Below are 57671 nucleotides of genomic sequence, written 5' to 3' on the forward strand. Positions count from 1 at the left end.
CGTGTGTTTGCGGCGGCGGGGCCGTGCCCCTCATCCGCCTGCCGGCACCTTCTCCCCGCAGGCGGGGAGAAGGAGGTCTGCCGTGCCCTCTCAATTCCCTCTCCCCGCTTGCGGGGAGAGGGCCAGGGTGAGGGGCAGCGCCCTTGCCTTATTTCGCGGCCTCGACGGCGGCCTTGAGTTCCGTCACGGCTTCCTCGGAGGAAAGCTCGCCGTTGAACTGGCGGGTCACGACGTCGTAGATCGCGTTCTTGACGGAGGCCGGATTGGCGTGGCCGTGCGCCATGGAGCCGAACAGCGTGCCATTGGTGTTGGCTTCCGCGAGGTCCTTGATGGCCTTCTTGCCGCAATCGTCGAAGGCCTCGTCCGAGACGTCCGTGCGGGCCGGGGCCGAGCCCTTGACCACGTTGAAGGCCGACTGGAAGACCGGGTTCTCGATGGCCGAGGCCATGGCGAGCTGGGCCGGAACCTTGTCTTCGGCGACCTTGAACATCGCGAACTGGTCGGAGTTGAAGGTCACGGAGCCCTGCGTGCCCGGGAAGCGCATGCAGACGAAGTCCGAGCCCGGCTTCTTGCCGGCCTTGATGAACTCGCCCTTCGCCCAGTCGCCCATGAACTGGAGACCGGCCTTGCCTTCGATGACCATGGCGGACGCGAGGTTCCAGTCACGGCCCGAGAAGTTGTCGTCCACGTAGGAGCGCAGCTTCGTCATGCGGTCGAAGGCTTCCTTCATCTGGTCGCTGCCCAGCGTTTCCGGGTCGAGGTCGATGAAGGCCTTCTTGTAGAAGTCGTTGCCGAAGGAGAGCACGACCGCGTCGAAGATCGTGGCGTCCTGCCACGGCTGGCCGCCATGGGCGACCGGCGTGATGCCCTGTTCCTTGAACTTGTCGAGAAGGGCGACGAGTTCGTCCCAGTTCGCCGGTTCCTTGCCGCCGGCCTTGTCGAGCGCTTCCTTGTTGATCCACATCCAGTTGGTGGAGTGGACGTTGACCGGGGCGGCGATCCAGTGGCCGTCATATTTCGAGAACTGCTGCAGGGCGGTCGGGATCACCTTGTCCCAGCCTTCCTTGGCGGCGACTTCGTCGAGATTGCCGAGCGCGCCTTCCTTGGCCCAGTCGAGAATGTCGAAGCCGAGCATTTGCACCGCGGTCGGCGCGTTGCCGGCCGTGACGCGGGCGCGCAGCACCGTCATGGCTTCCGTGCCGCCGCCGCCGGCGACCGGCATGTCGGTCCAGGAGATGCCCTTGGATTCGAGATCCTTCTTGAGGACGTCGAGTGCGGCGGCTTCACCGCCCGAAGTCCACCAGTGGAGGACTTCCACATTCTCGGCTGCGCGGGCGGCGGTGCCGCCCATGCCCATCAGCACCGCAATCGCTGCGGTGGTCGTCAGAAACTTGCGCATCGTATTCCTCCCGTTTGCAAGTTCGAGGGCGGAAGCCTCCTCCCGCCGATTTCCCCGAGGCCCGAAGGCGCGTCGGAATCTGGTCCATGGCTCAAAGTGCCGCGCCAATTTAAAACGTTGTAAATTTGCGGAGTCAAGCCGCGATGGCATGGGCCGGCAGCTCTCTCTATAAACGCGGTAAATTCCGGAAGTGCAGGCAGGTCAGCCATTCCGAACGGCTTTGTGCGGCGCACTGAAATCGTTTTAAATTCTGTGCAGCGCAAGATTGCCGAATGCCGGGCGCACCGATATGGTGCCGCCAATTGACGAGTGCCATCCGAAGAAGCGTATCCGTGTCCCGCATCGAAAAGCCCGCCGACAGTGACCCCGCCCGCAGCACGCTTCGAGCCGGCAAGCCGACGCTGAAGACGATCGCGGAAATGACGGGGCTTGCGATCACCACGGTCTCCCGCGCGCTCGGCAATGCGCCGCAGATTTCCGAGGCGACGCGCCGCCGGGTGCACGAGGTCGCCGCGGCGATCGGCTATCTGCCGGACCGCGCCGCCCAGCGCCTCAAGACCGGCCGCACCAATGTCATTTCCGTGCTGCTCGACCCGCACGAGGAAATCCTCGGTTTCGGCACCTCCGTCATGCATGGCCTTGCGCGCGCCCTGCAGGCGACGCCCTACCATCTCATCGTCACGCCGAATTTCCTCGACGGCAGCAATATCGATGCGGTCAACTACATCATCCGCAACGGCATGGCCGACGGCCTGATCTTCTCGCGCACCGAGCCCTTCGATCCGCGCGTGCGGCTGCTGCTGGAGAACGGCTTTCCCTTCATCACGCATGGCCGCACGGAATTCTCCACCCCGCACGCCTTCGTCGACTACGACAATTTCGCCTTCGCCTACGAGGCGACGAAGCGCCTGATCGTCAAGGGCCGGCGCAAGGTGACGATCATCCTGCCGCCGAGGCGCCTGACCTTCCACCAGCACATGCTGCACGGCTTCATGACCGCCGTGCGCGAGGCGGGCATCGCCTACGAGATCCCCGAGGCTCTCGACCTCGACAGCCCCGCCGACATGATCCGCGACCATATGCGCCGCCGCAGCGCCGAGGCCGATCCGCCCGATGGCTTCACCTGTCCCGGCGAAGTCTCCGCGCTCGCGACCATCACCGGCATGAGCGACAATGGCCTTGCCCTCGGCGGCGAATACGACATTGTCGCCAAGCAGACCTCGCGCCTGCTCAGCCAGATCCAGCCGAAGGTCGAGACCATCTACGAGGACCTGACGGCGGCCGGCGAGGCCATGGGCCGGCTGCTCTTGAAGCGCATTGCCGGCGAACCGGCGGGTGAGCTCACCCTCTTGCAAAGCCCGCAATTCAGCTTCCCAACGCCCTGAGCGGGCGGCGGAGCCGATCCCAGCCGTGGTTGTCGGGAAGGTGTCTTTCATCGCGGCATCCACCAGCCGGTGCGTGCGCCCATATGCATGTTGAGCGTCTTGGTCTCTGTATAGTCCTCCACGGCATGGCGACCGAGTTCGCGGCCGAGGCCGGACTGGCGGTAGCCGCCGAAGGGCAGTTCCGAGGCGCCGTCCATGAAGGTGTTCATCCAGACCGTGCCGGCGCGCACCTTGCGGCCGATGGTGAGGCAGGTGTCGAAGTCGCGGCTCCAGACGCCGGCCGAAAGGCCGTAGTCGATGGCATTGGCGATGCGGATCGCCTCGTCCGTCGTCTCGAAGGTCAGTACCGAGAGGACCGGGCCGAACACCTCCTCGCGGGCGACCGCCATATCCGGCTGCACGCCGGAAAGGACCGTCGGGGCCATGAACTGGCCGAGGCCCAGATCGAGCGCCGCGCCACCCAGTGCCACCGAGGCGCCGGCCTTCGCCGCGCCGTCGACATAGGAACCGATCTTTTCGAGATGCTGCGGCGTGATGATCGCGCCGACCTGCGTCGCCGGATCGAGCGGATCGCCGACCTTCACCTTCCTCGCCAGCTCCGCGACACGCGCCGTCACTTCCGAAGCGATGGACGCGTGCAGGATCAGCCGCGAGCCGGCATTGCAGCATTCGCCGGCATTGAAATAGGCGCCGAAGACGGCGGCGTCGATGAATGCGTCGAGATCGGCGTCGGGGAAGACGATCTGCGGGTTCTTGCCGCCGAGTTCCAGCGACACCTTCTTCAGCGTCTGCGCGGCATTCGCCATGGTGAGGCGGCCGACGCCGGTGGAGCCGGTGAAGGAGACCATGTCAACATCGGGATGCGTCGTCATCGGCGCGCCGACCTCAGGGCCGGTGCCGGTGACGATGTTGACGACGCCGGCCGGAACGCCCGCCTCGATGAGGATTTCGCCGAGAAGGAGGGTCGAGCCGGAAGTCAGTTCCGAAGGCTTGACGACCGTCGTGCAGCCGGCGGCGAGCGCGAAAGGTAATTTCTGGCTTACGATCAGGAAGGGGAAGTTCCAGGGCGTGATGATCGAGACGACGCCGATGGCTTCGCGCAGCACGACGCCGAGTGTGCCTTCGCCGAGCGTGTTGTAGCTCTCTCCATGGAGGTCCCGGGCCAGCGCTGCGGCGTAGCGCCAGATATCGGCCGCGCCGGAAAGTTCGCCCTTGGCCTGGCTGATCGGCTTGCCGCTCTCGATGCAGTCGAGGAAGGCGAGCTCGTCGGCCTTCGCCGCGATGAGATCGGCGGCCCTGAGCAGGATGTTGGAGCGCTCGGCGCCCGTCATGCGCGGCCACGGGCCTTCATCGAAAGCCTTTCGGGCAGCGGCAATGGCGCGCTCGGCATCGGCCTTCGTGCCGGCCGGATAGCGGCTGACGACGACGCCGTGGCCGGGGGCCACGCGTTCGAGCGCGCTGCCGGCGCCTTCCGTCCAGACGCCGTCGATCAGCATGCGGAAATCGCGCGCCTTGAAATCGTCGAGCGCCTTGGGTTTCACATGCGCGGTCATCACCATTCTCCCTTGAAGTCTGCGGGGCGCTTTCCCGTGAAGGCGGCGACGCCTTCCTTGAGGTCCCCGGTCTTGGCGACGAGGATGGAGCCGAGGGCTTCCACCGCCGCGCCGTTGTCCTCGCCGTTCGCCACTGAAATCATCAGCTTGGAAATCTCCGTCGCCGCCGGCCCGCGCGAAGCGATGCGCGCCGCATAGGCCCTGGCGGCCTCGACGGCCGTTCCGGTCTCGACGACCTGATCGACGATGCCGAGCGTTGCCGCTTCCGCCGCCGTCAGCACCTCGCCGCCGAGCAGCATACGCCGCACGGCCTGCGCGCCGAAACGCTTGACCAGCCGCTGCGTGCCGGACCAGCCCGGCACCATGCCGAGGCCGGCTTCCGGCAGGCCGATCTTCACTTGTGCTTCGGCGATGCGGATATCCGCCGCCGCCGCCAGTTCCAGCCCGCCGCCCAGCGCATGGCCGTTGACGGCGGCGATCAGCGGCATGCGTAGCGTCGCCAGCCGCTCGAAGACGCGGTGGCCGAAGCGCACCCAGGCATGGCCGAATTCGTTCGGCTCCATGCCCGCCCAGGCGCGGATGTCGCCGCCTGCGGAGAAGGCCTTGCCCTCGCCGGTGAGGATGGCGACGCGCGCGGCGGCTTCGGCCTCCACCGTGTCGCAGGCGGCGGACAGTTCCTTCAGCATGTCGATGTCGAAGGCGTTCAGCTTTTCCGGCCGCGCGACGGTGATCGTCGCGACGGGGCCGTCGATGTCGATGCGGATGCGCGGCTCAGCCATGGTTCGCCCCCGCAAGCCGGCGCGGCGCCTTTTCCGGCAGTGTCAGGCCGAAGGGCGCATCGCTGAAGAGAGCTGCATCCATCACCTTGAGGTCCGGCGAGACGATCAGCGCGAACTCCGACTGGTCGAGGATATGCGCCTGGAGATCGACGCCCGGCGCGATCTCGGTCAGCATGAGGCCCTCGGGCGTCAGCTTCATTACGCAGCGTTCGGTGACATAGGTGATGTCCTGCCCCTGCGCGACGCCGCGCGGACCGGAGAAGGTGATGTGCTCGACCTCGTCGACCAGCTTCTTCAGCTTGCCTTCCTTCTCGATGACGAGCTTGCCGCCCTCGACGGCGAGCTTTGCGCCGGCATTGAACATGCCGGAGAAGACGACCTTCTTGGCCCGCGCCGTGATATCGACGAAGCCGCCGCAGCCCGCCGTCACATGCGGGCGGAAGGAGAGCTTCGAGACGTTGACCGAGCCATCCTTGCCGATCTCCAGGAAGGAGAGCAGCGAGGCATCGAAGCCCGCGCCCTGGAAATAGGTGAACTGGTAGGGCGAGGGCATGAAGGCATCGGCATTGGAGGCGCAGCCGAAGGCGAAGTCGAGCAGCGGCACGCCGCCGACCGCGCCCTGTTCGATCACCCAGGTGACGGCCCCGTGCAGGTCCTCTTCCATGAGGATGCGCGGCACGTTGGCGGAAATGCCGAAGCCGAGATTGACGGCGCTGCCGGCCTCAAGCTCCTGCGCCACGCGGCGGGCGATGACCTTCTGGATGTTGAATTCCGGCACGCGGAAGCTGTCGAGCGGGCGGAAGATCTCGCCGGAAATGGCGGGGTCGTAGAGCGTCTGCGTCGTCTGCTTCTGTTCGGGATCGACTACGATGTAATCGACCAGCACGCCCGGCACGCGCACGTCATGCGGCTTCAGCGAACCTTCCTTGGCCATGCGCTTGACCTGCGCGATGACGATGCCGCCATTGTTGCGGGCGGCAAGCGCCTGGTCGAGCCCGCCGAGAGTGGCGCCCTCGTGCTCGTAGGTTAGGTTGCCGCGCTCGTCGGCCGTGGTGGCGCGGATGATGGCGACCTGAGGGGCGATCGCCTTGAAATACAGCCATTCCTCGCCGGCGAAGGCGATCTTCTCGACGATCGGCTCGGCCGCGGCCTTGTCGTTCATGGCGCAGCCCTGCCGGGTCGGGTCCACGAAGGTGTCCAGCCCGACCTTGGTGATGACGCCGGGGCGCTTGGCGGCGGCCTCGCGGTGCATGTCGAAGAGGATGCCGGAGGGGATGTTGTAGGCCGGAATCTCGTTGCCGGTGATCATCTGCCAGATCAGCGGCGGCTCCGAGGAGGACGGGCCGGACGGATAGGAGCCGGCCAGCACCCTGGCGAGCAGGCCCTTCTTCGCGATGTAGTCGATGCCCTTGATGCCGCTCATGTCGCCAGCGGCGATGGGGTGCAGCGTCGTGATGTCGCGCGGATGGCCGGTCTCTTCGAAGCGCTCGCCGATGGCCTTCAATGTCAGGTCCGGGCAGCCGAGGCCGGAGGAGGAAGAAACCGAGACGACCGCGCCGTCCGGAATGAGGTCCGCCGCCTGGCGCGGGGTGATATGCTTGCTCATGATGGTCTAGAATCCGGTTTCGATGCGGACGGTCCTGCCCGTGCGGGCCGCCTCGACGACGACAAGGCCCGTCGCCAACGACCAGATACCGTCCTCGCCCGTGGCGGATGGCCGGCCCTTGCCGGCGACGGCGGCGTGGAAGGCGGAAAGGGCGGTTTCGTAGAGGTTCCTATGGTCGAGCGGCAGGTCATGTTCGCCGCTCGCATCGCGGAGCGTCACTGTGCCGGCGGCGCGCTGCGTCATCACGTTGCGGCCGATCAGCGAGCCGTCCGTGCCGTGCACCTCAAGGCCCGTCTCGGCGAATTTGGTGGTGAAGCCGTCGTGGAACTGGGCGATGACGCCATTCTTGAAGCGCAGCACGCCCATCACGGCGTCCTCCAGCCCGGCCTTGCCCATGCCGCCGGCCTGCGCGAAGGCGATGGCCTCCACCGGGTCGCTGTCGAGCACGAAGCGCAGTGTGTCGGCATCGTGCACGGTGATGTCGAGGATCACGCCGCCGCCGGCCTCCGGCTTGTCGAGCCGCCAGCCTTGCAGGTGGGGCGGCAGGTAGACGGCGTGGAAGACGCGGGCGGCAAGCGGCGTGCCGATGCGGCCGGCCTTGATCGCCTCGCGCATCGCCCGGTGCGTGGCGGCATTGCGCAGGTGATGGTTGGTCGCCATGACGATGCCGGCATCCTTCGCGGCCTGTACCATGGTGCGCGCATCGGTGAGCGCCATGGCGAGCGGCTTTTCGCAGAGGATGTGCTTGCCGGCCTTCGCGGCGGCGAGCGCCTGGTCGCGGTGCAGCTCGTTGGTGGTGGAGATGTAGACGGCGTCGATCTCGGGATCGTTCACCAGCGCGTCGAGCGTCGTCACCGACCTTGCGATGCCCTGCTCGGCCGCATAGGCCTTGCCGCGCTCGGCGCTGGTGCTCATCACCGAGACGACCTCGCCGCCCGTCGCGCGGATCGCGCTTATCACCCATTCCTTCGCGATCGTGCTCGCGCCGATCAGTCCCCATCGCGTCATGCCGACATCCTCCTCGTCTTCTGGCCGGCGCCGCAACTCTGGCGCACGACGAGGCGCACGGAGCTGACGATGGCCTCGGGCTCCACACGGCCCGCATTGATCTGTTTCAAGAGAAGCTGCGCCGCCCGCCGGCCCATGCCCTGCGGATCGACGGAAACGGTCGTCAGCGCCGGCACGGCTGTCTCGGCTTCGATCACGTCGTCGAAGCCGACCACGCCGAAATCGCGGCCGGGCTCCTTGCCGGCGGCGCGCAGCCCGTCGCAGACGCCGAAGGCGGCCGCATCGTTGAAGCAGAGTGCCGCCGTCGGCTGGTTGGCCAGCAGCAGGGCGCGCTCGATGGCCGCGACGCCGCCGGCGCGCGAGGCCGTCGTGCCGATGACCAGCGCATCCGGCGCTTCGAGGCCCGCCTCGGCAAGCGCATCGCGCCAGCCTTGCACGCGTTCGGCAAAGACCGTCGTGTTGGCGATACCGCCGAGGAAGGCGATGCGGCTGTGGCCGAGCGAGACGAGATGGCGAACCGCATCCTTCGCGCCGGCATAATTGTCGGAAAGAAGCGAGGAGATCTTCGCGCCTACCACGTTGCGCACCACGGCGACGACGGGAATGCCGCTCGCCGCGAGCGGCTTCAGGTCCGCCGCTTCCGTGCCGCGGGCGGGCGAGAGGATCAGGCCGGAAATGCCGTGCTCGCGCATGGAGGCGATGACCTCGCGCTGGCGGTCGACGCTTTCTGCGGAATTCGACAGGAACTGCACATAGCCGGCCGACTGCATGACCATGTCCATGCCGACCGCCAGCTCCGCGAAGAAGGAGTTGGTAAGGTCGTTGACGATGATGCCGATGATCCGCGAGGAGGCCGACTGGCGCAGGTTCGCCGCGCCGCGATTGTAGACATAGCCGAGCTCGCGGATGACCGCGTTTACTTTGGCACGCGTCGCCTCGTTGACGAGCGGGCTTGCCTGCAGGACGAGCGAGACGGTCGACTTCGACACGCCGGCGGCGCGCGCGATATCGACGACGGTCACTCGGCTCTTGTTCACGATCATCCTCCGGTGCGGGGTACTGTTGCCCGCTTGTTGGCGGGTAATTAATTGGATCGTTCCAAATTTGTCAAGCGCGATGTTGGAGGATTGACGGGTGGGCGTGCCGCATCTGCGATTGCCTCTCCGCTCTCCAAACTTGCTTTCGCTCTCCGTTCTTCTCCTGTCATCCTGTTTTTACCCTTGCCTTCCATCCGACACTCCCTCTCTGTCGTCATGGTCGGGCTTGACCCGGCCATCCACGCCGCATCCAAGAGCCGGCTGCGGTGGATCCTCGGCTCAAGGCCGAGGATGACGGCGGAGGGGTGGGAGGCCGAGGGCGGGAAGCGTCGCCAATGCTGCGGATACAGGCCGGAAGGGCCTCTTGGCGGCTAGAGAGAGTGGCGGTCTCGACAGGACCGGCGATCGGGGAAGCTCGTATGGCTGGAAAGGTGAGGAGAGGAAGGGGCGAGGGGTAAGAGGTGAGAGGTAAGAGTTGAGGGCTGGGGAGCTGAACGCTTGTCGGGAGGGGGGCTTCCGGACTTCGGGTAATCCAATCGAACTGGCGGCGTCAGGCCGCCGCCCCGGCATATCAAGTGCCGCCCCACGCCGAACATTCTCCCTCAAAATCACTCTTGAAATTTGGAACGATCTAAATTATTGCCCTTCAAAACCCTCGGGAGGACTCCATGTCGATCAGCCTTTCCCTGCCGCGTGCCGATGGTGGCGTCGAAGCCTATGGGCTCGTGGGCACGCCGACGGAACGCCCTGCCGCGGTGCCGGGCTTCAACCGTATCGCCTATGCCGCGGCCCATGTGGTTTCCGATCCGCGCCGCGATGCGCGGCCGTGGGAGGCGCCGGCTGTCGACTGGGAACGGACGATGGCCTTCCGGCATCATCTCTGGTCGCTGGGTTTCCGCATCGCCGAGGCGATGGATACCGCGCAGCGCGGAATGGGGCTGGACTGGGCCGGCGCGCAGGAGCTGATCCGCCGCTCGCTCGCCGAGGCGAAGACGGTGCCGGGTGCGGACCTTGCCTGCGGCGCGGGCACGGATCATCTCGATCCCGCTAGCACCCGTTCGCTGGACGATGTCGTCAGGGCCTATGAGGAGCAGGTCGGCTTCGTGGAAAAGCATGGCGGGCGCGCGATCATGATGGCGAGCCGGGCGCTTGCCCGCATCGCCGGGTCGCCGGACGATTACCGCAAGGTTTACGGCCGCATTCTTCGCCAGGCGAAGGACAAGGTCGTGCTGCACTGGCTCGGCGACATGTTCGATCCGCAGCTCAAAGGCTATTGGGGCTCGGACGCCTTCGGGCCGGCGCTCGATGCCGTTCTCTCGATCATCGAGGAGAACCGCGACAAGGTCGAGGGCATCAAGATCTCGCTGCTCGACAATGCCTGCGAGGTGGCGCTGCGCGACCGGCTGCCGGAGGGCGTGCTCTGCTTCACCGGCGACGATTTCAACTATGCCGAACTGATCGAGGGCGACGGGCGCAAATACAGCCATGCGCTGCTCGGCATCTTCGATGCGGTCGCGCCGCAGGCGTCGAAGGCGCTCGCCTCGCTTGTCGCCGGGGATGTCGCCACCTTCCGTGCGGTCATCGAACCGACCGTGCCGTTGTCGCGCAAGATCTTCGAGGCGCCGACGCAGTATTACAAGGCGGGCGTCGTCTTCCTCGCCTGGCTGAACGGGCATCAGGATCACTTCACCATGCCGGCCGGCATGCAGTCCGCCCGCGGCGTCCTGCATTATGCCGACGTCTTCCGCCTTGCCGACCGGGCGAATGTGCTCGACAGGCCGGAGCTTGCCGCCGCGCGCATGAAGAGCCTGATGTCGGTGCTCGGCGTCGCCTGAGATTAGCTGTGGATGACCGGTTGTTCGGCCGGTCCTTTCCGCCGTGCGGCGCTAAACTCTTCCTCCCGAAGGAGAGGACGATGGCAGCGACGGACGTAAAGATCGGAGAGAGCTGGAAGGCGCCGCTCGCGGCGGAATTCTCCAGCCCCTACATGGCCGAGCTGAAGAGCTTCCTGCTGGAGCAGAAGCAGGAGGGACGGCGCATCTTCCCGAAGGGAGCGGAATATTTCCGCGCGCTCGACCTGACGCCGCTCGACGAGGTGCGCGTCGTCATCCTCGGGCAGGACCCCTATCACGGCGAGGGGCAGGCGCATGGGCTGTGCTTTTCCGTGCAGCCGGGCGTGCGCATCCCGCCGTCGCTCGTCAATATCTACAAGGAAATGCAGGACGATCTCGGCATTCCGCCGGCCCGCCATGGATTCCTGGAGCATTGGGCGCGGCAGGGCGTGCTGCTGCTCAACAGCGTGCTGACGGTGGAGATGGGCCGTGCGGCCTCGCATCAGGGGCGCGGCTGGGAGCGCTTCACGGATGCGGTCATCCGCGCCGTCAACGAGCAGGAAAAGCCCGTCGTCTTCATCCTCTGGGGCTCCTATGCCCAGAAGAAGGCGGCCTTCGTCGACAAGAGCCGCCATCTCGTGCTGCGTTCGCCGCATCCCTCGCCGCTGTCGGCGCATAACGGGTTCTTCGGCACGCGGCCTTTTTCCAAGGCGAACGAATTTCTCGTCCAGCATGGTCGCACGCCGATCGACTGGCAATTGCCGGCGACGGCGGGCTGACGGGGTAGGGCTATACCGCAGGGGCTGCCCCTCATCCCCCTGCCGGGACCTTCTCCCCGCAAGCGGGGAGAAGGGGGTGTTGCACCGGCTTCCTCAAACCATAATGGAGGCAGAAAGCCCGTGCCTCCAGCGTTCCTCGCCCCGCTTGCGGGGAGAGGATGCCGGCAGGCAGGTGAGGGGCGGCTACGTCCGCTTTACCGCACCAGCGTCTCGTCCAGCAGCGCCATCACCTTTTCCGCATCGATGCCAATGCAGGCGTGCTGGCTCGGCAGGCCGTCCCAGTTGCCGGGCGGGAAGCTGCGGGCGTCGGGCTTCTGGATGGTCTGTCCGTCGGCGATGCCGCCGGCGACGACGCGGATCGCGCCGGGGCGGGTGGTGAAGAGGTCCGGCGCGACGAGGTAGATGCAGGCGCAGCTATCGTGCACCACCATGCCCTCGTCCTTCACATGCTGGCCGTAGAAGTCGATGTAGAACTGCGAGATGTCGGAGAGCAGCCTGAGGTGCCGGCCGTTCTGCGCGGTGAGTTCGGCGAGGCGCTTGCGGGTCATCACGGTCTTCATCGTCACGTCGAGGCCGACGACGACGACCTTCCACGGCGCGGTCATCACCACGTCGGCGGCTTCCGGGTCGCCGTGGATATTGGCTTCGGCGGCGGGGGTGATGTTGCCGGGCACATCGAAGGCGCCGCCCATGATGATGACCTGTTTCACGAGGCCGGCGATCTCGGGGTCTTCCTTCAGCGCATAGGCAAGGTTCGACATGCGGCCGACGGCGATCAGCGTTACCTCGCCGGGATTGGCCCGCACGGTCTCGATGATGAAGCGGTGCGCCGGGCGCGGATCGACGGGCAGGTCGATCGTCTCGGGCACGTCGATATTGCCGAGCCCGTCATGGCCGTGGATCATCACCGGCCAGTCGGTGGGGTTGCGCATCGGGTTGTAGGTCTTGCCCTCGCCGCGGGCGACCGGGGCGGCAATGCCCCATTCGCGCTTGAGGAACAGCGCGTTGCGCGTCGTCGTCTCGATGGCGGCATTGCCGAAGACGGTGGTGATGCCGATGAGGTCGATTTCCGGATGGTTGTGCAGGAAAAGCAGCGCCATGGCGTCGTCGACGCCGGGATCCGTGTCGAAAATAACCTTATGCATGGTCGGTTTCTTTCTTTTTATTGTTCTGGGAACTTACTGGAAGCGGGCGATGGAGAAGGGGGCGAGCGCAGCGTCCGTCTCGCCGGAGAGGAGGCGCGCGACCTGGCGGCCGGTCGTTGCCGAAAGCGTCAGGCCGACATGGCCGTGGCCGAAGGCAAAGGCGATGCGCGGGTCGCTCGGATGCAGGCTGATGACGGGAAGCGAATCCGGCGTGGAGGGGCGCCGGCCCATCCATTCCGTGCCGCCTTCCTCCTGGAGATCGGGCACGTAGCGGCGCATCTTGCGGCGCATGGCGGCGGCGCGCCTGTAGTTGGCGGGGGCTTCGGGCGAGGCGAGTTCGACCGTGCCGCCGATGCGCAGGGCGTTTTCGAAGGGCGTCGCGACGAAGCCGTGCTCGGAGAAGAAGACCGGCATTTCCAGCACGGTCGAGGGGTTCATGAAGGTCGTGTTGTAGCCGCGCTCGGTTTCCAGCAGCACTTTCAGCCCGAGATCGGCGACGAAGCGGCGCGACCAGACGCCCGAGGCGATCGCCAGCCGGTCGAAGGTGAATTCCCGGCCGCCTTCCGTGCGCACGACGATGCCGCTTTCCGCCTGCGCCACCGAGGAGACGGTAGCGTCGAGGAGCGTCGCGCGTTCGCGCAGCGACGCCTGCAGCCGGCGCAGGAAGGTCAGCGGATATTCGAAGGTCTTGTAGCCGTCGTTGAAGACCGCGCCGGCGAAGGCGCCCTCCAAGGCCGGCACGCGGCGGCGGGCCTCTTCCGCGTCCAGCTTCTCGACGTTGAAGCCGAGCAGCTTCGCGTTCTCCGCCTCGTGGGCGAAAGCCTTGTCGCGCGCCGCGGCGCTGTCGAAGACCGTCAGCGCGCCGGTGTCGCGGATATGGCCGGAAATGCCGGCCAGGGCGCCCAGATGGGCATGGTCGGCTTCCGCCGTCTTCATCAACGTCAGGAGCGCGGCACGGCCTTCCGCCACCTTTCCGGGGCGGGCGGAAAGCAGGAAGCGGACGAGCCAGGGCGTGAGCGCCGGCAGGTCCTGCCAGCGCAGCGTCAGCGGGCCGAGCGGGTCGAGCAGCCATTTCGGCACGGAGAGCAGCATGTCCGCCTGGGCGAGCGGGTCGATCCCGGGCACGGCGAGGATGCCCGCATTGCCGACGGAAGCCGGCAGGCCGCCCGCGTCCCGTTCGAGGATCGTGACGCTGTGGCCCCGTTCCATGAGATTGAGCGCTGTGGCGCAGCCCATGAGGCCGCCGCCGACGATACCGATATGCGCCATGCCGTCCCGTTGCGTTTGCGTTGGTTTCGGCCGAAGCAGGTCGGCCGTTCGCGCCGGACGTTAGACGGAAACCGGTCCTCTGTCGACAGAGCGGCGGCGGCGGTCAGGCCTCCTGCGCGGGCCGGCGGTTCTGCAGCATCCGCCGGATGAAGGCGAGGACGAATAGGACGGCCATCAGCAGCACGATGGTCGGCGCGGGGGCGCTGTCGATCATGAAGCTCAGCCAGATGCCGCAGAAGGACGCGCCGAGCGCGACGGCGACGGCCACCATCAGCATGCTCGGAAAACGGCGGGTGAGAAGGGCTGCGATGGCGCCGGGCGCGACCAGCATGGCGACCGCGAGGATGATGCCGACCGCCTTCAGCGCGCCGACCACGACGAGCGAGAGCACGGCGAGAAGCCCGTAATGCAGGAGCCGCACCGGCAGGCCGATGGCCGAGGCATGCTGCCGGTCGAAGGCCTGCACCAAGAGGTCCTTGCGGAAGAGGAGGATGAAGGCGGTCGAGGCGCTGGCGATGGCTATCGTCTCCACGAGATCGGAGGCCGCGATGCCGAGCATATCGCCGAAGAGGATATGGTCGAGGTGGATGTCCGGCTGGATCTTCACATAAAGCACGACGCCGAGGGCAAACATGCCGGAAAAGACGATGCCGAGAATCGTGTCCTCCTTCACCCGGCTGTTGTCCTTGAGATAGCCGGCGGCGAGCGCGCAGAAGAGGCCCGCGACGAAGGCGCCGGCCGCAAACGGCAGGCCCAGGACATAGGCGATGACGACGCCGGGAAGGACGGCATGCGAGACCGCATCGCCCATCAGCGACCAGCCCTTCAGCACGAGATAGCAGGAGAGCAGCGCCATCGGCACGGCGATGACGAGCGTCACCAGGAAGGCGTTCTGCATGAAGGCGAGCTGGAAGGGCAGGAGCGCGAGTTCGAGCGTCTCGTTCATGGCATGGTGCCTTCCGTGGTTTCGAGCGCCTGCCTGCCCCTGCGGCGCGCGGCGATGAGGCCGTGCTTGGGCGCGAAGAGGAAGGCGAGGAGGAAGATCGCGGTCTGCAGGACGACGATGATGCCGCCGGTCGCGCCGTCGAGGAAATAGGAGAGATAGGCGCCGGTAAGGCTGGTGCCGGCTCCGAGGGCGGCGGCGATGACGATGAGGCGCTGGAAGCGGTCGGTGAGGAGATAGGCCGTCGCGCCCGGCGTCACCACCATGGCGACGACGAGGAAGGCGCCGACCGTCTGCATGGCCGCGACCGTCGAGGCGCTGAGGAGAGTGAAGAACAGGATCTTCAGGCCCGTCGGGTTGAGGCCGATGGAGCGGGCATGGTTCTCGTCGAAGAAGGCGACCATCAGGTCCTTCCATTTGAAGAGGAGGACGGCGAGCGTGACAGCGCCGATGATGGCGAGCTGGATCGTATCCTCCCGCGTCACGGCGAGGATATTGCCGAGCACGATGGTCTGGATGTTCACCGGCGTCGGCGAGAGCGAGACCATGAAGAGGCCGAGGCCGAAGAAGGAGGAGAAGATCATGCCGATGATCGCATCCTCCTTGAGCTGCGTCTGGCGGTTGAGGAAGAGCATGGCGGCGGCGGCGAGCCCGCCGGACAGGAAGGCGCCGGCCGCGAAGGGCAGGCCCAGCATATAGGCCCCGGCGACACCCGGCACGATGGAATGCGAGAGCGCGTCGCCGATCAGCGACCAGCCCTTGAGCATCAGATAGGCGGACAGGAAGCCGCAGATGCAGCCGACCAGCGCGCTCACCCACATGGCGTTGACCATGTAGCCGTAGCCGAAGGGTTCCAGCAGCGCGTCGATCACGGTTTCTTCTCCTCGCCATAGATGACGAAGGGGCGCTCGTCGTCGGTGATGACCTTGACCGAGCGCCTGTCCTCGTCGTCGTGCAGGTCGCGGCCGCCGAGGATGAAGTGGCGCAGCACGCCGCCGAAGGCGCGCTCCAGATTGGCCTCGGTGAAGGTCTCCGCCGTCGGGCCGGAGGCGATGACGGTGCCCTTGACGAAGACCGTGCGGTCGCAGAAATCCGGCACGCTGCCGAGATTGTGGGTGGAGACGAGCATGACGCGACCCTCGTCGCGCAGCTTGCCGAGCAGCTCGATGATCTGCTCTTCCGTGGTCACGTCGACGCCGGTGAAGGGCTCGTCGAGCAGGATCACCTGGCCCTCCTGCGCCAAGGCGCGGGCGAGGAAGACGCGCTTCCTCTGCCCGCCGGAAAGCTCGCCAATCTGGCGCTTGCGGAAACCCGCCATGTTGACGCGGGAAAGCGCTTCCTCGACCATCTCGTGGTCGCGTTTCGTCGGGATGCGCAGCCAGTTCATGTGGCCGTAGCGGCCCATCATCACCACGTCCTCGACGAGCACGGGGAAGGTCCAGTCCACCTCCTCGGCCTGCGGCACATAGGCGACGAGGTTCTGCTTCAGCGCCTCGCGCACGGAAAGGCCGAGGATCGTCACCTTGCCGGCGGCGACCGGCACGAAGCCCATGATCGCCTTGAAGAGGGTGGACTTGCCCGCGCCGTTGACCCCGACCAGCGCGGTGATCGTGCCCTTCGGCACGGAGAAGCTGGCATGGCGCAGCGCCGTGAGGCCGTTCCGGTAGGTGACGGTCACGTCCTCGGCGACGATGCCGTCGACCGTCTTCGGCTTGCCGCCCATCCTCATTGCGAAAGACCTTTCACGATGGTTTCGGAGGTCACGCGCAGGAGGTCGAGATAGGTCGGCACGGGGCCGTCCGCCTCGCTCAGCGAGTCGACATAGAGGACGCCGCCGTAAGCGGCGCCCGTTTCGGCCGCGACCTGTTTGGCGGGATCGGCGGAAACGGTGCTTTCGCTGAAGACGACATGGATATTGTGCTCGCGCACCGCATCGATCACCGCCTTCACCTGCTTGGGCGTGCCCTGCTGGTCGGCGTTGATCGGCCAGAGGAAGAGCTCCTTGAGGCCGAAATCGCGGGCGAGATAGGAGAAGGCGCCCTCGCTGGTGACGAGCCAGCGCTTTTCCTCCGGCAGCGCGCCGATCTTCGCCTTCATCTCAGCGCCGAGCGCCTCGATCTTCGCGCTATAGGCCTTGGCGTTGGCGTCGTAGGTCGCGGCATTGGCGGGGTCGAGCGTGCCGAGTGCCTTGCGGATGTTCTCGACATAGATCAGCGCATTGTCCGGCGACATCCAGGCATGCGGGTTCGGCTTGCCCTCGTAGGGGCCTTCCACGATGCTCATCGGCGTGACGCCGTCGCTGACCGTGACATTGGGCACGTCGCCGAGATTGGCGAGGAACTTCTGGAACCAGAGTTCCAGGTTGAGGCCGTTCCACAGCACCAGCTTGGCGTCCTGCGCCTTGAGGATATCGCGCGGCGTCGGCTGGTAGTTGTGGATTTCCGCGCCCGGCTTGGTGATGGATTCCACCGTGGCCGCATCGCCCGCCACATTCGCCGCGATGTCGGCGATGATGGTGAAGGTCGTCACCACCTTCGGCTTTTCCTGCGCGAAGGCGGGGGCGGTGGCGAGAAGCGGCAGGGCGAGAAGAAGGGCATTGAAGGAACGGCGGAGCATCGGTTCTCCTGAACTGCTTTTGCGAATGAGTTGCAATAAAATATAGAGCGGTTTTGCAGCCTGTCAACGCAATTGCAAATCATTCGCAAAAATGGTCCGAAATCGGGCGGGCGGTTTAAAACTTCCGAAACGCCCGCAGGCTAAAGTTCGGCCAGTTCGCGCGCTCTCGGCGCGTTCCCTGTTCTGCGTTCCAAGAGAAGTTCGTCGCCCGTGAAGTTCCTTCCGACCTCGTTCCGCCTGTCCCGGAAGCTGCTGATCATCGCTGCCGGCGTGCTGGTCCTGACCGGCGCCTCCGGCGCGGCCGCGATCTTCGTCGGGCGCGACGTGCTGCTCGGTCCGTCGACGGAGACGGTGTCCGGTGCCGCCTGCACGACGGTGACGACCGTGCGCCTCGAACAGGACGGCCAGCAATGGCTGCGCAAATATGTGCGCTCGGATGCCAGGGACGGCGAGGTGCGCGTCAAGACGGCGCTGCGCGTTGCCGGGGCCGTCTCGAATGCCGAGGACGCCGATCTCTACCAGATCATCCTGATCGACGCCGCCGGGCCCGAATATCGCGCCGACATGCGCGGCCGGGCCATCGGCGCGGAAGTGCTCTTTGCCCGCGATCCCTCCGCCGTTCCCGGCATGAGCGCGCCCTTCGTCGCGCGCTATACGGACGGCGTTCCCGCCGCCAACGGGGAATTCTACGGCGAGCGCAAGGAGCTTTCGCTCGACGAGATCAAGACCATCGTCACGGCGATGAAGGAGCGGGCGGACTGTATCGACCCGAACGCGGTCGAGACGGCGGCCTCCGGCCATGGCGAGGCCAAGGAAGCGGGCGGCCATGGCGCGGAAGGCGAGCATGCCGCCGCCGAAGGCACGCACGAGGTCGCGTCCAGCGGTCATTGACCGCGCTCGTCTCTGCCGCACGGCATATTTGCCGTTGTACAGCACCACCTAACTTTGCTAGCAGAGAGCACGATTTTCACCCCATACCGGCACGCTCGTGCCGACCCTTCCCGAGAGGGGAGGGTGAGGAAAGTTGACATGCCCGATCTCCTGCTTGAACTCCGCTCCGAGGAAATCCCCGCCCGCATGCAGCGCAAGGCGGCCGGCGACCTGAAGAAGCTCGTCACCGACGCGCTCGTCGAGGCGGGCCTGACCTACGAGGGCGCGCGCGAATACTGGACGCCGCGCCGCCTGACGCTCGATATCCGCGGCCTCAACGCCCGCTCGGCCGATATCCGCGAGGAGCGCAAGGGCCCGCGCACGGATGCGAACGAGAAGGCCATCGAAGGTTTCCTGCGCGGCGCCGGTCTCTCGTCGATCTCCGAAGCGCATGTCCACAGCGATCCGAAGAAGGGCGATTTCTACGTCGCCCATATCGTCAAGCCGGGCCGCCCGGCCGACGAGATCATCGCCGAGGTGATGCCGGGCATCATCCGCAACTTCCCCTGGCCGAAGTCGATGCGCTCGGGCGCGGCCTCCGCAAAGCCCGGTGCGATGCGCTGGGTGCGTCCGCTGCAATCCATCGTCTGTACCTTCGGCTCGGAGACGGAGGAGACGCGCGTCGTGCCCTTCGAGGTCGACGGGCTTACTGCCGGGAACGTCACCTACGGCCACCGCTTCCATGCGCCCGAGGCCATCACCGTGCGCCGCTTCGAGGACTATGTCGCCAATCTGGAGAAGGCGAAGGTCGTGCTCGATGCCGAGCGCCGCAAGCAGATCATTGCGACGGATGCCAACAACATCGCCTTCGCCAGCGGCCTCGAACTGGTCGAGGACGAGGCCCTGCTGGAAGAGGTCTCCGGCCTCGTCGAATGGCCTCAGGTGCTGATGGGCACGTTCGACGAGGAGTTCCTGGCGATCCCCTCCGAGATCATCCGCCTCACCATCAAGACCAACCAGAAATGCTTCGTCACCCGCAAGCCGGGCGCCGATACGCTTTCCAACCACTTCATCCTGATCTCGAACATCGAGGCGAAGGATGGTGGCAAGGAGATCGTGCATGGCAACGGCAAGGTGGTGCGCGCGCGCCTTTCGGACGCCAAGCACTTCTGGCTGCGCGACCAGCACGACCTGCCCGACCTCGACACGCTGAAGGCATCGGCCGAGACGTTCGGCCTCGACCTCAAAAAGCCGCTCGACCAGCGCATGGCCAAGCTCGACGCGCTCAACGTCACCTTCCATGCCAAGCTCGGCACGCAGGGTGAGCGCGTTTCGCGCATCCGCACGCTTGCCGCCGAACTCGCCAAGGTCACGGGCGCCGATGCCGCCCTCGTCGACCGCGCCGTGGTGCTCGCGAAGGCGGACCTGCGCACCGAAGCCGTCGGCGAATTCCCGGAACTGCAGGGCATCATGGGCCGCAAATATGCGCTCCTGCAGGGTGAGGACGCCGCCGTCGCCGAGGCCATCGAGGATCATTACAAGCCGCAGGGCCCTTCCGACCGCGTGCCGGGCGGCAAGGTGGGCCTCACCGTGGCGCTCGCCGACAAGCTCGACACGCTGATCGGCTTCTGGGCCATCGACGAGAAGCCGACCGGCTCGAAGGACCCCTATGCGCTGCGCCGCGCCGCGCTCGGCGTCATCCGCATGCTCTTGGAAAAGAACATCCGCCTGCCGCTCCTTTCCGTCGCGAAGGACCCGGACCTTCTCGCCTTCTTCCATGATCGCCTGAAGGTCTATCTGCGCGACATGGGCGCGCGCCACGACCTCATCGACGCCGTGCTGACGCCGGAGGCCGACGATCTCCTGATGGTCGCCCGCCGCGTCGAGGCGCTGACGGCCTTTATCACCTCGGAGGATGGACAGAACCTCCTCGCCGGCACCAAGCGCGCGACGCAGCTTCTCGCCGCCGAGGAGAAGAAGGGCACCGTCGTCGAGGGCGCCGTCTCGGCCGACCTTCTGAAGCTCGACGCTGAGAAGGTGCTTTACGCTGCCGTTGAAACCGCCTCGAAGGATGCGGCCGCGGCCGTCGCCAGGGAGGATTTCCGCTCGGCCATGGAAGCGCTCTCGATGCTCCGCGCACCGGTGGACCAGTTCTTCAACGACGTCCTCGTCAACGACGACGACCCGGCCATCCGCGCCAACCGCCTCGCGCTGCTCTTTGCCATCCGCGCGGCGACCGGCACGGTCGCGGATTTCTCCAGGATCACGGGGTAAGGGGCGGGCGCTGATGGCCGGCAGGATCCTCATCAGCGCCTGTCTTGCCGGTCTGCCGGTCCGCTACAACGGATCGGCCAAGCCGCTCGTCCATGCGGCCGTCGACCGCTGGATGGCGGAGGGGCGGCTGGTGACGCTGTGTCCGGAGCTTGCGGGCGGCTTCCAGGTGCCTCGACCGCCGGCGGAAATCGAGAACGGGCTCGATGGCGACGACGTGCTCGACGGGCGGGCGCGGGTGCTGGAGATTTCCGGCGGGGACGTGTCCGCCGCCTATATCGACGGCGCGCGCATCGCGCTCGATGTCGCGCGGCGGAATGATTGCCGCCATGCGCTTCTGATCGACGGAAGCCCGTCCTGCGGTTCCGGCTTCGTCTATGACGGCACGTTTTCCGGCAGCCGGCATGTCGGACAGGGCGTGACGGCGGCGCTCCTGCGGCGCAGCGGCATTGCCGTCTATTCCGACCGCGAGGTCGACCGGCTCGTCAGCGATATGGGGGAGGGCCGCTGATACGCGTGCGCCCCTGCTTGAGGTCAGGGGCGCAAACGTCCGCTTTCGCGGATTCCTGTCAGCCTGGAGGGACTGAGAGGCAGGGCTCCCATAATATGGGGTCAATCAAGCCGGAGTTCAAATTTTCCCGGATCAAACTCGCGTGAAGAGGCGATCGCGGCCGTTTTCACATGCCGCGCCGCGCCTTCGTCGAGCGCGCCGGTCCTGGTGCCGGCGTCCACCGTCACCGCATTGTCCTCGGCGGGAGTATCCGTGCTTGCGGCCTGCGTGGCCTCGGCCGGCGCCTTGCTGACGAAGACGACGGGCGAGCCGCCCATCCAGGCTTCCGTGCGGAAGATCTTGCGCTCGCCGTTCTCCTCGCGGACCTCGATCTTCTGCGTGCCGGGCGCGATGGCGTCGACATGATAGGTCGCGGCCTTGACCTTGGGCTTCAGCGCCGGGCAGTCGCCGCATCGGATCGTCTCGATGCTGTCCGCCGAGACGGCGCCCACAAGGGGGCGGATCGAATCCGCGAAGGCCGGGGCGGCAAGAAGCGCGAAGGCAAGGGTCGGCAACAGGATACGCATCGACGGTTCTCCTCATCGGTGAGGGGAGAATAGCGCCCGTCGGTTACGAGCCCGTCAGGGGAAATGGTAAAATTTGATGAAACGGCGTTTTTCGCCGGCCGCCGTCAGGCCCTTTCGCGGGCAACGGCGCGCCAGCCGATGTCGCGCCGGCAGAAGCCGTTTTCCCATTTTACCCGGTCGAGCGCCTCGTATGCCACCTTTTGCGCCTCGGCGACCGTCGGCGCGACGGCGGTGACGTTCAGCACGCGCCCGCCGGTCGCCACGAGCTGGCCGTCCTTCAGCGCTGTGCCGGCATGGAACACCTTCGTGGCGGCGTCGTCGGCCGGCAGCGAGAGGATCGGCGTCGCCTTCTCGTAGGCGCCCGGATAGCCCTTCGAGGCCATGACGACGGTGAGCGCGGGATCGTCGCGCCATTCGGCAGAGACCTTGTCGAGCCGACCGATGGCGGCAGCGTGGAGGATCGGCAGCAGATCGCTTTCGAGCCGCATCATCAGCACCTGGCACTCCGGATCGCCGAAGCGCACATTGTATTCGATCAGCTCGGGACCCTTGGCGGTGATCATCAGGCCGGCGAAGAGCACGCCCTGGAAGGGATGGCCGTCCGCCGCCATGCCGCGGATCGTCGGCTCGATGATCTCCTTCATCGTGCGCTCGACCATGCCGGGCGTCATCACCGGGGCCGGCGAATAGGCGCCCATGCCGCCGGTGTTCGGGCCGGTATCGCCGTCGCCAACGCGCTTGTGGTCCTGCGCGGAGGCGAGCGGCAGCGCGTTCACGCCGTCGCAGAGGCAGAAGAAGCTCGCCTCCTCGCCGTCGAGGAAGGCTTCCACGACGACTTCCGCGCCGGCCGCGCCGAAAGCGCCGTCGAAGCAGTCGTCGACGGCCGCCAGCGCCTCGGGCAGCGTCATGGCGACGGTCACGCCCTTGCCGGCGGCAAGCCCGTCCGCCTTGATGACGATCGGCGCGCCCTCGGCCTCGATATAGGACCTGGCGGAAGCGGCGTCGGTGAAGCGCCTGTAGGCGCCGGTCGGGATATCGTATTTGGCGCAGAGGTCCTTGGTGAAGCCCTTGGAGCCTTCGAGCTGGGCGGCGGCCGCCGAGGGCCCGAAGACGTCGATGCCGCCCGCGCGCAGCACGTCGGCGAGACCCGCGACGAGCGGGGCTTCCGGGCCGACGACGACGAAGGAGACGCCGTTCTCGCGGCAGAAGGCGGAGACCGCCGCATGGTCCTCGATATCGAGGGAGACCAGCGTCGCGCATTCGGCGATGCCGGGATTGCCGGGGGCGGCGTAGAGCGTGGTGAGGAGGGGCGATTGCGCCAGCTTCCAGGCAAGGGCGTGCTCGCGTCCGCCCGATCCGATCAACAGAACCTTCATGCCCGTACCCTCGACCTGATGCTTGTTGCTGGCGGGTTAAGGGGACGGGGGCGAAAGGTCAAGGGCCGCGGCGCTCGTGAATATCGTAGCCTCCTTTTCCTCTGCGGCGCGACTGAGGAATTCTGGTTCGGTGCTGCAGATTTGAGCGAATCATTTCACCTTCGAAAGCTGGCGAATGGTTAGCGAATCGGTAATGAAACGTGGCTAATGTTCGTGCAATCAAAGGTTTCGGCGCCCCGCGGCGGGTGCGCCGGCAAAGCGAGGATTGTGTCTTGAGTATCCGTTTCCCGGCCGCAATGACTGCGGCCGCCCTTCTTCTTGCGCCTATTTCCGCCCTTGCAGGCGATGGCGAGCACTTCTGGTCCGGCGACTGGTATCTGAAGGTGGGGGCCGCCGGCTTCGCCGCGCCGCGCTATGAGGGCGCCAAGGGCCATCTGTTCCAGGTCACGCCGCTGATCTCGCTCGGCAAGGCCGGCAGCACGGTGCGCTTCTCCTCGCGTAACGACAATCCCTCCTTCGCGCTGATCGACAACGGCGCTTTCCGCGCAGGGGCGACCGGCAAGCTGGTCATGCCGCGCGACGAGGATGACAGCGCCGACCTCAGGGGCCTGACGCCGGTGAAGCTGGGCGGCGAACTCGGTGCGTTCGCGGAAGTTTACCCGACGGACTGGCTGCGCGTGCGCGGCGAGGTGCGCCACGGCATCCGCAGCCACCACGGCGTCGTGGCGGATGTGGCGGCCGACGCCTTCGTCGATATCACGCCGGACGTGCGCCTGTCCGCCGGTCCGCGCCTTACCGTCGCGTCGAACGACTATATGGACGCCTATTACCGGGTGAAGCCGGGCCAGGTCGCGGCCTCCGGCCTTGCCGCCTACGATCCGGGCGGCGGCATCCAGTCGGTCGGCGCGGGCGCGGCGATCACCTGGCAGGTCAACGAGAAGATCGAGACCAGCGCCTTCGCCGAGTACAAGCGCCTCATGGGCCCGGCGGCGGATTCGAGCCTCGTCAGGCAGCGCGGCGAGCGCGATCAATTCCTGATCGGCGTTGCGGCCACCTACCGCTTCGATTTCACGCTGCGCTGAATCCCATCCGCGGCCGCGTGCCGGCTTGACCGGGGCGCGGCCGCTTGCGATCTAGGTGCATGATCAGCACCTCCTCCGATTCCGGCCGCGTTTCCGACGCGCCTTCCGACAACTGGGTCTATCGCGTCCTGCCGCGCGGGGCCTGGCCCTATGCGCAGCTTGCCCGCTGGGACCGGCCGATCGGCTGGCAGCTCCTGATGTGGCCCTGCTTCTGGTCGGCGGCGCTGGCGGCCAATGTCGCGGCGGCGGCCGGCAGCTTCGACTGGCTGCGGTTCCTCGCGCATCTCTTCCTGTTCTTCATCGGCTCGGTCGCCATGCGCGGTGCAGGCTGCACCTATAACGACCTCGTCGATCACGATATCGACCAGGCGGTGGCGCGCACCCGCTCGCGCCCGCTGCCGTCCGGCCGCGTCACGCGCCGCCAGGCGAAGGTCTTCATCGTGCTGCAGGCGCTCGTCGGCCTTGTCGTCCTCCTGCAGTTCAATCTCTTCTCCATCGGGCTCGGCGTCGCCTCGCTGCTGATCGTCGCGGTCTATCCCTTCGCCAAGCGCTTCACCGACTGGCCGCAATTCTTCCTCGGCATGGCCTTTTCCTGGGGCGCGCTGATGGGCTGGGCGGCGGTCTTCGGCACGCTGTCGCTCGCGCCCGTCGCGCTCTACATCGCCGCGATCGCCTGGACCATCGGCTACGACACGATCTACGCCCACCAGGACAAGGAGGACGACGCGCTGATCGGCGTCCGCTCCACCGCCCGCCTCTTCGGTGACAAGACCCGGCAATGGCTCATCGGCCTCTACGGCCTGACGGTGGCGCTCATCGCGCTGTCCTTCTGGCTGGCCGGCGTCGGCGTCATCGGCTGGCTCGGCCTTGCAGCCGCCGCTTTGATGCTCGTTTGGCAGATCAGGTCGCTCGATATCGACGATCCGGTGCAATGCCTCGCGCTGTTCAAGTTCAACCACGTCGTCGGCTTTGCCATCTTCCTCGCGCTGGCGGTCGCCATTCCCTTCGCCTGAGCCGGACGCGAAAAAGCCGGCCGCAGGGAACGGCCGGCTTTCCGGAGGTCAAATCGTCATCGCAGGCTCAACGGCGGGCGATGATCTCCCGGCCGTCGATCTTCATCTGGACGCCGAGCTTGCCGGTCGTGCGGCGCACGAGGAAGCGGGGGCGGCGATCCGCGAAGTAGGAATGGCGGCGGCGCGGTCTTGCGGGGCGGCTGCCGACCGTCAGGTTGTCGTCGAGCGGGCGGGCGATGCCGTCGGCTTCCACCATCAGCATGGGAATGCGGTAGGCCTCGGCCCAGCTGCGCCAGTCGGCGGCGATGTCGCAGAGGTCGTGCGCCACCAGAAGCGGGATGCAGAGATCCGGGTCGTCGTGGTGCAGTTCGAGCGTGACGGTCACGTCGCCGTTGCCATGGTCGATGGCGCGGGCGGCAACGCCCTTGAAGGCGCGGGCCGGCAGTGCGATGGACAGCGGCAGGCCGCTGGCGGGAAGCACCTTGCGCAGCACGGCGCCGCGCTCGTCGAGGGTGATCGTGGCGTCGGTTCCCTCGGTGCGCAGCTCGAAGGTCACCTGCTGCGGGAAGCGCTTGGGATCGAGCCGGAGCGTGCTGCCGGCCCAGGCCGGCTTGGAAACGGTATTCAGCATGTCTTTCGCCCTTGTTTTCCTTGAGAGCCGGTGTCCGGTCTTCTCATCGGGACTTTGCGTCCTCTGAGGGGGAGAATAGGCGCGCCCCCTTCCATGCCGCTTAAAAATCGCGGTTAAGAAAACTTTGCAGTTCCTGATGGTTAGCAAAACCGCACGGGTCAGGGTTTAGGAGAGGTGAACGCGGGCGGGCGCATTCGAGCCATGGCCCGACAGGCCGGGACAAGCCTCGCGGGCGACAATGGCGCCGATCGGCCCCTGCGCGCGCGGCCGGTGACTGGAAGGAACGGTTTCCCGATGCTGTCGACCTATACGAGCTACAACCTCATCGCGAATGACATGCTGAAGTCGCTGAACCGCACCGCGGCGGAGGCGACCAATGCGCGCGATGCCGATTACTACAGGGAGAATATCGGCAAGGTTTCCTCGGTCGACGAATTCCTCGACGACTACCGGCTCTATTCCTATGCCATGAAGGCCTATGGCCTGGAGGAGATGACCTATGCGAAGGCCTTCATGCGCCAGGTGCTGGACAGCGACCTGACGGATGCCAACAGCTTCGCCAACAAGCTGACGGACACGCGCTACCGCGATTTCGCCAGCGCCTTCAGCTTCACGCCCTCGACCGCGACGGCGCAGACCGAAACGCAGCTCGATTCCATCATCGGCCTCTATTCCGCCACCGCCGCCAATGCCGGCGCGGCGATCAAGGAGGAGACGCGCTACTACAATATCGTCATCGACACGGTGACGAGCGCCGACCAGCTCATCAACAACGACCGCCTGCGCAACTACATGTTCACCGCCTTCGGCATCGATCCGAACATCTATTCGCGGGAGGTGGTGCGCGGGGTCCTCAGCAGCGATCCCGACGATCCGGCCAGCTACTTCAGCACCGAGTTCGGCGCCCGCGAGACGGATGCCGTGGCGGCGATCCAGGCTGCGAACAGCGAGCTGGCGACCCTTCCCTCCAACGACGCCAACAAGGCGCGGATCGCCGAGCTCAAGGCGGAAATCAGCCGGCAGAGCGCCGTCATCGTCACCGCCGAGAAATATCGCGCGCTGGCGGAAGCCTACAATTTCGCCAGCGACGGGACGGCGACGGCCGGCACCGTGCAGGACGCGGACCAGAAGGCGGCCACGAACCAGCTCTACACACTCTCCAATCCGCGCGTGACCTCCGAGGCGGCGCTGATCAACAAGGACTATTTCGAAAGCCGCATCGGCAGCGTGACGACGGCGAGCGAGCTCGTCAGCGACCCACGCCTCCTGAACTACATCAAGGTCGCCTTCGACCTCAACAAGGCGTCCGTCGTCAGCTCCACGATCGCCAATATCCTGACCAGCGATCCCGACCCGGACAACGCGACCAGCTACATCAACCTGTTCGGCGGCGCCGACAAGGCGAAATACGTCGCGCTGCGCGCCGCCTTCAACTTCCAGGAGGACGGCACGCTCGCCGCCGGCGACACCGCGCAGACGGCAGCGCAGACCGCCACCGCCACGAACGCCTACATGATCCATTACAACGACAAGGACGACGAGGCCGACGCGACCGCCATCAAGCAGTTCAAGAGCCAGATCGGCGCGGTGAAGACCGTGCAGGACTTCGTCGGCGAAGCCTCCATCTATAACTTTGCGTTGAAGGCCTTCGGCATCGATCCGGCGAAGGTTTCCGCCTTCACCATCAAGAAGGTGATGCAAAGCGACCTCAACGATCCCAAGAGCTACGTGTACCAGCTCAAGGACGATCGTTTCGTCCAGCTTGCCAAGGCGTTCAATTTCGGTTCGGACGGCAATATCGCCGCACCGAAGCTGGCACAGTCGGAAGCCGAGATCCTCGTCATGTCCCGCGCCTATGTGACGGTGAAATCCCGTTTCGGAACGGACGATGACAAGAAGAAGGCGGAGGAGGAGGCCAAATATTACTCCACGCAGATGCAGAAGGTGGAGTCCGTCGAGGATTTCCTTGCCGACGACCGCCTCGTCTCCTTCGTGCTGACGGCGAACGGCATCGACCCGGAAAGCGTCGACGCCGCCTTCATGCAGAAGATCTTCACCTCCGACCTCGACGACCCCAAGAGCTTCGCGAACCAGCAGGCGGACCGCGCCTATCGCAAGATCGTCGCCTCGTTCAACTTCAATTCCGAGGGCAAGGTCGTGCAGCCGGACGACGCGGAGATCCAGTCGCGCCGCGGCATCTACGAGACGATCGACAGCCATGTGCAGCAGATGCTGGAGGAAGAGGCCGGCGACGACAATGCGGGCGTGCGCCTCGCGCTCTATTTCCAGCGCAAGGCCGAGACGATCACCAGCCCCTACGACATCCTCGCCGACGACGCGCTGTTCGAGGTCTTCAAGGTGATCTACCAACTGCCCGACGAGATCGGCAGCGCCGATATCGATGCGCAGGCGGAGATGATCAAGCGCCATCTGGAGCTCAAGGACCTGCAGGATCCCGCAACGGTCTCCAAGATGATCGTCAAGTTCTCCGTCCTCTACGACCTTGACAACCAGACGAATACCGATCCCGCCCTTTCGGTGCTGACCAGCTCCGGTTCCTCCGGCATCAGCGCCGATCTCATGATGTCGCTGGCGCAGCTGCGCACGGGCGGCGCCTGATCAGCCGGCCACGACCTTGCCGGGATTCATGATGCCGGCGGGGTCGAAGGCGTGCTTGAGCCTTCGCATCAGGTCCATCTCGATCGGTTCGCGCACGGCGGCAAGCTCGTCGCGCTTCAACTGGCCGATGCCGTGCTCGGCGGAAATCGAGCCGTGATATTTCAGCACGATGCCGTGGACGAGATGATTGATCTCGCGCCAGCGGTCGAGGAAGGCCTCTCTGTCGGCGTCGACGGGCTGGGAGATGTTGTAGTGGATGTTGCCGTCGCCCATGTGGCCGAAGGAGCAGATGCGCGCGCCGGGGATCGCCGCCATCACCGCCGCATCCGCCTCCGCCATGAAATCCGGGATGGAGGAGACCGGCACGGAAACGTCGTGCTTGATCGAGCCGCCCTCGGGCTTCTGCGCCGGCGACATGCTCTCGCGCATGTGCCACAGGGCCTTGCGCTGTTCCCCGCTTGAAGCGATCACGGCATTCTCCACCAGCCCCGCCTCGATGCCTTCGGCCAGCAGCGCCTCCATCATGCGCGTCGCCGTTTCGGCGGCGTCGGAGGTCGAGATGTCGATCAGAACGTACCAGTCGTGCCGCGTTGCGAGCGGATCGCGCACGCCTTGAATGTGCCGCGTGGTGAAATCGACGCCGAGGCGCGGCATCAGCTCGAAGCCGGTGAGCGCCGTGCCGCAGCGGCTGGAAGCACGTTCGAAAAGGGCGAGCGCGTCCTTCACCGACCTCAGGCCGGCAAAGGCGACCTCGTGGCCGAGCGGGCGGGGGAAGAGCCTCAGCACCGCGCCGGTGATGACGCCGAGCGTGCCTTCCGCGCCGATGAAGAGGTCGCGCAGGTCGTAGCCGGTATTGTCCTTCTTCAGCCGGCGAAGGCCGTTCCAGACCTCGCCGGTCGGCAGCACGACCTCCAGGCCGAGGCAGAGATTACGCATGTTGCCATAGGCGAGCACGGCGGTGCCGCCGGCATTGGTGGAGAGGTTGCCGCCGATCTGGCAGGAGCCCTCCGAGCCGAGCGACAGCGGGAAGAGCCGGTCGACCGCCTCGGCCGCCTTGTGGATCTCCGCCAGCACGCAGCCGCCGTCCGCGACGATCACGTTGCCGACCGGATCGACGTCGCGGATGCGGTTGAGGCGGGAGAGGGAAAGCACGACATCCGCCGCGCCCTCACGGGGCACGCTGCCGCCGACATGGCCGGTATTGCCGCCCTGCGGCACGATGGCGGTGCGCGTTTCCGTGGCGAGCGCCAGGATCGCCGAGACTTCCCGCACCGAGCCCGGCCGCAGCACCAGCGGCGACGTGCCGTGATAGAGCCCGCGGCTTTCGACGAGATAGGGGGCGATGTCCCTGTCGTCGGAGAGCGCATAGCCGGGGCCGGTGATGTCCGCGAAGCGGGCGATGAGATCGGGGGAGAGCTTTGCCTGGACCATCTGTTCCTCTCAGCTTCTCGGGGCGGCCGCGCGCTGAAGGCGGTCGTTGATCGCTTCGCCGAGGCCGGTCGCCGGGATCGGCGAGAAGGCGATGGAGCGCGCGCCCACGGCATCGGCCTTCTTCATGTAGCCGAAGAGGTTGGCGGCGGCTTCGGCAAGGTCGCCTGCGGGGCTGAGGTCGAGCACCAGCGCGGCTTCGGCCTCGCCCGCAAGCGCCTTGCCGCCGAAACGGATGAGCACCTCGCCGGGTTTCACATCGCTCGCATCGAGCCGCACCGGCGCATCGGGCGCATAATGCGAGGCGAGCATGCCGGGGGCCACGATCGTCGCGCCGGCCGTGTCGTTGCGGGTGACGGGGCGGCCGATGACGCGCTCGATCTCGGCGGCGTCGAGCCCGCCGGGCCGCAGCAGCCGGATCGTCTCGCCCTCGACCTTGAGGATGGTGGATTCGAGGCCGACTTTCGCCGCGCCGCCGTCGAGTACCAGTTCCAGCCGTTCGCCGAAATCGTCGGCGACGTGGCGGGCGGTGGTCGGGCTGATGCGACCGGAGGTGTTGGCGCTCGGGGCGGCGAGCGGCCGGCCGAAGGCGGCGAGCAGGCGGCTGGCAATGCCGGTCGGCACGCGGATGCCGACCGTGTCGAGCCCGGCGCGGGCCAGCGGATGGATGGGGCTTTCGGGCCGGATGGGCACGACCAGCGTCAGCGGGCCGGGCCAGAAGGCTTCGGCGAGGCGGCGCGACAGCGGGTCGAAGACCGCGTGCCGCTCCGCCATGGCAAGATCGGCCATGTGGCAGATCAGCGGGTTGAAGCGCGGGCGGCCCTTCATTTCATAGATGCGGGTGATCGCCTGCGGATTGGTGGCGTCGGCGGCAAGGCCGTAGACGGTTTCCGTCGGAATGGCGACGGGAACACCCCGCCCGAGGGTTTCCACGGCGCGCGCCAGCGCCGTCTCCGCATCCGTTCGCGTGTCAACGATGTCCGCCATCTCGTCCTTCCGTCGCTTTCGGCTTCCTTTACAGGGCTTTGGCCGGGAATGCCAAGGCCGAAGCGCTTGCCTAAAATTCGAGCGACCGGATTAGAGCGGTCGAAAGAGGCGCCTGTTATGGAAGGATGACAATTCCCGCAGGCAGGTTCCCGTCCCATGGCTCAGAAGAAATCCTCGACGACCGATATCACGCTCAGGATCGCAGCGGCGATGAAGCAGATGGGCATCGACGGCCTGCCGCGCAACTACGAGCTGGTCTATGAGGCCTATGCCGGCAGCAACCCGGATCTCGTGCGCGATTTCATCGCGCTCGGCAAGTACAAGACCCAGGCGGCGCTCGACGAGCTCGGCCGCAAGTACCTGCCGCACCAGCACGAGGCGAGCGTGCTGCAGCGCTCGGCGGGCGCCATCAGCAACGAGATGAGCAACTTCATGGACCTGCTCAGCCAAGAACGGTCCTCGCTCAACGACTATGGCCGCCTGATCGGCGAGGCCTCGCAGGTCATCCGCAATGCCGGCGGCCTTGGCGAGGGCGCGCTCGGCAGCTCGCTCGAAGCCCTCCAGCGGGCGACGGAGCTGCGCGTCAGCCATACGGCGGAAATGGCGGAGAAGGTCGCCGCGCAATCGGCGGCGATGGACAGCATCCAGAAGGAGATGGCGGAATTCGAGGCGATGAAGTTCGTCGATCCGCCGACGAAGCTCGGCAACCGCCGCGCCTTCAACAAGGCGCTCGCCCGCGTCTATGCCAATCCGGAGCTGCCCATGCTCTGCGGCGTGGCGATCGCCGAGGTCGATGCCGAGCGCCGCTTCACGCCCGGCCAGATAGAGGCGCTCTCGGACCATCTCGTGACCTTCTACGGCGGGCTCATCCGTCAGGCCTTCCCGGCAAGCGACCTTGCCGTGCGCTTCGACGGCCTGCGCTTCGGCTTCCTCTTCCAGACGGCGGACGAGGGGGAGGCGACGCGGCTCGTCGATCTCCTGCGCGCGGCCTTCCAGACCGTGGCGCTGCGCGACCCGCGCACCGGGCGCAATCTCGGCAACCTCACGCTGTCGACGGGCCTTTGCATGTCGGACCGGGCGGAAAGCGCGCTCGACCTGACATCCGCCTGCGAGCGGGCGCTTGCCGAGGCGAAGGCGGCGGGCGGCGACCAGACGGTCGTCTACGGCCGCGGCGACGAGGTGCCGGCCGGCAAGGAATGGATGCTCTACCGGGCGTCGTGAACAGGCTATAGGGCTTGGATGACCTTGCGCAGCGCCTCGTCGTTCGCGCCGAGCATCAGCACGTTCTTCATCGCCAGCTTCGGATCGTCCGTGCGGAAGATCACGCCGTTGCCGCGCACCGTGCGGTCGATCCTGAGGCGGCCTTCCTCCTCGGCCGGCGCGATGGCGACGGCGAAATACATGCGTCCGGGCTTGCGCGAGATGCCGGCGAAGAACTGTTCCTCGTCGCCGATCTCGGCCAGGAAATTGGCCATGTAGAAGGCCCATTGCACATTTTCGAATTCCGCGAAGCGGCTGTTGGCGACGGTGATATGGCAATAGCCGAGATGCGGCGTCTCGGCGAGCGTGCGGTGGAAGACCAGCTTGGGAAAGCGGATCGATCGGTGGAAGCCGTTGATGCGCTCATGGGTGATGTCGCCGGCGCGTTCCAGCTTGCGGCCGGTGCGCTCGGCCACTTCCTCATAGCTGAGATAGCGCTTCTCGCTCGGGCTCCAGGCGATGCTCCGGTCGATGCGGCCGGTGCGCAGGAACTCCGTATGCACGGCGGATCGGGGCGGATTGGCCCGCTTGAAGGCGACGGCGTCGTAGTACCGGAATTTCGTCTGCTGCACGCCTCGGGTACTCCATCCACGCGTCCTGTCCGGCAAAAGTTTATGGAAACGTCGTTAAGTATTTCTTTCATTCCGCGACGTCGCAAACCCGTAAGGAATATGGTCGCAATATGACAAGGGCCGCCGCTGCGGCGCCGATGGGCCGAAAGCGCGGGAAACGCCCGCGGATTTGAAGCCTATCCATATGAGATATCAGGTAAAACAGAGGCCGCGGGTGCCGACCTCCCTGGCTGTGACCTGTCGTCAAATCAAGAGGCCGTGTCGTTTTCCGGCATGCCGTGCGGGCGCTCTTGCGCTTAGATAGGTTCACTCAAGGCGTCACCCTCGGCAGAGGGCGCGAAAATTGGGAAGCCGGTTGAAATCCGGCGCTGCCCCCGCAACGGTGTTGGAGGCGCGGAAAGCCCGACGGAGGAAGGATCCGGAAGGCGCCGCGACAGTCCCAGGAGGGACGCTCCTCAGCCCGGAAACCAGCCTGGAGGAACGATCGTGACGGCTGCGGCGGGCGGCCGGGAAGCGTGCAGTTCCGGGCTTGGTCCCGGGGGCCGTCTCCTTCCGTACGCCTCGGCGAATTTGGATATCTGAGGATCCCGGCATGGACATTCGCAGCGACGTGCTCCGCAAGCTCAAGAACCGGCGCGAAGGCTACAGCCTCGAGCAGGCCTTCTACACCGACCCCGATTACTACAAGCTCGACCTGGAGACGATCTGGTACCGCGACTGGCTGTTCGTCGGCCACGATTGCGAGATCCCGAAGGCCGGCAACTATTTCACCGTGCAGATCGGCGACTATCCCGTCGTCATCACCCGGGACCGCTCGGGCACCGTGCGCGCGCTGCACAATTCCTGCCGCCACCGCGGCTCGCGCGTCTGCACGCAGCACAGGGGCAGCGCCGCCAAGCTCGTCTGTCCCTATCACCAGTGGACCTACGAACTCGACGGTTCCCTGCTCTTCGCCCGCCATATGGACGAGACCTTCGACAAGAGCGAGCATGGCCTGAAGCCGGTCCATTGCCAGACGGTCGGCGGCTACATCTTCATCTGTCTCGCCGAGGACGCGCCGGACTTCGCACCCTTCGTTTCGCTCGTCGAGCCCTACATCGCCCGCCATCGCCTCGGCGAGACCAAGGTCGCCTTCGAAAGCACCATCGTCGAGAAGGGCAACTGGAAGCTCGTCTGGGAAAACAACCGCGAGTGCTACCATTGCGCGGCGAACCATCCCGAGCTCTGCCGCACCTATCCGGAAGCGCCGAGCGCGACCGGCGTGCAGGGTGCGCAGGACGATCCGGAAATCTCCGGCCACTGGGCCAAGTGCGAGGCCGCCGGCCTGCCGAGCCAGTTCCGCATGTCGCCGACCGGCCAGTTCCGCGCCGCACGCATGCCGCTGATCCAGGACGCCGAGAGCTACACCATGTCCGGCGCCCGCGCCGTGCAGCGCCCGCTCTCCAACGACGTGCTGGAAAACCATATCGGCGCGTTGCTGCTCTTCCACTACCCCACGACGTGGAACCACGTTCTGGCCGACCATGCCATCACCTTCCGCGTGCTGCCGCTCGGCCCCGAGCTGACCCAGGTCACGACCAAGTGGCTTGTCAACAAGGATGCGGTGGAGGGCGTCGACTACCGTCTCGACGAGCTCACCCATGTCTGGACCGAGACTAATGACCAGGACCGCCGGATCGTCGAGGAAAACGCCTTCGGCATCCGCTCCCCGGCCTACGAGCCCGGCCCGTACTCGCCCGTCGACGAAGGCGGCGTCATGCAGTTCGTCGAATGGTATTCGAACTTCATGGTCGACCGGCTCGACGGCTCCAAGCAGACGCTCTCGCGGGTAGCATGACATGAGTGCCAGCCACTTCCGCCACTTCGACGAACTCCATCCGTGGAACGACCGGCAGAACCTGCTGGAATGCATCGCCGCCACGGTGGAGACGGCGGACGTGATGACGTTCACCTTCCGCTCCGATCGCGACAACTGGTTCCGGTACCTGCCGGGCCAGTTCGTCACGCTCGAATTGCCGGTTTCGGAAGACGAGCCGGTGATGCGGACCTACACGCTGTCCTCGACGCCCTCTCGCCCCTATGCCGTCTCCGTGACGGTGAAGGCGCAGAAGAACTCGATCGGCACGCGCTGGATGTTCGAGAACCTGCGCCCCGGCGTGAAGCTGAAGGCCTTCGGGCCGCTCGGCGACTTCTCCTTCGTGCGCCATCCGGGCGAGAAATACCTCTTCATCTCCGCCGGTTCCGGCATCACGCCGATGATGTCGATGACGCGCTGGATGGCCGATTGCGCGCCGCAATCCGACGTGGCCTTCGTCACCTGCGCGCGCCAGCCGGAGGACCTGCTCTTCAAGGCGGAGCTGGAATGCATCGCCGCGCACATGCCGCAGCTTTCGCTCGGCTTCGTCGTCGAGGGGCACAACCCGCGCGACGGCTGGCATGGGCTGCGCGGCCGCATCGACGCGGCGCGGCTGACGCTGATGGCGCCCGATTTCCGCGAGCGCACCATCTTCTGCTGCGGGCCGGAGCCCTTCATGCGCGGCGTGCGCGACATGCTGAAGGTCTGCGGCTTCGACATGGAGCGCTACCACGAGGAGAGCTTCCAGCCGGCCGCCGCGCCCGCCCCGGAAGAGATCGCCATCCGTGCCGGCGCGGGCGAGGCGGAGGTGGATGCCGATGCAGTCGCCACCGTCACCTTCACCATGGCCGGCAAGGAAGCCAAGTGCCCGCCCGGCCAGACGATCCTGCAGACGGCCCGCGCGGCGGGCGTGCGCATCGGCGCGGCCTGCGAGGGCGGCCTGTGCGGCACCTGCCGCGTCATGAAGGTCTCGGGCGAAGTCGACATGCGCCACAATGGTGGCATTCTCGATGACGAGATCGAGGAAGGCTATATCCTCGCCTGCTGCTCGCGGCCTATCGGGGATGTCTCCATCGAGGCGTGAGCCCCCCTCCGCCTGCCGGCACCTCCCCACAAGGGGGGAGAAAGAGGAGGCTTGCCCACCATTCCAAATCGACCGCAGAGGGCGCGGCGCATTAAGTCCCTCCCCATTGTGGGGAGGGATTTAGGGAGGGGTCTTCCCGTGTAACGCCCCTGCTGCGCGGGGCCACCCCCTCTGCCTGCCGGCATCTCCCCCACAGGGGGGAGAGAGCAGGAGGCCTGCTCACCGTTCAAAATGAAATGCCAACGGAGCGGCACGGTAAGTCCCTCCCCTTGTGGGGAGGGATTTAGGGAGGGGTCTTGCCCCTCAGTCCGCCTTCGCCCGGCGTGCCGGGAAGAGGATGACGTCGCGGATCGACGGGGCGTTCGTCAAGAGCATGATCAGGCGGTCGACGCCGATGCCGAGGCCGCCTGCGGGCGGCATGCCCTGGTCGATGGCGTCGAGGAATTCGTCATCGAGCTGCTTGGCCTTCTCGCCGCGGGCGTGGGCCTGTTCGAGCTGCTCGACCATGCGGGCGCGCTGCTCTTCCGGGTCGTTGAGCTCGGAGAAGGCGTTGCCGAGTTCCCAGGTGTTGCAATAGGTCTCGAAACGCTCGACGAGGCGCGGCTCGCCCGGCACTTCCTTGGCGAAGGGCGAGATGTCCTTCGGGAAATGCGTGACGTGGCTCGGCTGGATCAGCGTCGGCTCGACCTTCTCCTCGAAGATGAAGGCAAGGCATTCGCCCCAGGTCCAGTCCTTCTCGATCTCGAAGCCGGCGGCCTTCGCGGCGGTGCGGGCTTCCTCGTCCGTCTTGATGGCGAGGAAGTCGATGCCGGTCGCTTGCCTGACGGCATCAGGCATCGGCACGCGCCTGAACGGGCCCTTGAAGGAGAGTTCCTTGTCGCCATAGGCGAATTCGGTCGAGCCGTGGATTTTTACCGCCAGCTCGGCGAAGAGGCGCTCCACGAGGTCCATGATGTCCTCGTAGTCGGCATAGGCCCAGTAGCATTCCATCATGGTGAATTCGGGATTGTGCCGGGTCGACACGCCCTCGTTGCGGAAGTTGCGGTTGATCTCGAACACCTTGTCGGTGAGGCCGGAGACCAGCGTGCGCTTGAGGAACAGTTCCGGCGCGATGCGCAGGTACATGTCGAGCTTCAGCGTGTTGTGGTGCGTTTTGAAGGGCTCGGCCGTCGCGCCGCCATAGACCGAATGCAGCATGGGCGTCTCGACTTCCATGAAGCCGTCGTTCTCCATGAAGCGGCGGATGCCGGAGACGATCTTCGAACGCTGCTGGAAGCGGAGCTTGGATTCCTCGTTGGTCATGATGTCGAGATGGCGCTTGCGGTAGCGAATCTCGACATCGGCAACGCCATGCCACTTCTCGGGCATCGGCAGCAGGGTCTTCGTCAGCATGACGATCTCCTGCGCGTTGATCGTCAGCTCGCCGCGCTTGGTGCGGCGGACGACGCCGGTGACGCCGATGATGTCGCCGATATCGATCATCGGCAGCAGGGCGCGCGCCTCTTCCGGCGTCGTGTCCTTATGGGAGAAGATCTGGATCTTGCCCGAGGCGTCATGGATATCCATGAACATGCCGGAATTGCGCGAGGAATAGACGCGGCCGGCGACGGTCACGACATCGCCGCTCTCCGTGTCGGGTTCCAGGCCCTCGTATTTTTCCGCAAGCTCCGCATTGGTCATCGTCCGGTGGAAATGCGCCGGATAGACGTCACTGAGCGTCTCGCGGAGCTGGCCGAGCTTCTGGCGGCGGACTTCCGTCGGGTCGGAGGAAAGGGCGGTGTCTGTCTTCGTGTCGGTCATCTTTTCGAACCCTGTTGCGGCTCTCGCCGCGCAATTAATTGCAAACTGGTGCCCGCTGCCCCCTCACCCTGGCCTTCTCCCCGAGGGGAGGGAACTGGAGTGTGTTGCGGGCGCCGCATTCCCTTCTCCCCGCGGGGAGAAGGTGCCGGCAGGCGGATGAGGGGGAAACCCCTTACTTTCCGCTGCCCACCATCGAGGCCACCACCTGCGCGGCGACCTTCAGGCGCTGGCGCACGACGGAGCGGCCGAGGATGGCCATGCTATCGAAGAGCGGCAGCGAGCGCGACGAGCCGGAAACGGCGACGAAGAGCGGGGCCACCACGACCTTGAGCTTCTTGCCGAGTCGGTCGGCGCTCAAGCGCAGTTCCGCCTCGATGCTCTCGACGGTCCATTCCGGCATCTTTTCGAGGTCCGGCTGCACCTGGTTCAGCACTTCGAGGATTTCTTCCGGCGTCGACTTCACCTTGGCGAAGGATTCCGGCGTCAGGCCGAGGTCCGACTTCAGCAGGAAGCCGGCGAGGTCCGGCAGTTCGCCGAGCTTGGAGATGCGCGACTGCGAGAGCTTGAGACCCTCGCGGATGCGGTTGTTCTCCATCGCCCATTCCAGAACGCGCTGCGTGAAATCCTCTTCCGAAAGCTGTTCGCGCAGCCAGCGGCCGTTCAGCCAGTCGAGCTTCTGGATGTCGAAGATCGCGCCGGCCTTGGAGAGGTTCTCCGGGTCGAACTTTTCGGCGAGCTGATCCATGGTCAGCAGCTCTTCGCCCTCGGAGATCTGGATGAAGAACAGACCGAGGAAGTTCATCAGCGCTTCCGGCAGATAGCCGAGCGCCGAGTAATAGGAGATCGAGGTCGGGTTCTTGCGCTTGGAGAGCTTCGACTTGTCGTGATTGCGCATCAGCGACAGGTGCATGAAGACCGGCGGCTCGAGACCGAGATATTGATAGATGAGGATGTGCTTCGGAACCGAGGCGAGCCATTCCTCGCCGCGCGCCACATGGGTGATCTTCATCAGGTGGTCGTCCACCACATTCGCCATGTGGTAGGTCGGCATGCCGTCGGCCTTGAGCAGGACCTGCATGTCGACGGCTTCCCACGGGATCTCGACCGGGCCGTAGACGCCGTCGACGAACTTGCACGAGCCCTCGGTCGGGATCTTCATGCGCACGACATGCGGCTCGCCGGCCTCGACGCGCCGCGTCACTTCCTCGGCGGTCAGGTGGAGGCAGAGGCCGTCGTATTTCGGCGGCTTGCCGGCGGCGCGCTGTTCCTCGCGCATCTTCTCCAGCCGCTCGGGCGTGCAGAAACACTTGAAGCCATGGCCGTTCGCGACGATCTGGTCGACGTAAGGACGGTAGATGTCCTTGCGGTCGGACTGGCGGTAGGGGCCGTAGGGGCCGCCGATGTCCGGGCCTTCCGACCATTCGAGGCCGCACCATTTCAGCGCGTCCAGCACCTTCTGCTCGAATTCCGGCGTCGAGCGCGTGGCGTCCGTGTCCTCGATGCGCAGGATGAAGGTGCCGTTGTTCTTTTTCGCAAAGAGGTAGTTGAACAGCGCGATATAGGCGGTGCCGACATGCGGCTCGCCGGTCGGGGAGGGTGCGATGCGGACGCGGACGCCGGAAGTGCTCATGGATAGGGCCTGTCTTGACATTTCAGGAGGGGAGAGCCCGGATTTTCGCCGTTTCGGGCGGCGGGAAGAGGCTTTCCATTGGGCTGGGTGAGACCATATTCAGCCCGGCGCGTCAAGAAAAACTCGGGCCCGCCTATCGCACCGGCCAGACGTAGAGCAGCGCCGGCACGCTGACGATGACGATGAGGACGGAGAGCGGCAGGCCGACGCGGGGATAGTCGGCGAACTTGTAGCCGCCCGGGCCCATGACCAGCGTGTTGCACTGGTGGCCGACGGGGGTGAGGAAGTCGCAGCCCGCGCCGATCGCCACGGCCATCAGGAAGGCCTCGGGCCGGTAGTGCAGGGCGCTTGCGAAGCTCGCCGCGATGGGCGCCATCACCAGCACCGTCGCGGCATTGTTGAGGAAGGGCGTCACCGCCATCGCCGTCAGCAGGATGAGGCCGAGCGCGCCGAAGGGCGGCAGGTGCACGGCGATATCGCCGAGCCAGCCGGCGATGAGCTCGCTCGCGCCCGTCGTGCGCAGGCTGTCGGAAACGGGAATGAGGGCGGCGAGCATGACGAGGATCGGCCCGTCGAGCGCGGCATAGGCCTCGCGCAGCGGCACCGCGCGGAACAGCACCATGGCGACGGCGGCGGCGAAGAAGCCGGTCGCGACCGGCACGAAGCCGAGCGCGGTGGAGGCCATGGCGGCGATCAGCACCAGCACGGGGATGATCGCCTTGCGCGGCGCGCCGAGCAGGATCTCGCGCTGGGCGAGGGGGAGGAGGCCAAGCTCGGGCAGCAGCGTCGGCAGCGCCCGGTTGTTGCCCTGCACCACGATGACGTCGCCGGGGCGAAGGCGCACCTCCGAGAGCTTCTCGCGCAGGCGCTGGCCCTGCCGGCTGACGGCGAGCAGGTTGATGCCGTAGGAATGGAACAGCGCGATGGAGCGGGCGGAAATGTCGATGAGGCGGGATTCGTTGCCGACGACCACCTCGATGGCGCTGATCTCGCCGGCTTCCCCGCGCCCGGCGCGGATCGGCTGGCCGGACAGCGTGAGGCCGGCGGTGGAGACGACCTTGTCGAGGGCGCTCGCGGTGCCTTCCATCAGGATAGTATCATGCTCCAGCAGGCGCACGTCCGGCAGCGGCGTCAGATGCACGTGGCCGCGGATGATGGAGGTGGCGATGACGTCGCCGTCGCCGTTGCGCAGCACCTCGTTGAGCGACTTGCCGATGGCGGCCGAGCCTTCCTCCACCGTCGCGTCGGAGGAATAGGCGGCCGCTTCCAGCGATTCCTCGATGCTGGCGTTCTTGTTGGTGCGCTCGGGCACGATGCGGTTGAAGAACAGCATGAAGAGGATGCCGCAGACCGTCAGCGTCGCGCCGACGGGCGTGAAGTCGAACATGGTGAAGCTCTCGCCGCCGATCTCCTGGCGAAGACGCGAGACGACGATGTTGGGCGAGGTGCCGATCTGCGTCATCAGGCCGCCGAGGAGGGCGGCGAAGGCCATCGGCATCAGGAATTTCGAGGCGGGGGTGCCGGACTTGCGGGCGAACTGGAAGGCGAGCGGCATCATGATGGCGAGCGCGCCGATATTCTTGATGAAAGCCGAGAGCACCGCGACCGAGACCAGCAGCAGCGCGAGCTGGCTGCGTTTCGATGTCAGGTTTGGGAAGAAGCGCTTGACCGCGAGGTTGACGATGCCGGAGCGGGCGACCGCCGCGCTCACCATCAGCGCGCTGCCGACGATGATGACGATATCGTCGGAAAAGCCGGAAAACGCCTTGTCGAAGGGCACGATACCGACGGCGAGCGCAAGCAGCAGCGAACAGCAGGCGACGAGATCGTAGCGGAACCTTCCCCATATGAACGCCGCCATCATGAGCCCGATGACGACGAAGGCGAAGGTCTGCTCAAGGGTCATATGTCAGTCCGTGCGGCGGGGTGATGCGCGGCATGAATTCCCTTGAGGCCCTGCCGGTTCCGCTGCGATCAGCGCAACCGGCCAAAACTTTCGTGGAACAATCCACCCGTCAGAAGATTTGCCAAGAGAAGGCGGGCCGTGTCAACCGGACACGACGGAGATGGAGAACACGGGGATTTTTCCGGTTTCTCCCCGTGGCCAACGAAACGGCAGGCGAGCTCCCCACCCGTCCGGCCCGTCTTCGACAGCTTCCAGAATCAGGCCGGCGGGGCGAAGTCCCGCCGGTTTTGTTTCAGTGGCCCTCGCCCCTGCTCTTCTGCCGCGCATTGCGCGAGAGCATGTTCAGCAGCTCCACAAGCGCCGAGAAGGCCATGGCCGCGTAGATGTAGCCCTTGGGCACATGGAAGCCCATGCCTTCGGCGATCAGCGTCGTGCCGATCATCAGGAGGAAGGCCAGCGCCAGCATGACGATGGTCGGGTTCTTCTCGATGAAGTTGGCGAGCGGCGTTGCGGCCAGCAGCATGACGGCGACGGCCACGAGCACGGCGACCACCATGATCGGCAGGTGCGGCGTCATGCCGACGGCGGTGATGATGCTGTCGATCGAGAAGACGAGGTCGAGCAGCAGGATCTGGCCGATGGCAGCAGTGAACGACGTGGTGACCGCGCCGCCCACCATGTCCTCCTTGTGGTCGACCGGGTCGACATTGTGGTGGATCTCCTTCGTCGCCTTCCAGACGAGGAAGAGGCCGCCGGCGATCAGGATCATGTCCTTCCACGAGAAGCCGTGGTCGAACAGCGTGAAGACCGGCGTCGTCAGCTGGACGATCCAGGCGACGGTGCCGAGCAGCGCAAGACGCATGACAAGCGCAAGGCCGATGCCGATGCGGCGGGCCTGCACGCGATGTTCGGCGGGCAGCTTGTTGCTCAGGATCGAGATGAAGATGAGGTTGTCGATGCCGAGAACCACTTCCATCACGACGAGCGTGACGAGTGCGATCCAGGCGGCCGGGTCTTGCACGAGCGCAAGAATGCTGTCCATCCGGTCTTTCCTCTCCATGAATACGGGAATGGACTTCCGTATTTATGCAGAATCCGGCCGCTGACAAGCGAGCGGGCCGCCGTTCCGGCGAATATCACGATTTCGTCATCTGTTGGCGCGGTCGCCGGTGCTTCTCAAGGCTTCGCGCCGTAGGCGGCGAGGAACATGCGGATGGCGGAGGTGACGTTCTTCTCGATCATCGCCCGCGACGGCACGTCCTCCATCGCGCCGAAGATGCGCGGCTTGAAGAGGCCGACCGTGGTGAGCTCGATGAACTGCTTGGCGGCATGCGTCGTATCCTCGCATGCGATGATGCCCTCGGCCGCCTGGCGGTCGAGATATTCCTGCAGCACGGAGACGGGATTGATCGGCGTCGCGGAGAAGAAGCGGCTACAGAGCATCGGCAGGCGATGGTTGGCGGCGATCACCATGCGCATGGCGCGGATCGTCTGGTCCGCCGTCATGTGGGTGGCGAAGAGCACGCCGAAATCGGCAAGCGTCTCGGTGATCGGCTTCTTTCCGTCGAGCACGTGGCGCACCGTCTCGGTGATGCGGTTGCGCTCGCGCTCGATCATGTAGCCGAACAGGTCTTCCTTGTTCTCGAAATAGACGTAGATGGTGCCCTTGGAGACGCCGGCGGCGCGCGTGATGTCGTTCATGCTGGCCGCTTCGAAGCCCTGCTCCATGAACACGCGCTTGGCCCCGTCGAGGATCTGCTCGCGCTTGGCGGGGTCCTCGCCCGCCACGCGGCGACCCGCATGCGGGGCAGCCATCTTGTCTTCCGTCGTATGCATCTCCGTTCCCGTGCGCAAAGCCTGATGTGAAGTATTTCGAACCACCCGGTTCGATTTCACTTGATATGCGGGAAAAAGAGGACTATGTCAAATCGAACCGAACGGTTCAGTTCAGTTAATTTTTAAATTTCACCCAGAGAATGGTGGCATGCGCATGTCGACTTCCCATGGCGCCGGCACGGCGAAGGTTCGCCCGGTCAACGACGATTTTGAAGCCGAGACCGCGGAGGCCCGGCCGGTGACGACGGCGGAGGCCGCGGCGCCCGAGGCCGTGGCCGCGCAGCCCGAGAAGAAGAAGGGCGGCCGCCGCATGATGCTGCCGATCCTCGGCCTTGCGCTGCTCGCCGCCGCCGGCTGGTACGGCTACCAGTGGTGGACGCATGGCCGCTTCATGATCTCGACCGACGACGCCTATATCGAGGGCGACATCGCCTCGATCTCGCCGAAGGTCTCCGGCTATGTGGCCGCGGTCAATGTCGTCGCCAACCAGACGGTCAAGGCCGGCGATCCGCTCGTCACGCTCGACGACGGCGACTATCGTCTCGCGAAGGAACAGGCCGAGGCGCAGATCGCCACCCAGAAGCTGGCGCTCGACCGCATCGACGCGCAGATCGACGGCGCGAAGGCGAGCCTTGCCCAGGCGGAAGCCCAGAAGACCGCCTACCAGGCCGCGCTCAACGGCGCGGAAGTCGCCGAAAAGCGCGCCAAGGAGCTGAACGCCAAGGCCGTCGGCACCGCTGCCTCGCTCGACAGCGCCACGGTGGCGCTCGACCAGGCCAGGGCGAACCTCGTCGGCGCGGATGCCAATATCGTGTCCGCAAAGGCGAATATCGCGGTCCTCCAGGCCCAGCGCGCCGAGTCCGAGAGCGGCATCCGCACGCTCGAGCTTGCCCGCGACAAGGCCGCGCGCGACCTCGGCTTCACGGTGCTGAAGGCGCCCTATGACGGCGTCGTCGGCAATGTCTCCGTGCAGGTCGGCGACCTCGTCTCGGCCGGCCAACGCCTTGCCGCGCTGGTTCCGGTGACGGACCTCTATGTCGAGGCGAACTTCAAGGAAACGCAGATCGCCCATCTCGTGCCCGGCTCGAAGGTGCACCTGCATGTCGACGCCTATGAGGACGACGACATTCTCGGCACGGTGTCCTCGATCGCGCCGGCCTCCGGCTCGGTCTTCTCGCTGCTGCCGGCGGAGAACGCGACGGGCAACTTCACCAAGGTCACGCAGCGCGTGCCGGTCCGCATCGCCCTTCCGAAGGAAGCGCTGGACAGCGGCAAGCTTCGTGCGGGCCTGAGCGTGGTCGTCGATGTCGACAGCCGCACGGCCCCCGCGGGCTCGGCGGTCGCCGCGACGGCCGAGTAACTTTCGGATCCAACGTTTACCGCATTCGGCGGCCGGGTGACGACACGCGGCCGCAGGGTGCTCCAGCAAGGGAGCGCGGGCCATGGCCGCGACCGCTCAACCGACTGCCGGCGCATTTGCGGGCGCGCCCGCAAACCCCGACAAGGTTCCCGTCCGCCGCGTCATCGCGTTCTTCGCGATGGTCTTCGGCATGTTCATGTCGATCCTCGACATCCAGATCGTCTCGGCCTCGCTGTCGGAAATCCAGGCCGGTCTCGGCGCGGGCGCGGACGAGATCGCCTGGGTGCAGACCTCCTACCTGATCGCCGAAGTCATCATGATCCCGCTGTCGGGCACGCTGGCACGCATCGTCTCGACGCGCGTGCTGTTCAGCTTCTCGGCCGCCGGCTTCACCATCGCCAGCGCGCTTGCCGCGACCGCGACGAATATCGACCAGATGATCGTCTACCGCGCCATCCAGGGCTTCATCGGCGGCGGCATGATCCCCTCGGTCTTCGCGGCGGCCTTCACCATCTTCCCGCCCTCCAAGCGCTCCGTCGTCTCGCCGATGATCGGCCTCGTCGCGACGCTCGCCCCCACCATCGGCCCGACGGTCGGCGGCTATCTCAGCCATGCCTTCTCCTGGCACTGGCTGTTCCTCGTCAACATCATTCCCGGCATCATCGTCACGGTCCTCACCTTCAACCTGATCGACTTCGACAAGCCGGAATTCGGCCTGATGAAGCGCTTCGACTGGTGGGGGCTCATCTCCATGGCGGTGTTCCTCGGCTCGCTGGAATACGTGCTGGAAGAAGGCAACAACAAGGACTGGTTCAGCGACGAGCATATCGTCATGGGCTCGCTCGCCGTCGCCATCGGCGCCATCGTCTTCTTCTGGCGGGCCTTCAAGGTGCCGTTCCCGGTGGTGGACCTGCGCGCCTTCGCCAACCGCAACTTCGCCTTCGGCTCGGTCTTCTCCTTCGTCATGGGCATCGGGCTCTACGGCCTCACCTATCTCTATCCGCTCTATCTCGCCCGCATCCGGGGCTACGATTCGCTGATGATCGGCGAGACGATGTTCGTCTCGGGCCTTGCCATGTTCTGCACCGCGCCCATCGCCGGCATGATGTCGTCGCGGCTCGATCCGCGCGTCATGATGATGATCGGCTTCGGCGGCTTTGCGCTCGGCACATGGTCGATGACGCAGCTCACCGCCGACTGGGACTTCTACGAGCTCCTGGTGCCGCAGATCCTGCGCGGCGTCTCGCTGATGATCTGCATGGTGCCGATCAACAACGTGGCGCTCGGCACGCTGCCGCCCGACCGTATCCGCAACGCCTCCGGCCTTTTCAACCTGACGCGAAACCTCGGCGGGGCGGTGGGGCTCGCGGTCATCAACACGATCCTCACCCAGCGCTCGCAGGAACATTACCTGCGCCTGTCCGAGCATGTGCAGTGGGGCAATCCGGTCGCCGTCGAGCAGCTGCGCAACATGGCCTCGAACTTTTCCGCCCACGGTCTCGACGGGCCGACCATCGCCATCAAGCAGATGGCCGGCATGGTGCAGCAGCAGGCCTATATCCTGTCCTTCATCGATATCTTCCTGCTCCTGACCATCCTCTTCGGTTCGCTCGTCGTCTGCGCCTTCGCGATCAGCAAGCCGCAATCGGGCGTCGGGGGCGGAGGCGGGCACTGAGCCCGCCCGAAATCCTCTTGCCGGGACATCGGTCCGTCCGCCAGAATGGCGGCGTGATCGATGCCCGGAGACAAGCATGTCCTTCAATCCCACCCGCCGCCATCTCCTGACAGCCGCGGGCGGCCTCGGCCTCTCCCTCGCCCTGCCGAGGCTCGCGGCTGCCGCCGGGGCGCAGCGCCCCGCGACGGACGCCACCTTTCTCTTTTCCTGCGACGTGCATGCCTGCCTCGTCTCGGCGGACGGCCTTAGTCCGAACTGCGCGGCCGAGGGCAAGACGGATGCTGCGCTGCTGCGGCATGTCGCGGCGGTCAACGCGGTCGGCGGGCTCGTCTGGCCGGCGGTGATCGACGGTAAGCCCTCCGGCCTTGCGAGCGCCGGCGCGCCCATCGCCGCGCCGCTGGGCCTTGTGCTCGGCGGCGACATGACGGACGACGGCGGCGGGCAGGTGAAGGTGCCGGGCGAGGGGTGGCAGCTCCAGCAATTCGCCAGCCGCTACCAGCAGGGCACCGGGCCGGACCGGGTGCACTATCCCGTCTATAACGGCCTCGGCAATCACGACCTCGACCAGGACGGCGTGCCGCCGCATGTCGACTGGTATCGCCGGGAACTGCGCGATTATGTCGAGCTCAACCACCGCTCCACGGTCTTCTACAAGGCGCCGGTGCCGGTGACGAACTACGATCTCGATTCGGACAACTATTCCTGGGACTGGGGCGGGCTGCACCTCATCCAGCTCCAGCGCTTCGGCGGCGACCACACCAAGGGCGCCATCAGCGGCCTCAACTGGCTGCAGCAGGACCTTGCAACCTATGCCGCAGACGGCCGGCCCGTCGTGCTCTTCCAGCACTACGGCTGGGACCACTTCTCCACCGAGCACTGGGACCCGGCGGCGAAGACCTTCGATCCGACCGGCGCCGGTCCCGCGCACTGGTGGAGCGACGAGGAGCGCGCCGCCCTCCTTGCCGCCCTCAAGGGCTACAATGTCGCCGGCATCTTCCATGGCCACGAGCATCCGACGCCGATGATCTACAACCGCGAGGGCTACGATATCTTCAAGCCCATTGCCGCCTTCCTGGGCGGCCTCGCGCTGGTGCGCGTCACCGACACCTTTATGGACGTCGCCCTCGCGAAGGCCGGCGAGAACCCCGCCGATCTCCTCTTCACCCACGCCTTCAGCAAGCGTCTCTAGGGCCCGTAAAACCGGCCTTCCGACCTTGCCTGAAAATTTCTGATTTACGTACATCAAAAATTCCTCTAAGGGTCTCGCCACGGAGGAGAGATGAGACCCACGGTTCACGATATCGCCGACAAGGCGGGCGTCAGCCTCGCCACGGTCGACCGCGTCCTGAACGACCGGCCGGGCGTGCGCGGCGTCACGCGCGCGAGGGTCGAGGCGGCGATCGCCGCGCTCGGCTATGTGCGCGACGTCGCGGCGGCGAACCTTGCCAAGGGCCGCGTCTATCCGCTCGTCTTCATCCTGCCGGAAGGCGACAATCCCTTCATGCGCGGGCTGGAGGCGGAGGTGCGCCGCGCCGGCCTCCATTCCGCCGCCGAGCGCACCCGCCTTTCCGTGGCGACAGTGCCGGCCTTCGACGCGGCGGCGCTGGCGAAGGCCATCGATGCCGCCATCGCCGAAGACGTCTCCGGCATCGCCGCCGTCGCCGTGGATGCGCCGGAAGTCTCCGACGCCATCGCCCGCGCGCATGAAGCCGGCATTCCCGTCGTCACCCTCGTTTCCGATCTTGCCGGCTCTGGCCGCGATCATTTCGTCGGTGTCGACAATATCGCCGCCGGCCGCACCGCCGGCAGCCTGATGGGCCGCTTCCTCGGCGGCCGGCCAGGCCCCGTCGCGGTGCTCGCCGGCTCCATGCGCGTGCGCGACCATGGCGAGCGTCTCGAAGGCTTTCTTGCCGCCATGTCGGCCATGCCGGAGCCCCGCGCCATCCTGCCGGTGCTGGAAGGGCAGGACGATCCGGAGCTCTCCCTCTCGCTGATCGCCGATTGCCTCGCCAACGTGCCGGATCTCGCCGGCATCTACAGCCTCGGCGCAGGCAATCGCGGCCTCATCGCCGCGCTTTCGGCGGGGGGCAGGGGCGATCTCTGCGTGATCGTGCACGAGCTGACCGGCGAGACCCGGGCGGCGCTGCAAGCCGGTTTCGTCGATGCCGTGCTCAACCAGGATGCCGGCCACGAGGTGCGCAGCGCCGTCCGCGTGCTGCGCGCCAAGGCGGACGGCCTGCCGGTCAACGCCGCGCAGGAGCGAATCCGCCTCGACATCTTCATCAAGGACAACCTCCCGGCCGGCCCGGACGAGGAAAACTAGGAGACAGCCATGTATCTCGGGATCGACCTCGGCACGTCGGGCGTGAAAGCCATGCTGATCGATGCGGACCAGACCGTCGTCGGCTCGGCCTCCGGCAGGGAGGTCGAGACCGCGCGCCTTCACGCCGGCTGGTCGGAGCAGGACCCGGCCGACTGGATCCGCGCGACGGAGGAGGCGATCGCCAGCCTTCGCGCCGCGCACCCCGCCGAATTTTCCGCCGTGCGCGGCATCGGCCTTTCCGGCCACATGCATGGCGCGACGCTGGTCGATGCGGACGACAGGGTGCTGCGCCCCTGCATCATGTGGAACGACACGCGCAGCCACAGGGAAGCCGCCGCGCTCGACGCCGATCCGCGCTTTCGAAAGATTACCGGCAATATCGTCTTCCCCGGCTTCACCGCGCCGAAGCTCGCCTGGGTGAAGAACAACGAGCCCGATGTCTTCGCCAAGGTCCGCTGGGTGCTGCTGCCCAAGGACTATCTCCGCCTCTGGTTGACGGGCGAGCATCTTTCCGAAATGTCCGATTCCGCCGGCACGTCCTGGCTCGATACCGGCGCGCGTAAATGGTCCGCCGAGCTGCTGGCCGCGACCGACCTCGAAGAGCGCCAGATGCCGGGCCTCGTGGAAGGCACCGAGCCGGCCGGTATGTTGCGGCCGGAGCTATCGTCTAAATGGGGCCTCGGCGAGGGTGTCGTCGTTGCCGGTGGGGCAGGGGACAATGCGGCTTCGGCCTGCGGCATGGGCACGGTGCGCGAGGGCACGGCCTTCGTTTCGCTGGGCACCTCCGGCGTGCTTTTCGCCGCCAATGCCAGCTACCTGCCGAACCCGGAAAGCGCCGTGCACGCCTTCTGCCACGCGCTGCCGAACACCTGGCACCAGATGGGCGTCATCCTTTCCGCCACCGATGCGCTCAACTGGCATTCGCGCGTCACCGGCGCTTCCGCCGCCGATCTCACGAAGGAACTCGGCGAGGCGCTGAAGGCCCCGTCGAGCGTCACCTTCCTGCCCTATCTCTCGGGCGAGCGCACGCCGCACAACGATGCCGCCATCCGCGGTGCCTTCCTCGGCCTCGGCCATGAGAGCGGCCGGCCGGTGCTGACGCAGGCCGTGCTGGAGGGCGTTTCCTTCGCGCTTCGCGACAATCTCGAAGCGCTGAAATCCGCCGGCACGCGACTTTCCCGCGTCACCGCCATCGGCGGCGGTTCGCGCTCGCATTACTGGCTGAAGTCCATCGCGACGGCCCTGAACCTTCCCGTCGACCTGCCGGCCGACGGCGATTTCGGCGCGGCCTTCGGCGCCGCCCGCCTCGGCCTCATCGCCGCGACCGGCGCGAACCCGACGGAGGTGCTGACCGCCCCCGCCACCGCGGAAACCATCGAACCCGAGGCAGCGCTCACCGCTGCCTACGAGGATGCCTACCAGCGCTACCGCCGGCTCTATCCGGCGATCCGCGCCGCCTACTGATCAACGACCATTCGAGAGGAGACACCCATGGCCACCGGCTTTTTCGGCGATATCGCCAAGATCAGATATGAAGGTCCCGAGAGCACCAATCCGCTCGCCTTCCACCACTACAATCCCGACGAGATCGTCATGGGCAAGCGCATGGAGGATCACCTGCGCTTCGCCGTCGCCTACTGGCATACCTTCGTCTGGCCGGGCGGCGACCCCTTCGGTGGCCAGACCTTCGAACGTCCGTGGTTCGAGGACAGCATGAAGGCGGCGAAGCTGAAGGCCGACGTCGCCTTCGAATTCTTCCAGCTCCTCGGCGTGCCCTTCTACTGCTTCCATGACGCGGACGTGCGCCCGGAAGGCAAGGACTTCGTCGAGAACACGAAGAACCTCAACGAGATCGTCGACTATTTCGCCGAAAAGCAGGCCGCGACCGGCGTCAAGCTGCTCTGGGGCACGGCGAACCTCTTCTCGAACCGCCGTTACATGGGCGGCGCCGCGACCAATCCGGACCCGGACGTCTTCGCCTTTGCCGCTGCGACGGTGAAGACCTGCATCGACGCGACGCAGCGCCTCGGTGGCGACAACTATGTGCTCTGGGGCGGCCGCGAGGGCTACGAGACCTTGCTCAACACCAATATCGGCCAGGAGCTCGACCAGCTCGGACGCTTCGTCAACATGGTGGTGGAATACAAGCACAAGATCGGTTTCAAGGGCGCGATCCTCATCGAGCCGAAGCCGCAGGAGCCGACCAAGCACCAGTACGACTACGACGTCGCGACGGTCTATGGCTTCCTGAAGAAGTACGGCCTTGAAAACGAGGTGAAGCTCAATATCGAGCAGGGCCATGCGATCCTCGCCGGCCATTCCTTCGAGCACGAGCTGGCGCTCGCCAATGCGCTCGGCGTTTTCGGCTCCATCGACATGAACCGCAACGACTACCAGTCCGGCTGGGATACCGACCAGTTCCCCAACAACGTGCCGGAAATGGCGCTGGCCTATTACCAGGTGCTTGCCGGCGGCGGCTTCACGACGGGCGGCACCAATTTCGACGCCAAGCTGCGCCGCCAGTCCATCGACCCGGCGGATCTCCTCATCGGTCATATCGGCGGCATGGATTGCTGCGCGCGCGGCCTGAAGGCGGCGGCGAGAATGATCGAGGACAAGGCGCTCTCCGGCCCGCTCGCCGAGCGCTATGCCGGCTGGCAGAAGCCGGATGCACAGAAGATTCTTTCCGGCGGTTCCTCGCTGGAAGCGCTGGAGGCCTATGTACTTTCCGGCGGCATCAACCCGCAGCCGCGCTCCGGCAGGCAGGAGCTGCTGGAGAACGTGGTCAACCGCTACGTTTGAATGGCTTTGCGATGTCCAGAGGGGCGCCGAATGGCGCCCTTTTCGTTGCAGGCTGAAACGTGCTCCGCAAATACCCCTCCGGCCTGCACCCATGCCGGCTGAGACAGCTACCGCTTCAAAAACCGCCGCGCCGGGGTGGAGACGGAGTTGCGCACGATGAGGTCCGGCGTCAGCAGGATTTCGGCTTCCGGCGGTGCGCTGCCAGAGAGCAGTTCCAAGAGAAGCGCCATGGAACTCCTGCCGATGGCGGTGCGTGGCTGGCGGATCGTGGTGAGGGAAGGCGTCATGAAGGTCGCCTGCGGCACGTCGTCGAAGCCGGTCACGGAAAAGTCGGTCGGGATATCGTAGCCGCGCGCGCCGAGGCCGATCATCACGCCGATGGCCGTCTGGTCGTTGACGCACATGAAGGCGCTCGGCAGCGTGTCGCGCATGAAGAGCTGTTCGAGTGCGAGGCGCCCGCTCTCGATGGTGCCGTCGCCTTCGAGGATGATGCGCTCGCCCGCCGGCACGCCGGCGGCGTCCAGCCCCTCGTCATAGCCCTGCCGGCGGCGGCTATAGGCAAGGCGGGTGCGCGAATCGCCGATGAAGGCGATCTTGCGGTGGCCCTCGGCGATGAGCAGGTCGACGGCCTTGCGCGCGCCCTCGGTATCGTCGACTCCCACATAGGGAATGCCGCCGTTATAGACCGGCTCGAAGACGCCGACGCTGGGCGGCAGGCGGGCCGTCATCGTCTGGTGGCCGAAGGGCAGGATGCCGGTGAAGAGGATCAGCCCGGCCGCCTGGTTGGAATTCAGGAATTTCAGATATTCGAGGCCGCGCTGCGGATCGTTCTGCGTATGGCCGATGAGGATGCCATAGCCATGCGCGCGCGCCTCGTTTTCGAGGCCGACGAGGATGTTGGAGAAGTTCGGATCGCCGATATCGGGCGCGACGACCAGGATCATGTTCGACCGTCCGAGGCGGAGACTCCGCGCCATCGCATTGGTCGTGTAGCCGGTGATGGCGATGGCCTGGTTGACCTTCAGCCGCGTCGAGTTCGCCACCTTTTCCGGCGTATGGATCGCCCGGGACACGGTCGCGATCGAGACCTGCGCGATACGCGCGACATCCTCGATCGTGGCGGGGCTGGACGACGACAAACTGTTTCTCACTTAGCGGTCGCAGGTCCGGAAAGATAAAAAACGGCATCCGGAACTGCAAGGATCAAAGGACTTGCGGGGACACTACACAGACTGGCCCGAGGGTCAAACGACGCTTGGTGGAAATTCTCGATATCCAACGATGTAAACCTTTACATAGATCGTGTAAAGGTTTACATCATGCTCAAGCGGTAGGGAGCCGCAGGGAGGAAATCGATGAATCCGGACGCTGCCGACGGGGCTCCCGTCGTCCTTGCCGCACGCCGTATCAGCAAGTCTTTCAATGGCGTGCAGGTGCTGTTCAGCGTCAATTTCGAGCTGCGTGCCGGCGAGATTCATGCGCTCATGGGCGAGAACGGCGCCGGCAAGTCGACGCTGGTGAAGATCCTCTCCGGTTTCGAGCAGCCGACCTCCGGCGAGATTCTGCTGGACGGCCAGCCCGTGAAGCTGCCGCCGAACGGGCAGGCCGAGGCGCTCGGCATCGTCATCATCCATCAGGAATTCAACCTTGCCGAACATCTCACCGTCACCGAGAGCCTGTTTCTCGGGCGCGAGGTCACGCGCTTCGGCGTGCTCGACCGCAAGTTCATGCGCGCCGAGACGCGCCGCGTGCTTGACCAGCTCGGCTCCCATGTCGACGAGAACGCGCAGATCAGCTCGCTTTCCATCGCCGACAAGCAGATGGTGGAGATCGCGAAAGCCATCAGCCGCGACGCGCGCATCATCTTCATGGACGAGCCGACCGCCGTCCTCTCCCGCGAGGAGACCAACTATCTCTTCCGTCAGGTCCGCAAATTGCGCGAAAAGGGCACGTCCTTCGTCTTCGTCTCGCACAAGCTGGACGAGGTGATGGAACTCACCGACCGCGTCACGGTGCTGCGCGACGGGCAATGGGTGAAGACGGCGCCGACGAGCATTCTCGACGGCGAGTCGATCGCCCAGCTCATGGTCGGCCGCGAGCTCTCCAGCCTCTATCCCGCCAAGCAGGAGCCGAGCGTCGACGAAGAGGTGACGCTGTCTGTCGAGGGGCTTTCCACGCATTATGTCAAGGATGCGAGCTTCGAGGTCCGCAAGGGCGAGATCCTCGGTTTTTCCGGTCTGATCGGCTCCGGCCGCACCGAGCTGATGGAAGCCGTCGCGGGCCTGCGGGCGCGTTCGGCCGGCGAGGTTTCGGTGCGGGGCGAGACGGTTCCGGGCGGCGACGTCCATGCCGCCAACCGCGTCGGCATCGCCTACATGACCAAGGACCGCAAGCACAAGGGCCTGCTGCTGAACTCGCGCATGACGGCGAACCTCACGCTGCAATCGCTGGAGCAGCATGGCAAATATGGCTATCTCAGCCCGAAGAGCGAGGCCGCCGCGTTGGAGCGCGCCCGCCGCCGCTTCGACATCCGCGTGCGCGACGGGCGCGTCGTCGCCGGGCGCATGTCGGGCGGCAACCAGCAGAAGCTGCTGCTCGCCAAGGTCATGGAAACCGAGCCTGACGTCATCATCATCGATGAGCCGACGCGCGGCATTGATGTGGGCACCAAGCAGCAGATCTACCATTTCATCTCGGCGCTCGCCCGCGACGGCAAGTCGATCATCGTCGTCTCCTCGGAGATGCCGGAGATCATCGGCCTGTGCACGCGCGTCGCCGTCATGCGGGAAGGGCGGATCGTCGGCATTCTCGAAGGCGAGGAGATCTCCGAGCAGGAGATCATGCGCTATTCGGCCGGCCTCAAGAAGAAGACCGCGGCCTGATCGCCGCCAGCACAACGAATTACGTCGGGGACGAACATGACGGAAGACGCAGTCGAAACCAAGCCGCGGGGCCGAAGCTGGCGGGATGTGGACCTGAGGGCCGTCGCGCCCTTCGCCGCGCTCGCGCTGCTCCTCATCGTCGGCGCGCTGGTGAACCCCAATTTCATCGGGCTCAACAACCTCGCCAATGTCGCGACGCGCAGCGCCTTCATCGCGATCATCGCGGTCGGCGCGACCTTCGTCATCTCCTCCGGCGACCTCGACCTCTCGGTCGGCTCGATGGTCGCCTTCGTCGCCTCGATCATGATCCTCTTCATGAATTCCGGTGTGATTGCCGATCCCGGCCTGATGCTCGCCGCCGCCATGGTGTTGACGGTCGTCATCGGTGCGGCCTGCGGCCTTGCCAACGGGCTCATCACCACGGTCGGCAGGATCGAGCCCTTCATCGCCACGCTCGGCACGATGGGCATCTATCGCGGCCTCACCACCTGGCTGTCGCAGGGCGGCGCGATTACGCTGCGCGAGCCGGAATTGCAGGCGATGTATCGTCCGGCCTATTTCGGCTACATCCTCGGCGTGCCGGTGCCGATCGTCATCATCCTCGTCGTCACCGCCATCGCCGCCTTCGTCCTCTACCGCACGCGCTACGGCCGCCATGTCGTGGCGGTCGGCTCGAACAGCGATGTCGCGCGCTATTCCGGCATCCCGGTCAACCGGGTGCGCACCATCGCCTTCGTCATCCAGGGCCTGTGCGTCGCCATCGCCGTGCTGCTCTACGTGCCGCGCCTCGGTTCTACCTCGGCCACCACGGGCATCCTGTGGGAGTTGCAGGCGATCACCGCGGTCGTCGTCGGCGGCACAGCGCTGAAGGGCGGGGCGGGGCGCGTCTGGGGCACGATCTGCGGCGCCTTCATCCTGGAGCTGGTCGGCAACATCATGCTGCTCTCCAACTTCATCAGCGAATACCTGATCGGGGCCATCCAGGGCGCGATCATCATCATTGCGATGCTCGTCCAGCGCTCGCTGGTGCGGAAGTCGTAGGACCAACCGGGCCAACAGGTCGCCCGGCACAAAGGAAGACCTGGTTTTTGGGAGGAAACTCATGCGCAAGAAACTTTTGGGCCTGACGGTCGCCGCCATGGCGCTCATCGCCGGCGCCGTCCATGCGGAAGACAAGAAAGTGACGATCGGCGTGTCGATCCCGGCTGCCGACCATGGCTGGACCTCCGGCGTCGTCTACCACGCCGAGCGTGTCGCCAAGCTCCTGATGGAGCGCAATCCGGGCCTCAACGTCATCGTCAAGACCTCGCCGGATCCGGCAAGCCAGGCGAATGCCGTGCAGGACCTCGAAACGCAGGGCATCGACGCACTCGTCATCCTGCCGACCGACCCGGATCCGCTCGTCAACGCCATCAAGGAAGTCAAGGGCAAGGGCACCTTCGTCGCGCTCGTCGACCGCGCGCCGAGCACCAACGACAATTCCGTGCGTGACCTCTATGTCGCCGGCAACAACTTCGCCCTCGGCCAGACGGCCGGCGAATATATCAAGACCACGACGCCGGATGCCGAAGTCGTCGTCATCCGCGGCATGGCGATCCCGATCGACCAGCAGCGCCAGGACGGTTTCGACAAGGGCATCGAGGGCTCGGGCGTCAAGGTTCTCGACCGCCAGTACGGCAACTGGAACCGCGACGACGCCTTCAAGGTCATGCAGGACTACCTGACCAAGTACCAGAAGATCGACGTCGTATGGTGCCAGGACGACGACATGGCCGTCGGCGTTCTCCAGGCCATCGAGCAGGCCGGCCGCACGGACATCCAGTATGTCATCGCCGGCGCCGGCTCCAAGGACATGATCAAGAAGGTCATGGACGGCGACAAGATGATCCCGGTCGACGTGCTCTATCCGCCGGCAATGGTGGGCACCGCGCTCGAAATGACCGCCGCCAACTTCTACGGCCAGGTTCCGGTCCGCGGCGTCTACACCATCGACGCCACACTGGTGACGAAGGACAACGCGAAGGACTTCTACTTCCCCGATTCCCCGTTCTGATCTGACGATGAAGCGAGCCGCCCGGGTTTTTGCCCGGGCGGTTCGTCCATGACCGCGCCACACTCTCTGTCGTCATTCTCGGGCTTGACCCGAGGATACACCCGCGGGTGTGGCGTGGATGGTCGGGTCAGGTCCGACCATGACGAAGGAGAGGGGAGAGGGCGGAGCGAGGTACTGGCACCGGCTTGGCGGACGCCCTTGGTGCCGCGTCGCCACCGCCCCTCACATTCCATCAACTCTTATAATTCCGCATTGCCCGCCCGGCCAAAGGCCGATAGCTTTCCACGCGCTGCGGTACGTACTGCAAAAATATCATCGACTGGCCGCGACCATGGCCAGCTCCATGGGAGGAAGCCGAAATGAAGACGATCAAGGGCCCCGGCCTGTTTCTCGCACAGTTCGCGGGCGATGCCGCGCCGTTCAACTCCTGGGACTCGATCACCAAATGGGCGGCCGACATCGGCTACAAGGGCGTGCAGGTGCCGACCTGGGACACGCGCCTCATCGACCTGAAAAAGGCGGCGGAATCCAAGGCCTATTGCGACGAGTTCGCCGGCAAGGCGCGCGAGAACGGCGTCGAGATCACCGAGCTTTCCACCCATCTGCAGGGCCAGCTCGTCGCCGTGCATCCGGCCTATGACGAGGCCTTCGACGGCTTTGCCGTGCCCGAAGTGCGCGGCAATCCGAAGGCGCGGCAGGCATGGGCGGTGGAGCAGGTGAAGCTGGCGCTGACGGCCTCGAAGAACCTCGGCCTCGACGCGATGGCCAGCTTCTCCGGCGCGCTGGCCTGGCCCTTCGTCTATCCCTGGCCGCAGCGTCCCGCCGGCCTTGTCGAAACCGCCTTCGATGAACTGGCGAAGCGCTGGACACCGATCCTCGATCATGCCGAGGAGAACGGGGTCGACATCTGCTACGAGATCCATCCGGGCGAGGACCTGCACGACGGCATCACCTACGAGATGTTCCTGGAGCGCACCGGCAACCATGCCCGCGCCTGCATGCTCTACGATCCCTCGCACTATGTCCTGCAGTGCCTCGACTATCTCGACAATATCGACATCTACAAGGACCGCATCCGCATGTTCCATGTGAAGGATGCCGAGTTCAACCCGACGGGCCGGCAGGGCGTCTATGGCGGCTATCAGGGCTGGGTCAACCGCGCCGGCCGCTTCCGCTCGCTCGGCGACGGACAGGTGGATTTCGGCGCGGTCTTCTCCAAGATGGCCGCCAACGATTTCGCCGGCTGGGCGGTGGTGGAATGGGAATGCGCTCTGAAGCACCCGGAGGACGGCGCGCGCGAGGGGGCGGAGTTCGTGAACGCGCATATCATCCGCGTGACGGAAAAGGCGTTCGACGATTTTGCCGATGCGGGGACGGATCAGGCGGCGAACCGGCGCATGCTCGGGCTTTGAGGGTGTAGGGGCACCCCCTCTGCCCTGCCGGGCATCTCCCCCACAAGGGGGGAGATCGGATGAGGCGATGCTTTGCCCTTCCCGACCGGGCGATGAGGATCATGTTAGGCACCAGTCAATCTCCCCCCTTGTGGGGGAGATGTCACGAAGTGACAGAGGGGGGTAAGCCTCCCGCAGCAACATCAAGGAGGAAACCCCCCATGGCAATCGAAGGAAGCGCAAGCGAGGCGCGGGAGCGCCGCATCCGGCTCGGCATGGTCGGCGGCGGTTCGGGCGCCTTCATCGGCGCGGTGCACCGCATCGCCGCCCGGCTGGACGACCACTACGAGCTCGTCGCCGGCGCGCTGTCGTCCTCGCCGGAAAGGGCCGAGCAGTCGGCGCGCGAGCTCGGGCTCGACCCATCGCGCAGCTACGGCAGCTTCAAGGAGATGGCGATCCGCGAGGCCAAGCTGAAGAACGGCATCGAGGCGGTGGCGATCGTCACGCCCAACCACGTGCATTACGAGGCGGCCAAGG

General features: G+C 65.9%; 47 protein-coding genes and 1 riboswitch (1 of these 48 running past the window's edge). Of the genes, 23 read left to right on the forward strand and 24 right to left on the reverse strand.

The window, feature by feature from the left end:
• Positions 1-148: 148 nt before the first annotated feature.
• Entirely contained in the window at positions 149-1399 is a 1251-nt protein-coding gene (locus ACZ1A1_RS22380) for an ABC transporter substrate-binding protein (protein ID WP_313193241.1), read from the reverse strand.
• 332 nt (positions 1400-1731) lie between these two features.
• On the opposite strand from ACZ1A1_RS22380, the gene ACZ1A1_RS22385 reads away from it, so the two are divergent.
• The gene (locus ACZ1A1_RS22385) at positions 1732-2784 is read left to right on the forward strand and encodes a LacI family transcriptional regulator (RefSeq protein ID WP_463621650.1); all 1053 of its coding nucleotides are present in this window, start codon (positions 1732-1734) and stop codon (positions 2782-2784) included.
• Between the two features lie 47 nt (positions 2785-2831).
• Here the strand turns inward: ACZ1A1_RS22385 and ACZ1A1_RS22390 are convergent, their stop codons facing one another.
• From ACZ1A1_RS22390 to ACZ1A1_RS22410, 5 genes are read right to left on the reverse strand one after another with little or no spacing between them, the layout of a single operon-like run.
• Positions 2832-4337 (reverse strand): aldehyde dehydrogenase family protein, encoded by a 1506-nt coding sequence (locus ACZ1A1_RS22390; RefSeq protein WP_463621651.1) that lies wholly within the window; start codon positions 4335-4337, stop codon positions 2832-2834.
• Positions 4337-5116 (reverse strand): enoyl-CoA hydratase/isomerase family protein, encoded by a 780-nt coding sequence (locus ACZ1A1_RS22395; RefSeq protein ID WP_463621652.1) that lies wholly within the window; start codon positions 5114-5116, stop codon positions 4337-4339. The genes ACZ1A1_RS22390 and ACZ1A1_RS22395 overlap by 1 nt, the downstream gene beginning before the upstream one ends.
• Complete coding sequence (locus ACZ1A1_RS22400; protein WP_463621653.1) at positions 5109-6722, reverse strand: acyl CoA:acetate/3-ketoacid CoA transferase; 1614 nt, start codon at positions 6720-6722, stop codon at positions 5109-5111. Before ACZ1A1_RS22400 ends, ACZ1A1_RS22395 begins: the two co-directional genes overlap by 8 nt.
• A gap of 6 nt (positions 6723-6728) precedes the next feature.
• On the reverse strand, positions 6729-7730 hold the full coding sequence (locus ACZ1A1_RS22405; protein ID WP_463621654.1) for a Gfo/Idh/MocA family protein: 1002 nt from the start codon (positions 7728-7730) through the stop codon (positions 6729-6731).
• Positions 7727-8767, reverse strand: a complete 1041-nt coding sequence (locus tag ACZ1A1_RS22410) for a LacI family DNA-binding transcriptional regulator (protein WP_463621655.1) — start codon at positions 8765-8767, stop codon at positions 7727-7729. The genes ACZ1A1_RS22405 and ACZ1A1_RS22410 overlap by 4 nt, the downstream gene beginning before the upstream one ends.
• Positions 8768-9435: 668 nt before the next feature.
• Between ACZ1A1_RS22410 and ACZ1A1_RS22415 the strand changes: the two genes are divergently transcribed.
• Positions 9436-10602, forward strand: coding sequence for a dihydrodipicolinate synthase family protein (locus ACZ1A1_RS22415; RefSeq protein WP_463621656.1), 1167 nt, complete (start codon positions 9436-9438; stop codon positions 10600-10602).
• 80 nt (positions 10603-10682) lie between these two features.
• The gene (ung, locus tag ACZ1A1_RS22420) at positions 10683-11378 is read left to right on the forward strand and encodes a uracil-DNA glycosylase (RefSeq protein WP_415212760.1); all 696 of its coding nucleotides are present in this window, start codon (positions 10683-10685) and stop codon (positions 11376-11378) included.
• Between the two features lie 194 nt (positions 11379-11572).
• Here ung and ACZ1A1_RS22425 read toward each other — a convergent pair whose 3' ends face one another.
• From ACZ1A1_RS22425 to ACZ1A1_RS22450, 6 genes are all read right to left on the reverse strand, one after another.
• A complete protein-coding gene (locus tag ACZ1A1_RS22425; protein ID WP_463621657.1) occupies positions 11573-12523 on the reverse strand; it encodes a nucleoside hydrolase in 951 nt (316 codons plus the stop codon).
• 33 nt (positions 12524-12556) lie between these two features.
• Positions 12557-13792 (reverse strand): NAD(P)/FAD-dependent oxidoreductase, encoded by a 1236-nt coding sequence (locus ACZ1A1_RS22430; protein WP_463621658.1) that lies wholly within the window; start codon positions 13790-13792, stop codon positions 12557-12559.
• Positions 13793-13895: 103 nt separating this feature from the next.
• Complete coding sequence (locus tag ACZ1A1_RS22435; protein WP_463621659.1) at positions 13896-14738, reverse strand: metal ABC transporter permease; 843 nt, start codon at positions 14736-14738, stop codon at positions 13896-13898.
• A complete protein-coding gene (locus ACZ1A1_RS22440; RefSeq protein WP_463621660.1) occupies positions 14735-15607 on the reverse strand; it encodes a metal ABC transporter permease in 873 nt (290 codons plus the stop codon). Before ACZ1A1_RS22440 ends, ACZ1A1_RS22435 begins: the two co-directional genes overlap by 4 nt.
• Positions 15604-16464: a manganese/iron ABC transporter ATP-binding protein gene (locus ACZ1A1_RS22445; protein ID WP_463621661.1), complete on the reverse strand. Its 861-nt coding sequence runs from the start codon at positions 16462-16464 to the stop codon at positions 15604-15606. Before ACZ1A1_RS22445 ends, ACZ1A1_RS22440 begins: the two co-directional genes overlap by 4 nt.
• Entirely contained in the window at positions 16461-17351 is an 891-nt protein-coding gene (locus tag ACZ1A1_RS22450; RefSeq protein ID WP_463621662.1) for a metal ABC transporter substrate-binding protein, read from the reverse strand. The genes ACZ1A1_RS22445 and ACZ1A1_RS22450 overlap by 4 nt, the downstream gene beginning before the upstream one ends.
• Positions 17352-17561: 210 nt before the next feature.
• Between ACZ1A1_RS22450 and ACZ1A1_RS22455 the strand changes: the two genes are divergently transcribed.
• From ACZ1A1_RS22455 to ACZ1A1_RS22465, 3 genes are all read left to right on the forward strand, one after another.
• Positions 17562-18242, forward strand: a complete 681-nt coding sequence (locus ACZ1A1_RS22455) for a hypothetical protein (protein WP_463621663.1) — start codon at positions 17562-17564, stop codon at positions 18240-18242.
• Between the two features lie 138 nt (positions 18243-18380).
• On the forward strand, positions 18381-20495 hold the full coding sequence (gene glyS / locus ACZ1A1_RS22460; RefSeq protein ID WP_463621664.1) for a glycine--tRNA ligase subunit beta: 2115 nt from the start codon (positions 18381-18383) through the stop codon (positions 20493-20495).
• Between the two features lie 13 nt (positions 20496-20508).
• Complete coding sequence (locus tag ACZ1A1_RS22465) at positions 20509-21003, forward strand: 2-thiouracil desulfurase family protein (protein WP_463621665.1); 495 nt, start codon at positions 20509-20511, stop codon at positions 21001-21003.
• 101 nt (positions 21004-21104) lie between these two features.
• Here the strand turns inward: ACZ1A1_RS22465 and ACZ1A1_RS22470 are convergent, their stop codons facing one another.
• Positions 21105-21569 carry a plant virulence effector HPE1-like domain-containing protein gene (locus ACZ1A1_RS22470; protein ID WP_463621666.1) on the reverse strand — a complete coding sequence of 155 codons (465 nt, stop codon included), beginning with the start codon at positions 21567-21569 and terminating at the stop codon, positions 21105-21107.
• 104 nt (positions 21570-21673) lie between these two features.
• Complete coding sequence (purD, locus tag ACZ1A1_RS22475; RefSeq protein ID WP_463621668.1) at positions 21674-22945, reverse strand: phosphoribosylamine--glycine ligase; 1272 nt, start codon at positions 22943-22945, stop codon at positions 21674-21676.
• Between the two features lie 296 nt (positions 22946-23241).
• On the opposite strand from purD, the gene ACZ1A1_RS22480 reads away from it, so the two are divergent.
• Both ACZ1A1_RS22480 and ubiA read left to right on the forward strand, forming a co-directional pair.
• On the forward strand, positions 23242-24027 hold the full coding sequence (locus tag ACZ1A1_RS22480; protein ID WP_463621734.1) for a MipA/OmpV family protein: 786 nt from the start codon (positions 23242-23244) through the stop codon (positions 24025-24027).
• Between the two features lie 59 nt (positions 24028-24086).
• On the forward strand, positions 24087-25040 hold the full coding sequence (gene ubiA, locus ACZ1A1_RS22485) for a 4-hydroxybenzoate octaprenyltransferase (RefSeq protein ID WP_463621669.1): 954 nt from the start codon (positions 24087-24089) through the stop codon (positions 25038-25040).
• 67 nt (positions 25041-25107) lie between these two features.
• Here the strand turns inward: ubiA and ACZ1A1_RS22490 are convergent, their stop codons facing one another.
• The gene (locus ACZ1A1_RS22490) at positions 25108-25671 is read right to left on the reverse strand and encodes a DUF6101 family protein (protein ID WP_463621670.1); all 564 of its coding nucleotides are present in this window, start codon (positions 25669-25671) and stop codon (positions 25108-25110) included.
• Between the two features lie 294 nt (positions 25672-25965).
• Between ACZ1A1_RS22490 and ACZ1A1_RS22495 the strand changes: the two genes are divergently transcribed.
• Complete coding sequence (locus ACZ1A1_RS22495) at positions 25966-28290, forward strand: DUF1217 domain-containing protein (protein ID WP_463621671.1); 2325 nt, start codon at positions 25966-25968, stop codon at positions 28288-28290.
• Here the strand turns inward: ACZ1A1_RS22495 and ACZ1A1_RS22500 are convergent, their stop codons facing one another.
• Both ACZ1A1_RS22500 and ACZ1A1_RS22505 read right to left on the reverse strand, forming a co-directional pair.
• Positions 28291-29721 carry an FAD-binding oxidoreductase gene (locus ACZ1A1_RS22500; RefSeq protein WP_463621672.1) on the reverse strand — a complete coding sequence of 477 codons (1431 nt, stop codon included), beginning with the start codon at positions 29719-29721 and terminating at the stop codon, positions 28291-28293.
• Between the two features lie 9 nt (positions 29722-29730).
• A complete protein-coding gene (locus ACZ1A1_RS22505; RefSeq protein ID WP_463621674.1) occupies positions 29731-30705 on the reverse strand; it encodes an L-threonylcarbamoyladenylate synthase in 975 nt (324 codons plus the stop codon).
• A 156-nt stretch (positions 30706-30861) separates the two neighbouring features.
• Here ACZ1A1_RS22505 and ACZ1A1_RS22510 point away from each other — a divergent pair, with 156 nt between their 5' ends.
• The gene (locus ACZ1A1_RS22510) at positions 30862-31926 is read left to right on the forward strand and encodes a diguanylate cyclase domain-containing protein (protein WP_463621675.1); all 1065 of its coding nucleotides are present in this window, start codon (positions 30862-30864) and stop codon (positions 31924-31926) included.
• A gap of 5 nt (positions 31927-31931) precedes the next feature.
• Here ACZ1A1_RS22510 and ACZ1A1_RS22515 read toward each other — a convergent pair whose 3' ends face one another.
• Entirely contained in the window at positions 31932-32537 is a 606-nt protein-coding gene (locus ACZ1A1_RS22515) for a DUF6656 family protein (protein ID WP_313193215.1), read from the reverse strand.
• Between the two features lie 296 nt (positions 32538-32833).
• A riboswitch (cobalamin riboswitch) is annotated at positions 32834-33027 on the forward strand.
• Between the two features lie 102 nt (positions 33028-33129).
• Here ACZ1A1_RS22515 and ACZ1A1_RS22520 point away from each other — a divergent pair.
• Together ACZ1A1_RS22520 and ACZ1A1_RS22525 are read left to right on the forward strand one after the other, a co-directional pair.
• Entirely contained in the window at positions 33130-34374 is a 1245-nt protein-coding gene (locus ACZ1A1_RS22520; protein ID WP_463621676.1) for an aromatic ring-hydroxylating oxygenase subunit alpha, read from the forward strand.
• Between the two features lies 1 nt (position 34375).
• Positions 34376-35476 (forward strand): FAD-binding oxidoreductase, encoded by a 1101-nt coding sequence (locus ACZ1A1_RS22525; RefSeq protein ID WP_313193213.1) that lies wholly within the window; start codon positions 34376-34378, stop codon positions 35474-35476.
• 303 nt (positions 35477-35779) lie between these two features.
• Here the strand turns inward: ACZ1A1_RS22525 and lysS are convergent, their stop codons facing one another.
• The 5 genes from lysS to ACZ1A1_RS22550 all read right to left on the reverse strand — a co-directional run bounded on the left by lysS (position 35780) and on the right by ACZ1A1_RS22550 (position 42648).
• On the reverse strand, positions 35780-37276 hold the full coding sequence (gene lysS, locus ACZ1A1_RS22530; RefSeq protein WP_463621677.1) for a lysine--tRNA ligase: 1497 nt from the start codon (positions 37274-37276) through the stop codon (positions 35780-35782).
• Positions 37277-37448: 172 nt separating this feature from the next.
• The gene (gene gltX / locus ACZ1A1_RS22535; protein WP_463621678.1) at positions 37449-38906 is read right to left on the reverse strand and encodes a glutamate--tRNA ligase; all 1458 of its coding nucleotides are present in this window, start codon (positions 38904-38906) and stop codon (positions 37449-37451) included.
• A 133-nt stretch (positions 38907-39039) separates the two neighbouring features.
• Positions 39040-40812 (reverse strand): SLC13 family permease, encoded by a 1773-nt coding sequence (locus ACZ1A1_RS22540; protein WP_463621679.1) that lies wholly within the window; start codon positions 40810-40812, stop codon positions 39040-39042.
• A gap of 292 nt (positions 40813-41104) precedes the next feature.
• Complete coding sequence (locus ACZ1A1_RS22545; RefSeq protein WP_463621680.1) at positions 41105-41854, reverse strand: TerC family protein; 750 nt, start codon at positions 41852-41854, stop codon at positions 41105-41107.
• Between the two features lie 134 nt (positions 41855-41988).
• Positions 41989-42648: a TetR/AcrR family transcriptional regulator gene (locus tag ACZ1A1_RS22550; RefSeq protein WP_313193208.1), complete on the reverse strand. Its 660-nt coding sequence runs from the start codon at positions 42646-42648 to the stop codon at positions 41989-41991.
• A 154-nt stretch (positions 42649-42802) separates the two neighbouring features.
• Between ACZ1A1_RS22550 and ACZ1A1_RS22555 the strand changes: the two genes are divergently transcribed.
• The 6 genes from ACZ1A1_RS22555 to xylA all read left to right on the forward strand — a co-directional run bounded on the left by ACZ1A1_RS22555 (position 42803) and on the right by xylA (position 50808).
• The gene (locus ACZ1A1_RS22555) at positions 42803-44008 is read left to right on the forward strand and encodes an HlyD family secretion protein (protein ID WP_463621681.1); all 1206 of its coding nucleotides are present in this window, start codon (positions 42803-42805) and stop codon (positions 44006-44008) included.
• Between the two features lie 82 nt (positions 44009-44090).
• A complete protein-coding gene (locus ACZ1A1_RS22560; RefSeq protein WP_463621682.1) occupies positions 44091-45683 on the forward strand; it encodes a DHA2 family efflux MFS transporter permease subunit in 1593 nt (530 codons plus the stop codon).
• Between the two features lie 106 nt (positions 45684-45789).
• Positions 45790-46872: a metallophosphoesterase gene (locus ACZ1A1_RS22565; protein ID WP_463621735.1), complete on the forward strand. Its 1083-nt coding sequence runs from the start codon at positions 45790-45792 to the stop codon at positions 46870-46872.
• A gap of 90 nt (positions 46873-46962) precedes the next feature.
• Positions 46963-48006, forward strand: coding sequence for a LacI family DNA-binding transcriptional regulator (locus tag ACZ1A1_RS22570; protein ID WP_463621684.1), 1044 nt, complete (start codon positions 46963-46965; stop codon positions 48004-48006).
• Positions 48007-48015: 9 nt separating this feature from the next.
• Entirely contained in the window at positions 48016-49470 is a 1455-nt protein-coding gene (gene xylB, locus ACZ1A1_RS22575) for a xylulokinase (RefSeq protein WP_463621685.1), read from the forward strand.
• A 27-nt stretch (positions 49471-49497) separates the two neighbouring features.
• Entirely contained in the window at positions 49498-50808 is a 1311-nt protein-coding gene (gene xylA, locus ACZ1A1_RS22580; protein WP_463621686.1) for a xylose isomerase, read from the forward strand.
• A gap of 107 nt (positions 50809-50915) precedes the next feature.
• On the opposite strand, the gene ACZ1A1_RS22585 is transcribed toward xylA, so the two are convergent.
• Positions 50916-51947, reverse strand: a complete 1032-nt coding sequence (locus ACZ1A1_RS22585) for a LacI family DNA-binding transcriptional regulator (RefSeq protein ID WP_313193201.1) — start codon at positions 51945-51947, stop codon at positions 50916-50918.
• A gap of 216 nt (positions 51948-52163) precedes the next feature.
• Between ACZ1A1_RS22585 and ACZ1A1_RS22590 the strand changes: the two genes are divergently transcribed.
• The 5 genes from ACZ1A1_RS22590 to ACZ1A1_RS22610 form a co-directional block, all read left to right on the forward strand.
• Positions 52164-53690 carry a sugar ABC transporter ATP-binding protein gene (locus tag ACZ1A1_RS22590; protein ID WP_415212731.1) on the forward strand — a complete coding sequence of 509 codons (1527 nt, stop codon included), beginning with the start codon at positions 52164-52166 and terminating at the stop codon, positions 53688-53690.
• Positions 53691-53726: 36 nt separating this feature from the next.
• Positions 53727-54731 carry an ABC transporter permease gene (locus ACZ1A1_RS22595; protein ID WP_463621688.1) on the forward strand — a complete coding sequence of 335 codons (1005 nt, stop codon included), beginning with the start codon at positions 53727-53729 and terminating at the stop codon, positions 54729-54731.
• A gap of 61 nt (positions 54732-54792) precedes the next feature.
• Entirely contained in the window at positions 54793-55743 is a 951-nt protein-coding gene (locus ACZ1A1_RS22600; protein WP_313193198.1) for a substrate-binding domain-containing protein, read from the forward strand.
• Between the two features lie 359 nt (positions 55744-56102).
• Positions 56103-57155: a sugar phosphate isomerase/epimerase family protein gene (locus ACZ1A1_RS22605; protein ID WP_463621689.1), complete on the forward strand. Its 1053-nt coding sequence runs from the start codon at positions 56103-56105 to the stop codon at positions 57153-57155.
• A gap of 200 nt (positions 57156-57355) precedes the next feature.
• Positions 57356-57671 carry the start of a Gfo/Idh/MocA family protein gene (locus ACZ1A1_RS22610; RefSeq protein WP_463621690.1) on the forward strand. The gene runs 869 nt beyond the window's last position, so 316 of the gene's 1185 nt are visible here — the first part of the coding sequence; it begins with the start codon at positions 57356-57358; the stop codon falls past the right edge of the window.

It is taken from the genome of Shinella sp. R2-11, assembly GCF_055330205.1.

Coding starts and splice junctions, on each gene's coding strand:
- ACZ1A1_RS22380 (WP_313193241.1), bottom strand. CDS start 1,399: ATGCGCAAGTTTCTGACGACCACCGCAGCGATTGCGGTGCTGATGGGC.
- ACZ1A1_RS22390 (WP_463621651.1), bottom strand. CDS start 4,337: ATGACCGCGCATGTGAAACCCAAGGCGCTCGACGATTTCAAGGCGCGC.
- ACZ1A1_RS22395 (WP_463621652.1), bottom strand. CDS start 5,116: ATGGCTGAGCCGCGCATCCGCATCGACATCGACGGCCCCGTCGCGACG.
- ACZ1A1_RS22400 (WP_463621653.1), bottom strand. CDS start 6,722: ATGAGCAAGCATATCACCCCGCGCCAGGCGGCGGACCTCATTCCGGAC.
- ACZ1A1_RS22405 (WP_463621654.1), bottom strand. CDS start 7,730: ATGACGCGATGGGGACTGATCGGCGCGAGCACGATCGCGAAGGAATGG.
- ACZ1A1_RS22415 (WP_463621656.1), top strand. CDS start 9,436: ATGTCGATCAGCCTTTCCCTGCCGCGTGCCGATGGTGGCGTCGAAGCC.
- ung (WP_415212760.1), top strand. CDS start 10,683: ATGGCAGCGACGGACGTAAAGATCGGAGAGAGCTGGAAGGCGCCGCTC.
- ACZ1A1_RS22425 (WP_463621657.1), bottom strand. CDS start 12,523: ATGCATAAGGTTATTTTCGACACGGATCCCGGCGTCGACGACGCCATG.
- ACZ1A1_RS22430 (WP_463621658.1), bottom strand. CDS start 13,792: ATGGCGCATATCGGTATCGTCGGCGGCGGCCTCATGGGCTGCGCCACA.
- ACZ1A1_RS22435 (WP_463621659.1), bottom strand. CDS start 14,738: ATGAACGAGACGCTCGAACTCGCGCTCCTGCCCTTCCAGCTCGCCTTC.
- ACZ1A1_RS22445 (WP_463621661.1), bottom strand. CDS start 16,464: ATGAGGATGGGCGGCAAGCCGAAGACGGTCGACGGCATCGTCGCCGAG.
- ACZ1A1_RS22450 (WP_463621662.1), bottom strand. CDS start 17,351: ATGCTCCGCCGTTCCTTCAATGCCCTTCTTCTCGCCCTGCCGCTTCTC.
- glyS (WP_463621664.1), top strand. CDS start 18,381: ATGCCCGATCTCCTGCTTGAACTCCGCTCCGAGGAAATCCCCGCCCGC.
- ACZ1A1_RS22465 (WP_463621665.1), top strand. CDS start 20,509: ATGGCCGGCAGGATCCTCATCAGCGCCTGTCTTGCCGGTCTGCCGGTC.
- ACZ1A1_RS22470 (WP_463621666.1), bottom strand. CDS start 21,569: ATGCGTATCCTGTTGCCGACCCTTGCCTTCGCGCTTCTTGCCGCCCCG.
- purD (WP_463621668.1), bottom strand. CDS start 22,945: ATGAAGGTTCTGTTGATCGGATCGGGCGGACGCGAGCACGCCCTTGCC.
- ACZ1A1_RS22480 (WP_463621734.1), top strand. CDS start 23,242: ATGACTGCGGCCGCCCTTCTTCTTGCGCCTATTTCCGCCCTTGCAGGC.
- ubiA (WP_463621669.1), top strand. CDS start 24,087: ATGATCAGCACCTCCTCCGATTCCGGCCGCGTTTCCGACGCGCCTTCC.
- ACZ1A1_RS22490 (WP_463621670.1), bottom strand. CDS start 25,671: ATGCTGAATACCGTTTCCAAGCCGGCCTGGGCCGGCAGCACGCTCCGG.
- ACZ1A1_RS22495 (WP_463621671.1), top strand. CDS start 25,966: ATGCTGTCGACCTATACGAGCTACAACCTCATCGCGAATGACATGCTG.
- ACZ1A1_RS22500 (WP_463621672.1), bottom strand. CDS start 29,721: ATGGTCCAGGCAAAGCTCTCCCCCGATCTCATCGCCCGCTTCGCGGAC.
- ACZ1A1_RS22505 (WP_463621674.1), bottom strand. CDS start 30,705: ATGGCGGACATCGTTGACACGCGAACGGATGCGGAGACGGCGCTGGCG.
- ACZ1A1_RS22510 (WP_463621675.1), top strand. CDS start 30,862: ATGGCTCAGAAGAAATCCTCGACGACCGATATCACGCTCAGGATCGCA.
- ACZ1A1_RS22520 (WP_463621676.1), top strand. CDS start 33,130: ATGGACATTCGCAGCGACGTGCTCCGCAAGCTCAAGAACCGGCGCGAA.
- ACZ1A1_RS22525 (WP_313193213.1), top strand. CDS start 34,376: ATGAGTGCCAGCCACTTCCGCCACTTCGACGAACTCCATCCGTGGAAC.
- lysS (WP_463621677.1), bottom strand. CDS start 37,276: ATGACCGACACGAAGACAGACACCGCCCTTTCCTCCGACCCGACGGAA.
- gltX (WP_463621678.1), bottom strand. CDS start 38,906: ATGAGCACTTCCGGCGTCCGCGTCCGCATCGCACCCTCCCCGACCGGC.
- ACZ1A1_RS22540 (WP_463621679.1), bottom strand. CDS start 40,812: ATGACCCTTGAGCAGACCTTCGCCTTCGTCGTCATCGGGCTCATGATG.
- ACZ1A1_RS22545 (WP_463621680.1), bottom strand. CDS start 41,854: ATGGACAGCATTCTTGCGCTCGTGCAAGACCCGGCCGCCTGGATCGCA.
- ACZ1A1_RS22550 (WP_313193208.1), bottom strand. CDS start 42,648: ATGCATACGACGGAAGACAAGATGGCTGCCCCGCATGCGGGTCGCCGC.
- ACZ1A1_RS22555 (WP_463621681.1), top strand. CDS start 42,803: ATGTCGACTTCCCATGGCGCCGGCACGGCGAAGGTTCGCCCGGTCAAC.
- ACZ1A1_RS22560 (WP_463621682.1), top strand. CDS start 44,091: ATGGCCGCGACCGCTCAACCGACTGCCGGCGCATTTGCGGGCGCGCCC.
- ACZ1A1_RS22570 (WP_463621684.1), top strand. CDS start 46,963: ATGAGACCCACGGTTCACGATATCGCCGACAAGGCGGGCGTCAGCCTC.
- xylB (WP_463621685.1), top strand. CDS start 48,016: ATGTATCTCGGGATCGACCTCGGCACGTCGGGCGTGAAAGCCATGCTG.
- xylA (WP_463621686.1), top strand. CDS start 49,498: ATGGCCACCGGCTTTTTCGGCGATATCGCCAAGATCAGATATGAAGGT.
- ACZ1A1_RS22590 (WP_415212731.1), top strand. CDS start 52,164: ATGAATCCGGACGCTGCCGACGGGGCTCCCGTCGTCCTTGCCGCACGC.
- ACZ1A1_RS22595 (WP_463621688.1), top strand. CDS start 53,727: ATGACGGAAGACGCAGTCGAAACCAAGCCGCGGGGCCGAAGCTGGCGG.
- ACZ1A1_RS22600 (WP_313193198.1), top strand. CDS start 54,793: ATGCGCAAGAAACTTTTGGGCCTGACGGTCGCCGCCATGGCGCTCATC.
- ACZ1A1_RS22605 (WP_463621689.1), top strand. CDS start 56,103: ATGAAGACGATCAAGGGCCCCGGCCTGTTTCTCGCACAGTTCGCGGGC.